The following is a 52,640-nucleotide window of genomic DNA, read 5'->3' as shown; positions in this document are numbered from 1 at the left end:
GGAAAAGGCGCGTCAGGCGCCGCCTCCGGGAATCGATTAGCACGAAGCTTCAGTTCAACGTCCCCGGTGGCGCTTCGCTTACCGGGGCTACGGGTGCACCGCATCCCACCAGCCGGTAGCCCGGAAAAGGCGCGTCAGGCGCCGCCTCCGGGAAACAATTGGCACGAAGCCTGAGCTCAACCTCCCCGACGGGTTCACAGCTCTCCTCGGTCCGACTGTTGTTAGCGTAAATTCATCTGGTCGAGCTTTTCGCGCAACTCCCCTTCCAGCGGCTGCGCCTTCTGCGTTTTCAGATCAATGCAGACAAAGGTAATCAACGCATCGGCCACCACTTCACCGTTAGGATTAAGGGTCACCACCTGACTTAGGGTGCCGCTTTTACCGTTCAACTGCTCAAGTTTACTGGTGATGGTAAGCACATCCCCGAGTACCGCCGGGCGACGATAATTGATATTGATGTTGACCACCACAAAAGCAATGTTATGGCTGGTCATCCAGTGAAACGCCGGACTACTCTCCAGCCCATCCCAGCGCGCCTCTTCAAGAAACTCCAGATAACGAGCATTGTTAACGTGCTGGTAAACATCCAGGTGATAACCGCGAACTTTAATTTGAGTCTGCATAGCGCACATGCCTTACTATTATTGTTGTTAATCAGGTAAGAGGTCACACCAGATGATGTAACCTCTTTAGCATGGCAAAGATTTGCCACTGTGCAAAGCAGCGGGTGAAATTAGAGCGTCAGATGTGACAGATTTCTCTCTACCAGTGAACTCCCCATCCCCGGAACCTGTTTAAGATCGTCGAGAGTCTTAAACGGTCCGTACTCTTCGCGGTAGCTGACGATTGCCTGCGCTTTCTTGAGCCCAACGCCATTCATGGCCTGTGCTAGCTCCTCCGCGCTGGCTGTATTAATGCTGGCCCGCGCGCCGACGTTATCCGTCGTTTTCGCTTCCGCCGGCATTTTCGTTTGCGGAGTCTGAATAGTCTCTTTTGCCGATACCGCCTTACCGCTCGCCGGTGCCGCCAGCGCCCCCTGAAAACCCGCCGTACAAGCCAGCAATACGGCGACAATAACCATTTTCATTCCTCTGTTCATGCTGTTATCTCCTTGTTTGTTGACAGCAAGGTCACGATAGCGGCTGCGAAAAAGGAGTACAAAAGGCAGATTGCGGAAATGGAAAAGGCCGCGAAAGCGGCCTTTGAGTGTTGCATCACGTTACCTCGTTTTGCGAGGCAGCGCGAAATTATTGCTGCTGGTCGACGAGGTCGCCGAGCTTGATTTTGGCTTCTTTACGCAGATTGCTCATCAGCGCTTCGAATGCGATTTGCGCATTATTCTGGGTAATACCCTGCACCATCGCTTTCTTCTGCTCTTCTGGCATAGAACCCGCTTTCACTTCATCCAGCGCCAGCAATACTACGTTGCCTTTGGCATCGCTGCCCACGCCGTAGCTCGCTTTATCTTTCTGCGGCAGCGGCAGAGAGAAGGCCGCCTGGCTCAGCGGATCCTGGCCGGTACGGGACAGGGTCTGCGCGGCGCCGAAGCTCAGCCCTGCGGCTTTCATCGCGTCATCGCCCTTGCCCGCTTTCAGGTCGGCCAACAGCTTATCGGCATCCAGTTTCGCCTGCTGTTCCGCTTTATTGCGCTTAACGATATCGGTCACCTGCGCTTTCACTTCCGCCAGCGGCTTAACGCTTTCCGCTTTGTGCTCGCTGATACGCAGAACGAAAGCCCGATCGCCGTCAACGGTAATGATGTCGGAGTTATTGCCCGGCGCGCCGTTTTCACCCACCAGACCACCATTAAAGATAGCATCGGCAACCGGCTTGAAGTTCAGCTCTTCCGGCAGGCTGTCACGACCAAACCAGCCGGTCTCAACCACTTTCAGGCCGGCGACCTGCGCCGCCCCCGCCAGGGATTCGTTATCATTGCTGGCCGCGTCGCTGACCTTCTGCTGTAGCGCGTAGTATGCATCCAGTGCTTTTTCCTGTTTCACTTTTGCCGCGATGTCGTTACGCACGTCGGCCAGCGGTTTTACCTGTGCCGGCTGAACATCGTCAAGACGCGCCACCAGGAAGCCTACGGAAGATTTGATCACCCCGGAAAGCTGACCTTTGTCTTTCAGGCCGGCATCTTTGAGCTCAGGTACGGTGGAAGCTTCTTCCATCCAGCCCATATCACCGCCGTTACGCGCAGAGATGATGTCGGTGGATTTCTCTTTTGCCAGCGTGGCGAAATCGGCGCCTTTTTGCAGTTCGGCCAGTACCGCTTTCGCATCAGCTTCAGTTTTAGTCTGAATCACGCTGTAGCGATTACGCTGCGGCTGAGTGAACTGATCTTTATGCTGGTCGTACCATGACTGGATTTCTTCGTCAGAGGCGTTTTCCTGCATGCTGGCGGCATCCATCTTGATGTAGCTCACGCGGAACTGCTCCGGCGCCATAAAACGGGCCTGGTTCTGCTGCCAGAAAGCGTTAATCTCTTCATCACTAACGGTCTGTTTCGCCGCCAGCGCGTTAACGTCGATAGTCGCTTCACGTACCACACGCTGCTGGGAGACCAGCGCCGCCAGTTGGTCGGACTCGCCCGGCAGCATGAAATCGGTACCGGCTACCGCATTGATCAGCTGTTGCGTCGTCAACTGGTTACGCAGCGCTTGCGCGTATTGATCGGTGGTCATACCCATTTGATTCACGATGCCGCTGAAGCGTTCGTTATCAAACTTGCCGTTCGACTGGAAGGCCTGGGTCTGGAAGATGGCCTGTTTCACCTGGTCGTCGCTGATGCTCAGGCCCAGCTCACGAGCATACTGGTCCAGCAGCGATTCATCGATCAGGCGGTTCAGCACCTGCTGACGCATGGTCTTCATGTAGTTTTCGTTGGCCGCCAGCTCAGAGAACTGATCGCCTAACTGCTGCTGCATGCGGTTACGCTCGCTGGCAACGGCATTTTCAAACTGCGCCCGGCCAATCTCCTGACCATTCACTTTTGCGGCATAGTTGTTGCCGCCGCCAATCAGGTAACCACTCACCCCGGTCAAAATGAACGAGACAATAATGATACCGAAAATAATCTTGAGCACGACGCTGTTGGCGGCCGTGCGTAGGTTGTCCATCATGGTGTAACAACGCTCCGCTGTAGATGACTTTAGCTCGCGCAGCATAGCACGTGATGCCTGCCGCGCGTGAGGACGTATTTTGACAAGAAAACGGGGCAATTGTCAGCCCACAAGTGCGCATAAACACACATAAAGTCGCGTTCTGGACAAATAAAAAAGGCACATCTCGCGATGCGCCCTTGTACTTCGTCACATTCCCTGACGGGAGTGCCGATTAGTTTACCGCGTCTTTCAGCGCTTTACCTGCACGGAAGCCCGGTACTTTAGCGGCAGCAATGGTAATTTCTTTACCTGTTTGCGGGTTGCGACCAGTACGGGCAGCACGCTCTTTAACAGCAAAAGTACCGAACCCTACCAGCGCAACATCATCCCCAGCTTGCAGAGATTCAGTAACAGAAGCGATCAAAGCATCTAACGCACGTCCAGCTGCAGCTTTAGAAATGTCCGCACCCGCAGCAATTTTGTCAATCAGTTGAGATTTATTCACTGTTCTCTTCCTCTCTTTATAATTTATATCGCACCAGAATCCTTCATGGCGCGACCGCGCAGCAGTTATATCAGGACTGTCATGCCCTTACAACAGAGTTGTCGATGACCCCTGCCAGCGATCTAAGTTAGCTACACAAAAAAAGGCTGGCAAGTACGAATTTACTCACCAGCCCCACTTTTCTTAACGCTATTTGCGCGATATCACTATTTTGCGCTTACGACCTGCATGCCAAACGGTTCATTTTGCAGAGCAAGTGTCAGAACTTCCTCGATTCGCTGTACCGGGTGGATATCCAAATCGGCGATAACGTTTTCCGGAATTTCTTCAAGGTCACGCTTGTTTTCGTAAGGAATCAGAACAGTCTTAATGCCTCCACGATGCGCAGCCAGCAGTTTTTCCTTCAGGCCGCCGATTGGCAGCACCTGACCGCGCAGGGTGATTTCCCCTGTCATCGCCACATCGGCGCGTACCGGGTTACCGGTCAGGCAGGAAACCAACGCGGTGCACATCGCCGTACCGGCGCTCGGGCCATCTTTCGGCGTAGCCCCTTCCGGTACGTGCACGTGAATATCGCGTTTTTCGTAGAAGTCCGGGTTAATACCGAGCTTCTCAGCACGCGCGCGAACCACGGTCAGCGCAGCCTGAATCGACTCCTGCATGACTTCGCCCAGTGAACCGGTGTAGGTCAACTTGCCTTTACCCGGAACGCAGGCGGTTTCGATGGTCAGCAAATCGCCGCCCACTTCCGTCCACGCCAGACCGGTGACCTGACCTACGCGGTTTTCGCTATCCGCACGGCCGTAGTCAAAGCGCTGTACGCCGAGATAATCGTGCAGGTTTTCACCGTTAATCTCGATATGTTTCAGCGATTTATCAAGCAACAACTGCTTAACGGCTTTACGGCACAGCTTGGAGATTTCACGCTCCAGGCTACGAACGCCCGCTTCACGAGTGTAGTAACGAATAATGCCGATAATGGCGCTATCGTCGACCGTCAGCTCGCCCTTTTTCAGCGCATTGCGTTCGATCTGCTTCGGCAGCAGGTGACGCTTAGCAATGTTCAGTTTTTCATCTTCGGTATAACCGGAGAGACGAATCACTTCCATACGGTCCAGCAGCGGCGCAGGGATATTCATGGAGTTGGAGGTCGCCACGAACATCACGTCGCTGAGATCGTAGTCCACTTCCAGATAGTGGTCGTTAAAGGCCACGTTCTGTTCCGGATCCAGTACCTCCAGCAGTGCTGAAGCCGGGTCACCGCGCATGTCGGAGGACATTTTGTCGATCTCATCCAGCAGGAACAGTGGGTTTTTCACCCCGACTTTCGCCATTTTCTGGATCAGTTTACCCGGCATTGAGCCAATGTAGGTACGGCGGTGACCGCGGATTTCCGCTTCATCACGCACGCCGCCCAGCGCCATGCGTACGTATTTACGCCCGGTGGCTTTGGCAATCGATTGACCCAGCGAGGTTTTACCCACCCCCGGCGGCCCAACCAGGCACAGGATCGGCCCTTTCAGCTTGTTAACGCGGCTCTGCACCGCAAGGTACTCAAGGATGCGGTCCTTGACTCGCTCCAGACCATAGTGGTCGGTATCGAGGATCTCTTGCGCCTGACGCAGATCTTTTTTGACCTTGCTACGGGCATTCCACGGCACCTGCACCATCCAGTCGATGTAGCCGCGCACGACGGTAGCTTCCGCCGACATCGGGGACATCATCTTCAGCTTTTGCAGTTCCGCTTCAGTTTTTTCTTTCGCCTCTTTCGGCATTTTCGCCGCGTCGATCTTACGCTTCAGCGCTTCGTTTTCGTCCGGGGCGTCATCCATCTCGCCGAGCTCTTTCTGGATGGCTTTCATTTGCTCATTCAGATAGTACTCACGCTGAGATTTTTCCATCTGCTTTTTCACGCGGTTGCGAATGCGTTTCTCAACCTGCAGCAGATCGATTTCAGATTCCATCATCGCCATCAGATATTCCAGACGTTCATTCACGTCGGACATCTCCAGCACGGACTGTTTGTCCGCCAGCTTAAGCGGCATATGCGCAGCGATGGTATCCGCCAGACGCGCGGGATCGTCGATGCTATTGAGCGACGTCAACACTTCCGGTGGGATTTTTTTGTTCAGCTTGATGTAGCCTTCAAACTGGCTGATAGCCGTACGCACCAGCACTTCCTGCTCACGCTCTTCAATGACCGGAGAAGCAAGGTACTCTGCTTTGGCGGAGAAGTGCTCGCCGTTATCAGACAGCGCAGTAATACGCGCACGCTGCAAGCCTTCCACCAGCACTTTCACAGTGCCGTCCGGCAGCTTCAGCATTTGCAAAATTGACGCCACGGTCCCGACGGTGAAAAGATCGTTTACACCCGGCTCATCCGTCGACGCTTCTTTCTGCGCGACCAGCATGATTTTTTTATCATGGTCCATGGCCGCTTCCAGACAACGGATAGATTTTTCCCGCCCTACAAACAGGGGTATGACCATGTGCGGATAAACCACCACATCGCGCAACGGCAATACGGGGATTTCAATGCGTTCAGAACGCTCAGGATTCATAGAGCTCTCTCTTAGTTTAAAGTCCGCCAGGTAGCCGACGACACCTTCATTAACGCGTCGCCGTTAATATGTAATCCAGTATATGGGGATGTATTCCATACATTCAACGGCGGGAACACAGGAAAAATAAAAGGGGGGATAAAATCCCCCCTTTTTGCTTAACTGCTTGTGTCGATTGGCGAATTATTCGCCAGATGCCTGCTGCGCTTCCGGCTTGCCGTAGATCAGCAGCGGCTTGCTCTGACCTTCGATCACCGACTCGTCAATCACCACTTTTTCGACATCTTCCATGGACGGCAGATCGTACATGGTGTCGAGTAGCGCGGCTTCAACGATCGAGCGCAGACCACGGGCGCCGGTTTTACGCGCCATCGCTTTCTTGGCGATCGCATCCAGCGCTTCATCACGGAATTCCAGCTCAGCGCCTTCGAGGCCAAACAGCGCCTGATACTGCTTAGTCAGGGCGTTTTTCGGCTCTTTCAGGATCTGAATCAGCGCTTCTTCACTCAGTTCATTCAGCGTCGCGACAACCGGCAGACGGCCGATAAACTCCGGGATCAGACCAAACTTGATCAGATCTTCCGGCTCGACCTGCGCCAGCAGCTCGCCTTCGCTGGCTTTGTCGGATTTCGCTTTAACCGTCGCGCCAAAACCAATGCCGGAGCCGGTTTCTACACGATGGGAAATCACTTTATCCAGGCCTGCGAACGCGCCGCCGCAGATAAACAGAATCTTGGAGGTATCGACCTGCAAGAACTCCTGCTGCGGATGTTTACGCCCGCCCTGTGGCGGAACAGCGGCTACGGTGCCTTCGATTAGCTTCAGCAGCGCCTGCTGAACGCCCTCGCCGGACACATCGCGGGTAATCGACGGGTTATCCGATTTACGGGAAATTTTGTCGATTTCATCGATGTACACGATGCCGCGCTGCGCTTTCTGCACATCGTAATCGCATTTCTGCAGCAGCTTCTGAATGATGTTTTCCACGTCTTCACCCACGTAACCCGCTTCGGTCAGCGTGGTGGCATCGGCCATAGTAAACGGAACATCCAACAGACGCGCCAGCGTTTCAGCCAACAGCGTTTTACCGGAGCCGGTCGGCCCGATCAGCAGAATGTTGCTTTTACCCAGTTCTACGCCATTGCTGGTGTCGCCGTTGCGCAGACGTTTGTAGTGGTTGTATACCGCCACGGCCAGCACTTTTTTCGCCTGTTCCTGGCCGATAACATAATCGTCCAGATGGTGGCGAATTTCGTGCGGCGTCGGCAGCGCGCTGCGCTCGCGGTGCGGAGCGACTTCTTTAATCTCTTCGCGAATGATGTCGTTACATAAGTCAACGCATTCGTCGCAGATATACACGGATGGCCCGGCGATCAGCTTACGCACTTCATGCTGGCTTTTGCCGCAAAAAGAGCAGTACAACAGTTTGCCCGAACCATCTTTGCGTTTATCTGTCATGAGTCCAAACCTCTTCTTAAGTTCTTTGTGCCGCAGATGACGACGCAAATGCCATTCTCAGGCGCAAGTCGCGATCACGCGTTGTGCCGCCCAGTAGTTAAAACAAGTATAGCGGCACCCTTACGCCACGGGCATCAATTACGATGGGTCAAGATGGAATCAACCAGGCCGTATTCCACCGCTTCCGACGCCGACAGGAAGCGGTCACGCTCGGTATCGCGCTCGATCTGCTCAAGGGATTGACCCGTATGATGCGCCATCAGTTCATTCATGCGCCCTTTCACTTTCAGAATTTCACGGGCATGGATTTCGATATCCGTCGCCTGGCCCTGATAGCCGCCCAGCGGCTGGTGAATCATCACGCGGGAGTTCGGCAGGCAGAAACGCTTACCTTTCGCCCCGGCGGTCAGCAGGAAGGCGCCCATTGAAGCCGCCTGCCCCATACAGATAGTGCTGACATCCGGCTTGATGAACTGCATGGTGTCGTAAATTGACATCCCGGCGGTGATCACGCCGCCCGGAGAGTTAATGTACAGGTAAATATCTTTTTCTGGATTTTCCGCTTCCAGAAACAGCATCTGCGCCACGATCAGATTAGCCATGTGGTCTTCCACCTGGCCGGTCAGGAAAATAACGCGTTCCTTGAGCAGACGGGAATAGATATCAAAAGAACGTTCACCGCGTGAGGTCTGTTCAATGACCATCGGCACCAGGGCCATATGGGGTGCAAAGTTATCTCGTTCGCCACTGTATGACATTTCCGTCTCCTGGATTAATTTTGAAAAAACCTGCTGCACTGATTGTAACCTTATGGACGGATTATCAGCCAGAGTTTCTATCCGCAGGGCACTGATACGTTGAGCTGGTCATTATTTCTGACGCTGCGGATGCAGATACGTCCCCCGGTTATGGGGATGGCGCAGCCATAATTCAAGCATAACAACCTTTTGGAGTAACGCTATCACTGAAAATGTGTTTTAGCACTCATCCTAAGCCTATCATTGCAATAAAAAAACCCGCAGCCTTTCGGCAACGGGTTTTTGCGCGAACTTTAAACAGCCGGGCGAAATTACGCCTGCTGGTTCATCAGTTCGTTGAAGGAAGTGGCTTTTTCAGACACTTTAGCTTTCGCCAGCACGGCTTCAACAGCCTGCTCTTCCAGCGCCACGTTGCGCATGTTGTCCATCAGCTCTTTGTTTTTGCTGTAGAACTCAACCACTTCTGACGGATCTTCGTACGCGGAAGCCATCTCTTCGATCAGGCCTTTCACGCGCTCTTCGTCAGCTTTCAGCTCGTTGGTGCGAATCACTTCGCCCAGCAGCAGGCCAACAACTACGCGACGTTTAGCCTGCTCTTCGAACAGTTCGCGAGGCAGTTCCAGAGCCTGTTTCTCGTTACCGCCGAAACGCTGAGCAGCCTGACGACGCAGTACGTCGATTTCGCTGTCGATCAGAGCAGCCGGAACGTCGATGTCGTTCGCTTTCACCAGGCCTTCGATAGCCTGAGATTTAACGCGGTTACGCACGGCGCCTTTCAGCTCGCGTTCCATGTTTTTACGCACTTCAGCGCGCAGACCTTCTACGGAACCATCTTCAACGCCGAAACGTTTGATGAATTCAGCAGTCAGTTCCGGCAGTTCGCGTTCTTCAACTTTTTTCAGGTTGATAACGAACTTAGCGGCTTTACCTTTCAGGTTTTCAGCGTGGTACTCTTCCGGGAAGGTCACGTCAATGGTGAACTCTTCGCCAGCTTTGTGGCCTTTGATACCGTCTTCGAAGCCCGGGATCATACGACCCTGGCCCATCGCCAGTACGAAGTCAGACGCTTTACCGCCTTCGAACTCTTCGCCGTCTACGGAACCGGTGAAGTCGATGGTAACGCGATCTTCAGCGTCAACGGCGCCTTCTTTTTCTTTCCAGTTCGCCTGCTGCTTGCGCAGGGTGTCCAGCATGCCGTCAACGTCAGCGTCGGTGACTTCAACAACCGGTTTTTCAACTTCGATCGCGTCCAGACCTTTCAGTTCAACTTCCGGATACACTTCGAACTCTACCGCGTAGGTGAAGTCTTCGCCCAGCTTGTATTCGCCCGGAACGTAGTTCGGCGCGCCGGCCGGATTAATTTTCTCTTTGATGATCGCGTCAACGAAATGACGGCTCATCAGGTCGCCCAGCACGTCCTGGCGAACGGAAGCGCCATAACGCTGAGCAACAACATTCATCGGCACTTTGCCTTTACGGAAGCCGTCAATGCGAACTTTTTTCGCTACGTTGACCAGCTCGCTTTTGACAGCATTCTCGATGCTGTCAGCGGCGATAGTAATCGTTACACGGCGCCCAAGGCCCTGAGTGGTTTCAACTGAAACTTGCATCTTGTTACCTCAAAAAAATCACAGTGCTCGGTCAACTCTGGAAGCGCGTGTAGGTGGCTTCGCAGAACCGGGATGCCCTCTTCAAATCAGAAACACATTCCCTGTCGTCAGAATCATCCCGAAGACATTCATATATAAGACGCGGCATTATAGCGGCATCACTTTTGTGAGTCGAGAACGGTTGTCACCCACTGCTGCGGGGTTTTTCACATTTCCCGCTCAAATTTGCCTGCAAAAGCGCGAACTTTGCGCATTTTCCAGGCAAAAGAAAACGGCCCGCAGGCCGTTTTTGCTAAATCTTCACGCAACATACTGGAAAAGCGCCAGCGGTTGCAAATGTGATTTTTACGCGATGCTCCCCGCTCCGCGGCAGGGCGGAGAGGCAAAGACGGTATCCTGTAGCCCTTCCCACTCTTTAATCGTATAGGTATGCAGCGCCAGCGCGTGCACGGTGCTTGACAGCTCCTCGGTCAACGTACCGTAAATCATACGATGACGATTAAGGAAACGTTCGCCGGTGAAGCGGTCGCTCACCAACACCACTTTAAAATGACTTTCAGAGCCCGCAGGGACGTTGTGCCGATAGCTTTCATCCACGACTTCCAGATACATCGGGTCGAACGCTGCTCTAAGTTTTGCTTCGATCTGCTCACGTATCATCATGAATTTTCTCCTCCGACAACGCTGAGATGCCGCCTTTCCCTTTAAATGTTAGCCGCTTTTACCGCTTCCATTGGCAGAAAACAACAAAAAATTAGCATTCCTCTGATATTTTCACGCAAAAGTATCAGGTTTACTGATATCTCCAGGCCAAATCGCCACCGGAAATGGGACGAGGTCATAAAACGCACAACACGATGATTTTCCACTCGTAGCCACTTCCCCTCACCGTTGGCGATGTTATGATGGCGGGAATTTTCCTTAAACACCCTAACTACTTCGAGTTGCAGAAAAAAGCGCCCACGATAACCCCGTAGCGCCTGAAACCTGAATTATGACGGGTATAACAACACCGTGCGTTGAGACCCTGAACATGCTGAAGAAAATTCTATTCCCGTTGGTCGCGATGTTTGTACTGGCAGGATGCGCCACTCCACCGACGACCATTGAAGTATCACCGAAAATCACCCTGCCGCAGCAGGATCCGAGCCTGATGGGCGTTACCGTCAGCATTAACGGCGCGGACCAGCGTACCGATCAGGCGCTGGCGAAAGTCACCCGCAACAACCAGTTGGTGACCCTGACCGCCTCTCGCGACCTGCGCTTCCTGCTGCAGGAAGTGCTTGAGAAGCAAATGACGTCGCGCGGCTACATGATTGGCCCGAACGGCGCCGTCGACCTGCAGATCATTGTTAACAAACTGTATGCTGACGTCTCACAGGGCAACGTGCGTTACAACATCGCCACCAAAGCGGATATCGCCATCGTCGCCACCGCCGCTAACGGCAACAAGATGACTAAGAACTACCGCGCCAGCTACTCCGTTGAGGGCGCTTTCCAGGCTTCCAACGAGAACATTGCTAACGCGGTTAATAGCGTGCTGACCGATACCATCGCCGACATGGCGCAGGACACCAGCATTCACGACTTCATCAAACAAAACGCTCGTTAATAAAATAGCAGGCCCGGTTCACTCCGGGCCTGCTCTATATGCCATGTCCAATCACTACTTGCGTATTTTTCAGCAGCCCAAATCAGCTATTTTGCTGATCCTCGGCTTTGCCTCTGGTTTACCTCTCGCACTGACTTCCGGCACGCTGCAAGCATGGATGACCGTTGAAAATATCGATTTAAAAACTATCGGCTTCTTCTCTCTCGTCGGTCAGGCCTACGTGTTTAAATTTTTGTGGTCGCCATTAATGGACCGCTACACGCCGCCGTTTTTAGGCCGCCGCCGCGGCTGGCTGCTGACGACTCAGCTTGCGCTACTCGTCGCCATCGCCGCGATGGGCTTTCTTGAACCTTCAACGCAGTTGCGCTGGATGGCGGCGCTGGCTGTGGTTATCGCCTTTTGCTCCGCGTCGCAGGATATCGTCTTTGATGCCTGGAAAACGGACGTCCTCCCGGCGGAAGAACGCGGCGCCGGTGCGGCGATAAGCGTGCTCGGCTATCGCCTGGGGATGCTGGTATCCGGAGGGTTAGCGCTCTGGTTGGCCGACCGTTGGCTGGGCTGGCAGGGGATGTACTGGCTAATGGCCGCGCTGCTTATTCCGTGCATTATCGCCACGCTGCTGGCGCCGGAGCCCAGCGACGTCATTCCGGTACCGAAATCTCTTGAGCAGGCCGTTGCCGCGCCGCTGCGCGACTTCTTCGGCCGCAACAACGCCTGGCTTATCCTGCTGTTAATTGTCCTTTATAAGCTTGGTGATGCCTTCGCCATGAGCCTGACCACCACTTTCCTGATTCGCGGCGTTGGTTTTGATGCCGGTGAAGTCGGGATGGTGAATAAAACGTTGGGCCTGTTCGCCACCATTGTCGGCGCCCTCTACGGCGGTGTGCTGATGCAGCGCCTGACGCTGTTCCGCGCCCTGCTAATTTTTGGCCTGCTGCAGGGGGCCTCCAACGCCGGATACTGGATCCTCTCGGTCACCGATAAACACCTTTATTCGATGGCGGCGGCGGTATTTTTTGAAAACCTGTGCGGCGGGATGGGCACCGCGGCGTTTGTCGCCCTGTTAATGACGCTGTGTAACAAGTCGTTTTCCGCCACTCAGTTTGCGCTGCTGTCGGCGCTGTCGGCGGTAGGTCGCGTTTACGTTGGGCCGATTGCCGGCTGGTTTGTCGAAGCGAACGGCTGGCCGACGTTTTATCTTTTCTCCGTCGTTGCCGCCGTGCCGGGGATTTTGCTCCTGCTTCTGTGTCGGCGTACGCTGGAATATACTCAACGAACGGAAAGCTTCTTGCCGCGCACGCAATACCCTCAGACTTACGCCCTGGCGCTGGTTATCCTGGCGGTAGGTTGTTTGATGCTGGCGATATGGCTGCTGCTGTTGGCGATGAACGCGCTGGATTACACCTCTTTCTCCTTCCTGCCAGGCCTACTGGAAGTCGCCGCACTGACCGCTATCGGTGGTATTTTGCTCGGCGCTGTTCTGGACTATATGGCGCTACGCAAAACGCAGCTGATTTAATTTTCGCCAAACCGTTAATAGCCGTTTTAATTACCCGAGGTAATTATAACGGCTTATTAGCGATTTTATTTTCCCTGGGAGCTGATTTGTTGTTTTGTGCGTTTTAGATTTCTGGAAATTATTGACAATTTTTACGCGATTCTTTAATTAATTTAACCGATTCAGCAGCGTTACTTTATTTTAACGTTTTCTTTATGTCTTTTATTTGATAATTAATTGTTAATTATTTGTGTTATTTTTACGATGTTTATACTCGTAACTCCATAAGCATTCCCTTTCTTATCCCTTTCGTTATAGATCCAGCGTAAATCAGGCTTTGCAAGCAATTACGTCACATTCCGTAACATATGTGACAATCCAAGCAGAACCCGCTAACACAGAACTGACACAGATCCAATCGTGTTTACAGTAATGCAACCTTACCGTAAAATGCCCATACACTTTAAACGCCACCAGATCCCGTGGAATTGAGGTCGTTCAATGAGACTCAGGAAATACAATAAAAGTTTGGGATGGATGTCATTAATCGCAGGTACTGTATTACTCAGTGGTTGTGATTCTGCGCTCCTTGACCCAAAAGGACAGATTGGACTGGAGCAACGCTCTTTGATTCTGACGGCATTCGGCCTGATGATGATTGTCGTTATTCCCGCCGTCTTAATGGCAGTAGGATTTGCCTGGAAGTATCGCGCGAGCAATAAAGATGCGAAGTATAGCCCGAACTGGTCACACTCCAACAAAGTTGAAGCTGTGGTCTGGACGGTTCCTATTCTGATCATCTTGTTCCTGGCCGTTCTGACCTGGAAAACCACTCACGCTCTGGAGCCAAGCAAACCGCTTGTCCACGACGAGAAAGCAATCACCATCGAAGTTGTATCGATGGACTGGAAATGGTTCTTTATTTACCCGGAACAGGGTATCGCTACCGTCAACGAAATCGCCTTCCCGGCGAACGTACCGGTGCACTTTAAAGTCACTTCCAACTCCGTGATGAACTCGTTCTTTATTCCGCGCTTAGGTAGCCAGATTTATGCGATGGCCGGGATGCAGACTCAGCTGCACCTCATCGCTGATGAAGCAGGCACTTATGACGGTATCTCCGCAAGCTATAGTGGCCCGGGCTTCTCTGGTATGAAGTTCAAGGCTATCGCCACCCCGGATCGTGCAACCTTCGATCAGTGGGTAGCAAAAGCGAAACAGTCCCCGAACTCCATGGACTCCATGGCTGCATTCGACAAAGTGGCTGTGCCTAGCGAAAACAACAAAGTGGAATACTTCTCTAACGTGAAACCGGATTTGTTCAAAGACGTTGTTAACAAATTCATGTCTCACGAGAGCATGAACATGTCTAAACCTGAAGGCGAGCACGCTGCGCACGAAGGGATGGAAGGCATGGACATGAGCCACGCGGAAACCGCTCACTAAGGGGCCGAGGAAGAAAACGATGTTCGGAAAACTTACACTGGATGCAGTGCCCTACCACGAACCTATTATCGTGGTAACGGTTGCTGCAATCATCGTCGGGGGACTGGCGATACTGGCAGCGATCACTTACTTCGGTAAGTGGTCCTACCTATGGAACGAGTGGCTGACGTCCGTCGACCACAAACGTCTCGGTATCATGTACGTTATCGTGGCAATCGTCATGCTGCTGCGTGGCTTTGCCGACGCCGTTATGATGCGTAGCCAGCAGGTGCTGGCTTCAGCCGGGGAAGCAGGATTCCTGCCGCCTCATCACTACGATCAGATCTTTACCGCCCACGGCGTTATCATGATCTTCTTCGTGGCAATGCCATTCGTTATCGGCCTGATGAACCTGGTGGTTCCGCTTCAGCTCGGCGCGCGTGACGTTGCGTTCCCGTTCCTCAACAACCTGAGCTTCTGGTTCACGGTTGTGGGCGTGATTCTGGTTAACCTGTCTCTGGGCGTCGGTGAGTTCGCACAGACCGGTTGGCTGGCGTATCCGCCGCTTTCGGGAATTGAGTACAGTCCTGGCGTAGGGGTCGATTACTGGATTTGGGCGCTGCAGCTCTCCGGTATCGGTACTACCCTGACCGGTATCAACTTCTTTGTGACCATTATCAAGATGCGTGCCCCTGGCATGACCATGTTCAAGATGCCGGTATTCTCCTGGGCATCTCTGTGCGCCAACATCCTGATTATCGCCTCCTTCCCAATTCTGACCGTCACCGTCGCGCTGCTGACCCTGGACCGCTACCTGGGCACCCATTTCTTTACCAACGATATGGGTGGCAACATGATGATGTACATCAACCTGATTTGGGCCTGGGGTCACCCGGAAGTGTACATTCTGGTTCTGCCGGTATTCGGGGTCTTCTCCGAAGTCGCAGCAACCTTCTCGCGTAAACGTCTGTTTGGTTACACCTCGCTGGTGTGGGCAACCGTCTGTATTACCGTTCTGTCGTTCATCGTTTGGCTGCACCACTTCTTCACCATGGGTGCCGGCGCGAACGTAAACGCCTTCTTCGGTATTACCACTATGATTATCGCGATCCCGACCGGGGTTAAGATCTTCAACTGGCTGTTCACCATGTACCAGGGCCGCATCGTCTTCAACTCGGCGATGATGTGGACTATCGGCTTCATCGTTACCTTCTCCGTTGGTGGGATGACCGGCGTTCTGCTGGCGGTACCGGGCGCAGACTTCGTACTGCACAACAGTCTGTTCCTGATTGCGCACTTCCATAACGTCATCATCGGCGGCGTGGTATTCGGTTGCTTCGCAGGTCTGACCTACTGGTGGCCGAAAGCCTTTGGTTTCACCCTGAACGAAACCTGGGGTAAACGCGCATTCTGGTTCTGGATCATCGGCTTCTTCGTAGCATTTATGCCACTGTACGTGCTGGGCTTCATGGGGATGACCCGTCGCCTGAGCCAGGACATCGATCCGCAGTTCCACTCCATGCTGGTAGTTGCAGCATGCGGCGCGGCGCTGATCGCTTGCGGTATCCTGTGCCAGCTGATTCAGTTCTACGTTTCTATCCGCGATCGCGATCAGAACCGTGACCTGACCGGCGACCCATGGGGCGGCCGTACTCTGGAGTGGGCAACCTCTTCTCCACCGCCGTTCTATAACTTCGCAGTCGTTCCTAACGTTCACGAACGTGACGCGTTCTGGGAAATGAAAGAAAAAGGCGAAGCGTACAAGCAACCTGCGCATTATGAAGAAATTCATATGCCGAAAAACAGCGGCGCGGGCATCATCATTGCTGCATTCGCAACGGTGTTTGGCTTCGCGATGATCTGGCATATCTGGTGGATGGCGATTGTTGGTTTCGCCGGCATCGTAGTGACCTGGATTATCAAGAGCTTTGACGAGGACGTGGATTACTACGTACCGGTTGCGGAAGTCGAAAAACTGGAAAATCAGCATTTCGATGAGATTAACAAAGCAGGGCTGAAAAATGGCAACTGATACTCTTGCGCACAATGCCCACGCGCATGAACACGGGCACCATGATACAGGACCGATGAAAGTCTTCGGTTTCTGGATCTACCTGATGAGCGACTGCATTATCTTCGCTACGCTGTTCGCAACCTATGCCGTTCTGGTGAACGGCACGGCTGGCGGCCCGGCGGGTAAAGATATCTTTGAACTGCCGTTCGTTCTGGTTGAAACCGCACTGCTGTTATTCAGCTCCATCACCTATGGCATGGCGGCTATCGCCATGTACAAAAACAACAAGAGCCAGGTCGTTTCCTGGCTCGCCCTGACCTTCCTCTTCGGTGCAGGGTTCGTTGGTATGGAAATCTATGAATTCCATCACCTGATTGTTGAAGGTATGGGTCCGGATCGTAGCGGCTTCTTGTCAGCGTTCTTCGCGCTGGTTGGTACCCACGGTCTGCACGTCACCTCCGGTCTGCTGTGGATGGCGGTGCTGATGGTTCAGGTATCGCGTCGCGGCCTGACCAACACTAACCGTACCCGTATTATGTGCCTGAGCCTGTTCTGGCACTTCCTGGATGTGGTGTGGATCTGCGTGTTCTCTGTTGTTTATCTGATGGGGGCGATGTAATGAGTCATTCTACCGATCATAGCGGCGCTTCTCACGGCAGCGTGAAGAGCTACATGACAGGGTTCATCCTGTCGATCATTCTGACGGCTATCCCGTTTGCAATGGTTATGAGTGGCTCTGCCTCGCATGCAGCGATTCTGGGAACCATCCTGGTCACGGCTGTGGTGCAGATTCTGGTACACCTGGTGTACTTCCTGCACATGAACAGTAAATCAGACGAAGGTTGGAACCTGACCGCGTTTATCTTCACCGTAATCATCATTGCTATCGTAGTTGTCGGCTCCATCTGGATTATGTGGAACCTCAACTACAACATGATGATGCACTAAGAGCGGCGAGTATGTTTAAGCAATACCTGCAAGTAACGAAACCAGGCATCATTTTTGGCAACCTGATCTCCGTGATCGGCGGTTTCCTGCTGGCCTCCAAAGGCCACATCGACTATCCGCTGTTCGTCTGGACGCTCCTCGGAGTATCCCTGGTGGTCGCCTCGGGTTGTGTTTTCAACAACTACATCGACCGTGATATCGATCGTAAGATGGAACGGACGAAAAACCGGGTGCTGGTCAAAGGGCTGATCTCGCCAGAATCATCGCTGGTATACGCCACCTTGCTGGGTATTGCTGGCTTCATGCTGTTGTGGTTCGGCGCCAACCCGCTGGCCTGCTGGCTTGGCGTGATGGGGTTTGTGGTTTATGTCGGCATCTACAGCCTGTACATGAAACGCCACTCCGTCTACGGCACGCTGATTGGCTCACTCTCCGGCGCTGCGCCGCCGGTGATTGGCTACTGCGCGGTAACCGGTGATTTTGACAGCGGCGCGGCGATTCTGCTGGCGATCTTTAGCCTGTGGCAGATGCCTCACTCTTACGCCATCGCGATCTTCCGTTTCAAGGATTATCAGGCGGCGAATATTCCGGTTCTGCCGGTAGTGAAAGGTATCTCCGTCGCGAAAAACCATATCACGCTGTACATCGTGGCCTTTGCCGTGGCAACGCTGATGCTTTCCCTTGGTGGTTATGCCGGATACAAATATCTGGTCGTCGCTGCCGCCGTAAGCGTCTGGTGGCTTGGCATGGCGCTTCGCGGGTATAAAGTGGCGGATGATAAAGTCTGGGCACGTAAGCTGTTCGTCTTTTCCATCGTCGCCATCACCGCGCTGTCAGTCATGATGTCTGTCGATTTCATGGTGCCGGATTCACATAATCTGCTGGCTTACGTCAGATAAGATTACGCTAATGTGAAATGAAAAGAGCCTCCGCTAGTCGGGGGCTTTTTTATGCGCCAACATCGGATTACTTCATTAATACCGCCCTCCCCTCACTTTTCTACTTCATTTTCTTCACTCATCACGCAGCTAAAAATTGAGGAAAAAATTGAGCATCGCTAACCGCCGCCCATCTCGCGCCATTAGCGGAGATGGTGCTAGCCTTGCACGGTAGGCAAACGTCTACCGAAAATATGGATTTTTAATAGCAAGGAATAACAATGAAAGAATTAACATTCAACGAAATGGAATCTGTCTCAGGTGGTTTCAACCTGGTGAGCGCTGCAACCGGCTTCGCCAGCTTTGTCGCTAATTCTGCAGCAGGATTTACCTCATTTGCACTGACCTCCGGTCTGGCTTTCGCCTCTTTCGTTGGCGATAGCGCAATTGAATTTGGTAAATTCCTCCTTGGACAAGCAAACTGGGAAAGCGTAGTTAGCACCGGTCAGGAAAACTGGGCAAACTTCGTTTCCACTGCTGGAAACAGCTGGAATACTTTCGTGAATAACGCCGCAACCGACTGGAACAGCTTCCTGGATCAGGCTGCGTCCTAATCGGTATAATGATAAGGGCAGGTTTCATTTCTGCCCTTTCTGTTGTTTTAACGCTTTTATTTAGCGCTTTACCATTTTAGCCTCGGGTTCTCATCCCTTCTTCTATTACGCAACACAGTCGTAATATCTGCTAAACAAACATTTATTTACGCGTCCTTATCCCCCCACTACACTAGTCACAGTTTTTATATTGAGGTGGTAATGAACGATAACAAAATGACGCCAGGAGAACTGCGCGCAACCTGGGGTTTAGGGACCGTGTTTTCACTGCGCATGCTCGGCATGTTTATGGTCCTGCCCGTTTTGACCACATATGGCATGGCGCTGCAGGGGGCTAGCGAAGCGCTGATTGGTTTGGCTATTGGTATTTACGGGCTCGCCCAGGCCGTCTTCCAGATCCCGTTCGGTCTCCTGTCTGACCGCATTGGCCGTAAACCGTTAATTATTGGCGGTTTGCTGATATTTGTTATCGGCAGCATCATCGCCGCGCTGACCGATTCCATCTGGGGTATTATTCTTGGCCGCGCGCTGCAGGGCTCTGGCGCTATCGCCGCCGCCGTCATGGCACTACTTTCTGATTTAACCCGCGAACAGAACCGTACCAAAGCCATGGCCTTCATTGGCGTCAGTTTTGGCGTGACCTTTGCTATCGCCATGGTGCTCGGCCCTATTGTCACTCACCAGTTAGGATTGCATGCGCTATTCTGGATGATCGCTATTCTGGCCAGCCTCGGTATTTTGCTGACTCTATGGGTAGTACCAAATAGCCACAATCATGTACTTAACCGTGAATCTGGCATGGTAAAGGGCTGCTTTAGCAAAGTGCTTGCTGAACCTAAACTCCTCAAGCTGAACTTCGGCATTATGTGTCTGCACATCATGCTAATGTCGACTTTTGTTGCGCTGCCAGGACAACTGGAGGCCGCTGGTTTCCCGGCCGCCGAGCACTGGAAAATTTACCTGGTGACCATGGTCATTTCCTTTGTCGCCGTGGTGCCATTCATCATCTATGCGGAAGTGAAGCGCAAGATGAAACGAGTGTTCCTGTTCTGCGTCGCCCTACTCCTCATCGCTGAAATCGTACTCTGGGGCGCAGGTGGCTATTTCTGGGAGTTAGTCGCAGGGGTGCAGCTGTTCTTTCTCGCCTTTAACCTCCTGGAAGCATTATTGCCTTCATTAATTAGCAAGGAATCGCCAGCAGGGTATAAAGGCACGGCAATGGGTATTTACTCTACCAGCCAGTTTATCGGCGTGGCCATCGGTGGCGCCCTCGGCGGCTGGGTCGATGGTTTCTTTGATTCACAAACGGTGTTCCTGCTTGGGGCCCTGCTCGCAATGTTATGGCTGCTGGTTGCCAGTACCATGAGCGAACCACCTTACGTGAGCAGTCTCCGAGTTGAGATCCCGGACGATGTCATCATTAATGATGAACTACAGCGCCGTCTGTTGTCGAAACCTGGCGTTGAGCAGGTCATGATTGTCGCTGAAGAACGTTCAGCCTACATAAAAATTGACAGCAAAGTAACCAACCGCTTTGAGGTTGAACAGGCTATTATCGCAACTTCGTAATCGCCCCCATTTCTACGCTCTAAACAATAAGTTGAACGCGCGGCCACACAGAAGATACCTTCGGGTATCTTCTGTTATCAAACATGAATTGACGTAATAAGCCCCCGCACTTTTCTAATTCTGTTTTGTGAAGTTTAATTCACATTAAAACTAATAGATCATTTAAATATTCACTATTATATAAAAAACCCTCTGATTAGTATATTGCCCGGTGTGCATAGGCACATCATTAACAATTCATTAATCTAGGATGGAATTAAAAATGAAAGAATTAACCGCAAACGAAATGGAATATGTCTCTGGTGCAGGCATTATCGACCTGCCTTGCGCTTTGGTTGATTTCACCATTCAATCAGCGCTGGGCCTGGTAGCAGCAGGTATTAATGCTGGTATGATTCTGGCCTCCTCCGCGCTGGAAACCACTATTGATTTGGTTTCCAATATTCTTGGCGGTTCGCCATCTAGCCTGGGAAGCATTATAACCGACCATATCAACTCCCTGCTGTATGCTGAATCAGGGGTTTGGTCAAACTTTGTTTATAATGCTGCTACTGACTGGGGTGGTGTTGTTGATGCCCTGCAGAGCTAAATAGCATATGGCCAGTCAGAAAACTGACTGGCCATATTTTTTGATGTTAATTATTATTTTCACCACATCTGAGATACATATCACATGCCGTCATGTAATCATCATGCCATCGCCAGTAAACATGTAAATAAAAATATCCTATCGCAGGTATCATACATAATATGAAATATGCATAAAAATACATTTCCCACCCTAATAATTTCAGTAACAGGCTTAAAGTGAGGATCCATAACAGTTGAAGAATAAAGAGAATAACTAACCGCAACCACAGCGGTTTCCTATAAATCAGGGTAAGTGGAATAGTTTTCGCCAGATTCACATCAAACTCTTTCTGAAAAAGCCGTCCTAAAAAAGTATAGCGTCTGGAGGGATGAGCAAAAATTAAATTGACCACCAGTATCGCTGAACACAGAATCAACATAGCGACTATCAACTTTGCTGAAAAAAAACCATTTGATAAGGAAAAATCCTCATCCGCTACCAACGGACTGACAACCCAAAAACTGGTTAGAAACGTGACGGTAACGTTCAAACAAGCATAGTGGTGGAGATTACGGTATTTAAGCGTATGCACAGTTGCCTGCTGTAACTGCTTGACGTAACAATTCCTGGCGAACCAGCACATCATATAGACCATTATCGGCACAAAGATGACAATACAGGCCATCGCGGCAATGCTTGAAAAAAAGAGTAGAAATCCTCTAACAACCAGGTAGCACCCCAGTAAACAGCAAGCTGTAGCAACGAGCGGATGCCATAGTATTACCTCAAATTGCGAATACTTTTTCCCTTGAAACCATGAAAAATTGATATTTTTTATCGCATATTTGTAAGACCAATAACCTTTAAGCTCATAAACAAAGCTAAACATAGTTAACGAAAAAATGGCGCTTACGGGAAATGCATCTTCCACGGTCAACAGATACCCTCTGTTTTTAACGTAGAAGGCAATCAGCAGTGTACAAATAAAGTACAAATAGGGCAGAAGCGACCGATCCTGACGTCGAATAAAAGTTAGATAATCCGGTATCATGATAGCCTCGTTACGCCAACAACATTTTTCGACAATGAATATAATTCTCTGCAGAGAAGTCGTCGAAGTCATTTAGCAATTGTCCAAGATAAGCTTTATTACTGATTTCAACGAACCTGACGAGGGGGATATGTTGTAGAAAGGCAGTCATAGAGGCAGTCCACTGTACCCGGTGGGTCAAATGCAAAGAAAGGTTCTCTCTAATTTGCTGCGGGTTAGATTCTTCCCGTCCGGTGACATTCATCAGTACAGGATAATTTGGCCGTACAATTTCCACCATCTTCAGCGCATCCCGCATGGGTTGAACTCCCTCAGCCATCAGAGGCGTATGCCAGGCTCCGCTTACGCTCAACTTTACCGTCTCCAGGCCTGCTCCCATCAGTACCCCGGTGAATTCACTTAAATCTGGCAGCGTACCGCCAACCACCTGCTGATAGAGGCTGTTATCACAACTCACGACAACCGGACTCCCGGAGTCGTTAATTAACTGGCTTACCGTTTTAAAATCGGCGCCTCTCACGGCCAGCATTGTACCTTTACGAATTTTGCTTAAATTATCCATGATAGTTGAGCGCGCCAGGATTAACTTGAACACATTCTCCAGCGTTAAAGCGCCGGCTGCATAAAGCGCGCTATATTCACCCACGCTATGCCCACACGAGCCAATAATGTTAGCGTCAGAGAATTGCTCAGCATACAGACTATAGAGCGTGACATTGATAGCCGTCACCGCTGCCTGTTGCGTCGTCGTTTTCACCAGACGATTCATCGGCCCTTTCTGACATAACCGCCGAAGATCCAGCCCTGTTACATCGCTGGCGCAGTCCCAGATTCGCCTGGTGGTTGCGTTTAGATCCCATAAATCTGCCCCCATTCCTACCGTAGGGTTTCCCTGACCGGCGAAAAGAAGTACCGTCGGTTGCTTTGATAACGTTGTCATAGACAATATGTCCTTATAAATAGTATTTAAATCCGACATAGACTCCGAGGGTCTCGCCAAAAAGGGCGAACTCTGAATCACGACGACCTAATGCGCTATAAAACCCCGTATAAATTTCTACCCTTTCGCCCAACCCTTTTAGCGGCTTAATGTAATGGGTTCCAATTAAGGAACTACCATCGACTACGTTCATCACCAGATAGGGTTGAAGGGTTGAATGATCTGCATTCTGTAAACTTAACCATGAATTAATATAATGTCGCCCTTGCAACATTCCTTTGTTTCCTGTATTACTTATTTCTGACCCCATTAGATACTTATAATCATCAAATACTTTATCTAATCCGGTAATACCGGTTTTCTTACTTAACAGCCTAATAAAATCAGTTTGCTCCCGCCATGCCGATTTCGAGTACCCTTCACTCTGATAATAGTATTCGATACCCAATACGCTAAAAAGGTCAGTGGTATACTGGCCGCCAACGGCCAATTCATAGTTTGTTTTATCATTCTGGGTATAAAGCGATGAAGGATATTTCCCAGATAATATCTCATCTCGTTTTTCACGGGAAAAATGACGCCATTGTTGCGTTTTGTGTAAAGCCGCCTCGACGTTGACAACAAACTGCGGAGTTAGATTGTAGCTATCTGCCAGAGCCAATGAAGGAGAATCGCCAAGCATCATATCTGCTGCCAGTCGATGATTAACAAGACGATAATCGGTGTAAGTTAATAAATAATACTCACTACTGTTGCCCCGTTGATTGGCCGTCCAGTTACTGGATGACTCATAATATTTATCAATACTCACTAATTTGGGCATGATGGTAAGCGAGAATGCATAATCACGAAACTCAGCTGAAACTCGCCCTCCCCAAAACGGCTCATGATAGGAGGAGTTAAACGCCGGGTCGTAAATTCGGGTAGGTTTAAATCCGGCATAATAAGTTGTCAGCAATGCGGCAGGCGACCTCAAATGAAAAGCGCCGGGATCCGGTCTAAGCTTTCCGCCTTCCAGACTGACGCTTTCGGATAACGTTGCGTTCAGCTTTAACCTATCGATTAAGCTTTTAGAGCGACTATCGTCTTCTTCGAATAGCCCGACACCTTTCATTGGTTGATATCCTAAGCCATACAATGAAAGATCCAGAACCAACATATCATCAATAATGTCGCAAGTGCTAGAAGCATTGATTGAAATATTATTGTAGGCATTATCAGTCGTATAAGGATTAGATCCACTGATACGCCATAAAGACTCATTTCTATGCGTAAAGGATATTTGCTCCGTCAAAACCAACTGGCCATTACGCTGTATCTCATCCGCGGAAAGACAGTCAGCCATTCCCAACAATGGTATGAACGTTAGAATTAATAGTAATGCAGCCAGAAGCAATTTCACTTTGCTTCCCTCTGAATATACTCCTTCGTGAAGTGAAATTCCGGTAAGGATTCGAGACGAACGTTGCTATACTTCATGACAGAATATCCCTTTTCGTTGCGAGTATTCTGCACAATAATTTCTGTTGGCCGGTTCTTTCCTAATACCATTTGATAGTTTTTATACAAAACATTCTTGAGTAATTGATTATCAAGTGAGTAATACGATGCCTTAAATGGTCGGTACTCTGCATTTTTTTCTACCAGGTAAATCACTTTTGGATAAGTAATGGCCTCAGATTTACGGGTAAGAGATAAGCGATAGCAGACTTTATCACCACAAGGTTCCTCGCCCTCGAGCGTAGAATCATAGGCATATTCGAAGTTCGTTACGATAACATCGCCATTAGAGATCTGGCCTATTAATCGTTGTGAACGCGAAATGGGAACTGGCCTGCGAAGTTCCGGTGTATAAAACCATAAGTCATACCAATCAGATAACATAACTTTACCTTTATCTCGCGGAGGATAGGTAAAGCGTATAAGTGAACGAGCGTCAGCTTTCTTACCGCTTTCGGGCTTAATAAAACGCATCGAAATATCGAGAGATTGCTTATTTTCGGGTTCCTGCATTCCCTCTTTGAACTCCAACACGGTTACTTCATAGCGGAAAGGTTCATTTGGAGAACGAACCTCATCAGCCTTGCGAATAATTTCCAAAGCCTGCTGGTCAACTTTCGTCGCTTGCGCCGCAGATGAATACAGTAATACTGCCAAAGAGCATAAATACCACACACCAATTTTCATACTAGCCTCTATGAAGATTTAAATGCATCAGTAATATTAAGCCGCGATGCACGATATGCAGGAATGATGGAAGCCACGGCTGATGTTAAAATTGGCAACGTTAAGGTAAACCAAATTAACTCTGCATCTTTGGTTATAATAAATGCAGTATATCCAACAGACTGGCCAGGTGAAGGCGGCATCGCAATACCGGAAATATTAATAATTGATGCAATGGCATAGCCAAAAGCAAGACTACCTAATGCACCTAAAATACCTATATATACACCTTCCAACCAAAATAAAAGCGTCACACGGCTGGACTGTAAGCCGATGGCTCGTAGTGTGGTGATCTCTTTAGTCCGTTCAACGATATTCATGGTCATTGAATTACCGATCATGAATACCACAATAAGTGCCACGATGACTTTGATAAAAAAATAGATACCAGATAGCATGCCTTCAACTTGCTGGTAAAAAATAGAACTTTCCTTCCAGTCCTTAACAATAAGAGGTAAATCCTGTTGAGCGATAAACTCTCGCATTTGAATAATAAATGGCGCGACATCATCATGTTTTAATAAAATAACTATTTTACTGACGCCATTGGTTCCCATGATTCGCTGTGCAGTATCAAGAGGTATCTTTAGTACAACATCATCATAATCCTTAATCCCCGACTCAAAAATACCACGAAGCTTTACTGAAATAGCGCCCTGTCCTCCTGACACATTAACCGCCAGGATATCAAGCCAGTCACCATAATGGCTATCAAGTGTTTTCGCCAGACCGCTTCCTATCGTAATTTCATTATGTTTTACGCGAGACAGATCGCTTCCATAAACTATCTTATCAAATGCTCCTAACTTTAGGGCTGGTAATGGCTCAACGCCTTGTGCTGAAAAATAATTTGATGTTTCGCTTTCGTAGTGAGAGATAATCCCGCTAAACTCAAGCTGGCCGGAAATTGTCGAAATAGCATTAGAAAAATAGGTATTTTGCAATATCTTATGTTTTAGTGCACCATAGTCAGCAATAAGGCTCTTATTCTTATTGGCTGTTTCAAAGTAGGATTTATTATAAATTTGCACATGACCAATATTCGTTCGTATCGTCTGCTCTTTGAGTATCCAAAAAGAGTATTTGATAAAACCGCCATATAAAAATATCGCACCACCGCCTAAAATAATTGCAAAAATCGTAGACAGCGTTCTACGCTGATGTCGTAGTAAATTCAAGAATGAAAATTTAGCATCACCATAGTTGAAAATGATATTATAAATCACAAAAAGCAATAGCAACACTACAATACCATTAATGAATATCACATCCCTTGACATTTAATCACCTTTAATAACCGGAACAATAACCTGCAAAACTTCAGCCATTTCCCAGGGGGGTGGATTGTTATTTTCATAATCGATTTTAAGGTTTTGGCCCACGCTTCTCAGCTGCTGAAGGAGTTGTTCTTCTTGTTGTTTGTTATGGCACTGGTGGAGCGCTCGTAAACGCATCTCGTTTATCTTTCTAACAATCTCGGCGCTGAATTTATCTTTATTCCTCATCAGCGAGTCGGTATCTTCAATCGTAATCACGCAGCGCCCCAAATTAGCCGGAAGCCACGCATCAACACGCGCACGTAAGTATCTGATCAGCAAATTATCTTCATGGGTATCGACCGACTCATCCAGATAGAAAAATCCCGTCTTTGCATATTCAGAAGCGTGAATCAAATCATTAACATTCTGATAATGAGCGGCTTGCCGTAGCATCCCCCATGAATAAAAAATCAGCACACCAACGTTATTAGTGCGTTCATATTCTTTAAACAAATGTGTAGTGATCGATGCTAATGACGCTGGCTCATGTGGAAACCCATCCTGTAACACACGATTAGCCACAGGTGTGGCTACCGATTCAGCGAATGCTGAAAATGTAACCGCGGTTAAACACAGAAGCAAAACTCTACAAAGATTGCTTCGCTGAATCATATATTATTGCTCCATCTTTAATTTCCACTCTCCGACGCGCTCGTTCTTGTAGCTGAGTCGAATGTGTGGAGATAATGAACGTCGTTTCCGTTCGCCGATTAATATCTAACAGGAGGTCGAGAATCGCATCGCCAGTAGCCAGATCCAAATTTCCGGTAGGTTCATCCGCAACAATGATTTCAGGGCTATGTGCTAACGCTCTTGCAATCGCGACACGTTGCTGTTGGCCACCTGATAATTGGCCTGGTTTTCTCTCCACTAAATGGGCTAAATCAACACTATCGAGAAAATGTAAACTCCGCGCTCTCGCCTCTTTTGCACTGAAATGTCCATTTAGCATTAGAGGATAAAAAACATTATCAAATACGCTCAGCACCGGAATTAAATTGAAAAACTGAAAAATAAACCCTAAATGACGACTGCGTAGGGACGCCAAATTCTTTTCAGACAACGCATTTAGATTTTTCCCAAGAAAAAAAAACATGACCCGTCGTAGGTTTATCAATACCTGAAAGTATATTAAGCAGGGTACTTTTACCGCTACCTGAAGGGCCACATAATGCCAGGAACTCACCTTTTACAACATCAAGATTGATATCATTCAGTGCAGGAGTCATATTATCCTGAGATCCATAATATTTATGTATGCCGTACAGAGATATATCGGGTAGTTCTGTTATATTACTGCGCATATAGCCTTCTATTGGTACCAGGTGTCAAAGTAAGCATAGCCACCGGCGACCCCGGGGATAACGGTTCGAAGACAACCATTATGCAAAGCATGTTGTGTAATGTATTGCCAGCTCAAGGCGGGGGTCATGCAGCCACTACAACCATAACGAGTAATGAGATCGATTCCGTTGTTAGAGGGTGGCTTTGATTTATTGATACCACCGGCATAGGCAATAAAGTCAATATCATTATTTTTTTCTGATTGCGATACAAACAAGCTACCTGGCCCATTAGGTATATATGGACCACAATTCACTCGCAAATGACTTTCCCTTCTACTAAATATAAAGCACCCCACTCTTTCAATAGAAAAATTTACATCTGGAACATACTTATGCGGTTTTTTTGTTTCACAATGGCGAAGGCTTTCTGCCGTAAACGCCAACAAGGGCACCGCACGGTAACCTCCGCAGATCACTACAAAATCAAATACATCCCAAGCAAGATAATCCTGAGCTAATGCCATTGCCTGGAATAGAGAATAGTTTTCACCTCGTATTTTACAAGTCACATTATTAATAGAGAACTTCTTAATTATATTCTTAGGTAAAGTATCAATAGTTGATAAATTAAGGCTACTTATATTGTATTCAAAAACGCCTGATTCGCCCCATGAATCAATATAGATAAAGGCGGTGCGTGATTTCAAAAGCAACATTCGCTCTTTTGCTGACAAACTATGTAATGCATCATCCGACACCCTTTCCATAGCATTAATATAAGGTATATGATCTGGCCGCCTTGTGATTTCACGATTATATATTTCGGCTCGTGTGCCAAAGCGTTTAAATCGCCAACCATTTGCTCCCGTGGCCTTCAACGCTGTATTGAATGAATGTGATTCCCAAACATTTAACCAGTTTGGGTAATATAAATAAAACGGTTCTTCAGGTTCAATAAATGAATATGAAGACAAATACATTTTACTATTCATATTAGCCACAGTGCTTATTCAAGTTAGTCATTAATAAAGCGACAACTGAGCCATCGACGCCTAGTCCGGTCTTAAGAAGATGTTTTTTCTCATGTTTCCTCACCCCTCCATCTACAGATATATGGTGAGCGACGTCATCTATGATTTCATCATTAATAACAGGAAAAATTAACTCACTCGTGATGAGTAAATGATAGCCAATAATCAAGTCTATTAGTCCAGATCCCGTTGCGGTATAACCAATCTGCCCCTTATAAGCCAATATGGGAAGCGGGGTTTCACCAGCAAACATAGCGATCGCTTTTGCTTCAACTTTATCACTGGATGAGGTTCCATTACCATGGGGGATAAACCCACAAAGGTCTTCTTTTCTCACCCCGACATCATTTAATAGTGAATTAATCAACTTGAAAATACTGGTACTTTGCCAGGAAGAGTCATTACTGCGACCAGCATTGATTTGCTTATATGCCGAAGTAATACACACACCCGGACTTTTTCCGCGCGCCATTCGGTGCTGATGACTTTCCAGTAACATAACGCTATAGCCTTCAGCAAAATGCACACCATTGCTGTTTACGCCGAAGGGTTGGACAATTTCACTATCTAACATCCCCTGGCTTGCCAGAAATCCGAGATCCTGATATTTGATTTTTGAGATATTAATGATAAGCCCTAGATCGATTCCCCCACTCTCTATTGCCCTGGTAACCAAATGAATCGCCGTCAGTGACGAGTTACTTGTACAATTCATATTTGGTGGCAAATAGTGCAGTTCATACCTCTGTCCAATCGTATAGGAAACATTATCCTGCGACATATTTTTCACAGAAAGGTTTTTAATGGAGGATGTTACCGAAACATCTTCCATGTCATTGTAATTATAGAAGTTCCTGTAATCCATGACATCAACACGAGGACCTATTCCGGTAATGTATACTCTAACCCTATTACCTTTCAGACTGTCATTGCTAAGACCAGCCTGAAGCAAGGCGTCATCGATAAGTTTGTATACCAGTTCAAAAGCGCTATCGTTTTCTCGTTGTAGTTTCGCAATGAATATATTCCCCGCAAATCCACATTCTCTAGCTTGGTTATCTGATATAAACCATGGCGACAAATGCACCCGTTTGCCTTGCTGCAGATTTCGAATTAACAGCGAACTATTCTCAGCATAAGGCAAGCATACACTGAAGCCAGAAATAATAGCTCTCCCACTCACCTTATTATCCTTTAATGACGATAGCGTAATAATTCCCACCTTCGGTAGCGCCAATCAAAAGAACATATTTGATAGTTATCTCTCGCGTTTCATTGACAAAATTAATTCTTTTATCGGCAAAAGTTTGTGTATAGGGAATAGCAGGAACGGATTGTCTTTGAATACAATCAAGAATCACCGCAAGATTTAAAAGCCCTGCAGATGAAGCAACAAAGCCAAAGAATGCGTTATAATTCACTACTGGCACATGTGGATTATGGCAATGGAAAGAATTATAAATCGCATTAATTTCTATTATTGAGCTCACTTCGCTACCATTACTGGTTCCACAGACTAGATCAATTTCCTTTGCGGTAATACCCGCGTCTGCAAGCGCGCGCGCGATCGCCAGAGACATCGTGATAGATTTTTCTTCAATTTGCGTTGCATCAAAGTAGGTATTACTGCATGACTTACCGTAACCCGCAATTTCCCCCAGTACTTCAGCGCCACGGGAAGCAGCGGCAAGCGCGTCTTCCAATAACAGCATACAAGCACCCTCACCCGGAACATATCCATGTGCTTCTTTGGCATATATCTGATAGTCAGCGGCATTCGACGTCATATGAATCTTATTGGTCACCGCATCCATATACAGAGACATCGACGGAAAGTGTTCATCAGCCCCACCAACAATGACCTGCGGCTGTAGTTGCTGACGAACAATTTCGTAGCCATAGGTCAATGCGCCAAGTGCCGCATTTTCACCGGTCGCTAACGTTGTCGTATATCCTTTTATACCTTCTGAAATCCCACAAAACGTCGTCATCGAGTTCATCAGTGAACCAGGGAACTCTGATGTGCGTACTTTGCGCGGGTCAGGTTTTAAACTTTGTAAGTACTTATAGGTAGTTTCTTGCGGTCCACGGGCCATCCCCAGAACCATTCCCAGATCATCGCCATCGCGTTTAATCTTACGTTTCGCCAAATTCAGCGCTTCTGAAAGTGCCATCAGCGCAAACGTACCGCCGCGTGTTGCTTTGCGCGGGTCATAGCGGCGTAGATGTTTACGTGGTTCGAGGTCTTTCACCTGATAAGTTTTAAAGTGCTTTTCTGACTCCGGTTGTTGATAGGCCGCGTCTTGATATTCTGCGCCAAATATTTCCGCAAATTGATGGGTTTTTGCCACAACGTCCAACAGCGCTTTAGCCTCATCGAGAGTGTCATCAGGAAAGACTACGCCGCTCAACTCCACCGTTTTGTCGCCTTCATGGATATAGCGAAGAATTTCATTAAAAGTATGTCCAATAGCCGATACGGCACCTATCCCAGTTATGGCAACACGTTTAGCATCATAGGTGGTAAGAGGAACTGAACATGGTTTCGTACTGACAATCATGCAGCAATTATTACCGCCGAATGCGTAGTTATTCTTCATAAAGATGTTGATATCTTTGTGTCGAAATTCATTCGCAACGTAGTCCAGATCGCAGTTAGGGCGCGGCTGCGAAAAATTCAACGTTGGCAGAACATGCTTCTGCGGAAGGGTGACTAAGCATGCAATGAGCTCGACAATACCGGCGGCGCCAATATTGTGACCAAAATAGGATTTAGTTGAGCTGATCAATATATGTTCGGCGCCAGAGAAAACTTTCTTCATCGCCAGAGTTTCTATTTGGTCATTAGCTTGCGTCCCCGTACCATGCGCATTAACGTAATCAATTTGCTCCGGTTTGAGACCTGCATTCGCCATAGCTTTTTGCATAACCTGCACTGCGCCGCTGGCGCGCGGGTCGGGTCCCGTTTCATGATATGCATCACACGAGGTGGCGTAAGAGAGAATTTCTCCGAGAATCGTCGCGCCGCGTGCGACGGCATGCTCATACTCTTCCAGTACTATTGCCCCTGCTCCTTCGCCAATAGACATCCCTGAATGTCCCGAAAATGGCGAACACGATTGCGGGTGCATAACATTCAGAGCATAAAAACCAGCAAAGGTTGGTAAATAAATGGGTTCCGTTCCAATAGCCAGCATAGCCTTGCTTTTGCCATTTTGAATGTAATCAAAAGCCATGCCGACGGCGTTCGGGCTCGCCGTACAAGCTGTTGCGACGAGTTCCACTCCCCCCTTCAAACCCAATAAGGTAGAGGCGCTGGAACAACACGATGAAAAGCTGCCTGAAAAAAGAGCCTTACGTAACGAAAAGTCCTGAATACGCTGCTCAAATAGCGGAAGGAAAGCTTCAGTACCCGCCGAAGAAACGCCAACAATCAGCCCCATCTGTTCCAGGCACGGTCGATTGGTCGCCAGTCCTGCCTGCTCGAGCGCTTCCTTGCCAACTTTGTAGGCCCAAAGCGCAGCATTATCTAGCGATGAGATAACCTCTTTTGATAATTCGGGGCAATGAATTTGATGCAGCATTTCAGCCGCACGAGCGTTCGCAAACCATTTAGAGAAACGCGCACTATCAGCGATGCCATTTTTTTTCTCCAGCAGTGCTTGCCTGAAGTCTGTTATATTGTCAGCCAGAGACGACAAAATCCCCATGCCGGTAATAACCACTCTTTTTCTGCTCGTTTCCATAATTTTATTTTCTATCCCGATTTTTATTCTCTACCGACCGATGCTGGATACAATATTGTCGTCGCTAAATGTTATACCGTGACAAGCGCGCTCTTTGCTTTCGACGCATCAACATAGCTATGTGTTGTTGGGTTAACCAATAAGCTCAAATTATAAATAAATGGTAAATTTTGTGTTTTTGCGGTGATTTCGCCATTTGCGGTTTTAAGGCTAAAACCTGCAATATCAGCTAACGCATAACCCTCATCAATAAGGGCCAGTGCAATCCATGCTTGCCTTGCCGGAGAATATGCTGCATTGACAATAACTCCAACCTGACATCCATTAACTATCACCAGATCATCTGAGTCGATCCGGCTACATTCATCGCAGGGGGAGATCCCAACAAGCTTACGTTTTGCGCCATTTCGCGATAACTCCACTACTGCATTCTTACCTATGAAGTCCTCTTTGTCATACTGGATAGCCCACTGCATTTGTAGTTCAACAGGATTACTGGAATAGCGAGGATAAATACTTTCATCCCATCCTGTATTTTCAATCCTCACCAAACGTTGAAAATCTAAGCCACCGGTTTTCAGCGAATATCTGGCGCCTATTTCTTGTAATTTCATCCACATCGTAACAAGCGTTGCTTGTGCACCAATCAATTGATATGCGAATTCGCCATGTTTTCCACAACGAAAAATCATTAGCCCATCATCGGTGTTCATATATTCATAATAAGGCAAGCCAATGATATCAAAACCATAAACCTCAGCCATTACCTCCCAGGCATACGGCCCTTCCAGCATAATGACGCCCCAGTCATCCTCTTCCATCGATTTTATCTCAGGAATTTCCTGGATGTCTAAATCATCGGCCTTTATAAGGGTTTCATTCAGGATATCTACAACTTCTTTCGCGGTGAGATTCTCGGATAAAATATAATAACCTTCAGCGGCACACAGAATATAAGCATCACCGCGGATGGTTCCATCTGCGTTGAGCAGCAAAGAATAAATACCCTGTTCATCACGAATGATTGATACATCAGCAGAGACCATATAGTTCACAAGCGCCCATGCATCTTCACCCATCACGCTGGTAATGGACATATGAGAATAATCTACCAACAAGACATTTTCACGAACGGCTTTATATTCTTCAAAAACATCATGATATGAAGATGGTACGCATTGATGATTATAGATGCCCATAACCGCATTGTTTTTAAAATGGAGGTCAGAAAGTAACTTCATAGAATGCCCTTCAATGTAACTGTTTCAATTCAGGATGCTTTTTTCTTTAGTATGAAAGATGCCAGATTATTTATACTTCGCATATAAGCGGGATCATCGCCTTCCGATACCTGGATGTTGAAGGTTTTATCAAGCATAACGATAATTTCCGTTGCATCTACAGAGTCAAGTTTCAATCCGTTACCAAACAACGGCGTGTCATCATCTATTTGATGAGCCTCACGCTGAACATTTAGACGTTGAATAATTTCGCTTTTAATCGTAACGATTATTTTTTTTCTTTCATTGATTTCATCATGGATGTTTGTCACACCGAATCTCCTTGGAAAACTAAATGGTTTCTCTAAAGTTAATAATGACGCCCTGACTAATGACTCTTTTGCCAACGTTGGCTGTAACTAAATAATGTTTAAACCCGCGTTCATCAGAAAATGAGAGTTTACTTACCACTTCAATCGTATCTCCCGGGTAAGCCGCTTCTTTAAACTTCAGGTTCTGTGAGGCTAATACACCTCGTACCTCAGCACGCCTTGTATGTATTATGTTCAACATATCCGGATGCTTGATATAAGCATGGATGTCACGCAATGTCCTGAGTTCTTCTCCCGTGTGATGTTGATAAATGTCACAGATATCAGTGAGGAAAGAATAATACTCGCTTGCCTGGCCAAATATTTCAGAAATGATAGCCCCCGGCATAATGGGGTCTTCTGGAAAATGCCCAAGCAGATAAGGATCATTATAAGTTACATGTTTTATAACTTTGATGAAGCCATTCTCTCCATATTTATAATCGACTATTTTATCTACCATGAGTAGAGGTTGACGCCAGCCGCCCATGGCAAGAAAAATTTTTGGCGGTATCGAATACTTAGACATAAATCACCGCATTACCATGCCACCATCGACCACGATGGTTTGCCCTATGATGTAGCTGGATGCCGTAGAGCTTAAATAAACAATAACGTTGGCTACTTCGTCACATTTCCCGAGTCGTTTTAAGGGAATTGAATTAGTCACTTCACGAACAACTGTACGTGGAACCTTCTTCGCCATTTTGGATTCAATCATCCCCGGCGCAACCGCATTAACGCGTACGCCCCGAGGCGCCAGCTCAGCTGCAAGAGTCCTGGTGAAACTTAATATTGCACCTTTTGATGCGCTATAGTTTGCCTGACCAACGCTTGGTACAAGAGCAGCCACAGATGCGACATTGATTACCACAGGGCTTTCTGCGGAACGTAATAACATTAATGCTTCTTTCGTTAAGCGGAACAGGCTAAGTAAATTAATGTTGATAACCGAATAAAAATCATCAAAGGTCATTGATGCAAAAAGGCTATCATTGACAATGCCCGTGTTATTCACCAGCACGTCCAGTCTTCCGGCTTCGATGGCCAACTGCTTACACAACGCAATGACTTCTTCCTGGCTTGTGAGATCACACGGCAAAATATGAAGTAAATCACCATTAGCATGATGTTCTTTCAGAGAAAGCAAGGGCTCTACATTTGATTTATATAACGCATAAACCGTGCATTTTTGCTCAAGAAATTTCCCACAAATTGCAAGACCTATATCGCCGCTGGCACCAGTAATCAGCACTTTTTTACTTACAAGATCGCTATACCTATACATTTTACATAAATGCCTTTAATTAATAGATTATGGTTGCGGCTATCGCATATGTCCGGCAGTGAGAAATACTTAATGATATATTCATAATCTTTTGTTCGTTAAGTATGTACTTTACCCTCCCTGACAATAGAAACTCAGGTTTTCCATTTTCGTCATGGACAACCTCGATGTCATGGAAACGAATTCCGTGACTAAATCCATACCCAATAGCTTTTACCAGCGACTCCTTAGCAGCCCAAAAGCCTGATACTCGCTCGTAATTAATGGTAGTAATACCAATATCTTTTATTTCATTATCCGTAAATACTCGATGAAGAAATCCTGACTTATCATTAGCAATAGCTTTTTCTATTCTTGCCACTTCAACAATATCTGTACCAATACGCATTACAGAGTTCCCGATGAATTAAATCTGGTACGCAAGATTGAAATTAATTTTATATTTATCGACATCCAAATCATGGGGATAGATAAAGGGCGCTGATATCGAACCATCATACTCCAAAGCTCTGACACTCCCTTTGACACCTAAAATACCACCCATTAATTTCTTGCCGCTAAGATTTTGTGAAGGTAACTCACCAATTATTTGACCGTAATCAGCGCCGATATAAGGTATGAGACCTTTATATCCTGTAACAACATTTAGCGTGTTTTGTAAAAAGAAGCCTTTATTGCCATAGATACCATCACTGTTTTGAAAGCCACGTACACTCCAACGATCGCCTATCGTGAATTGATCTTGTAACGTCAAATTATCTGGTGAGTATTGGGCGCCAAAATTAAGTTCATAATAGGCGTTAGTTGGCAGCATTGTTAACCATTTCACGTAATTCACATTAAGGTTCACAATCTGACTTTTCTTACTAACAGTGCCAGTGCGCATATCAGGCGTGTCGGTACCGCCAAAAGCTTTGGTAAACCGCTGCCAGCTCAGCGTTGAGTCCAGCGCAGCTCCGGTAAAGTTTCTCTTATAATTTAAACCTAACCGTACATTACCCATATCACGTTTTTGCAGTACCAGTTCTGTTCCGCCCAATGTGTAGTCATATTTACGTCTGATCAGTTCAGCACTGGTAGACAATTTTGAGTTCACATTGCGGTATAGCATTCTATTGCCCTTGAGTCTGAAGTATTCCGTTTCTCCAACATAATCAAAAGTATATGCACCGATATCTATACCTTGATGGGATTTACTTTTACTATAATAAAGACTGAATTCAGAATATCCGAATGGCACACTATAATAAGTACTCACGTTCTTATAACCACCAGTGTGGCTACCTGTTCCTGCCAGATAAAAAAGGTCACTCAAGCCTGTAACATTATATAAATAACTTGTCCCACCTATAAGTTCACTACCAGTACTCTTATCCCCGAAATTATTATAAGAAGCCCTTAAGCTCCACTTTTTTTTACGCTGGGGATTTATTAGCACTTTGCTTGTACCATTTTCAGCGCCTGGTAGGATGTTTATCTTGACATCTACTTCAGGGGTTCTCTGGATATTTTCCAGCCCTTGCTCTAAATCTCTGATGTTTAGTATATCGCCATCTGAAAACGGTAAAATCCACCTGCTTACATCATTATCAGCCACAACAATCTCGGAAATTCTTCCTGGAACTACCGTCAGATTTAATTTTTTCGTTGACAAATCCTGTGAGGGAATTTCAATTCTCGTAGTTATATACCCGGCATTTATATAATAATCCTGGAACAATACAGCAGCCTTTTTGAGCCCATTCATTCCCAGGCATTTACCAATCACCTTATTTTTTATTTCCTTTAATCCATTGTTATCTAAAAAGTCATTATTAAGAATCAATTCATTGATCTGAAAACATGGTGTTTCTTGCGGGAATTTGCTATCAGTGTGCTTCTTTGTCGTGGCATCAGAATACACATCTTTTTGCTCTATTTTTCTGTCTTGTAAGGACGCATTATCGTTACTTTGCTGTTCTTTTATAAGTCGCCCTAACTGAACATCAGCGGCGGTCACGGGTAGCGTGGCTAAAAAAAGAGAAGCAATGATAAAGGTGTATCGAATATCCATTTCATATCCTGATAATGTGAAAGCAGTAATCCCTTACTGCTTTCACCCACTACCTAATTTATTTACCGACAACGGTACCAAATACGTTTACAACATTGGCTGTAGTCTCAAACCCTTGAGCCCCACCTAATACAGCCCAGAAACCGGTATTGACGATTTTCTTAGCATTGATTACCGCCTTACCCGCTGTATAAAGATTGCCATAGTTGTAGATGTTATTACTTGCAGTGACATTCAACTGGCTATCAGCAACCAGGTTTGACCAGTTTGAGATATTTTTAGCGGTGACATTAGTAGTCTTAGCTGTAATATTCGCGCCGAGATTATTAGTCAAGTCATTAGCAGTGGTGATATTAAGCGTATTACCCGCTGCAATGTCGCTGTTATTAGTAATAGTTTTGCCAGTCAGATTTAAATCACCACCTGCATTAAAGGCGTGATTATTTGTCAGGTAACCGGAAGTATTTACTGTCAGATTGCCTGCAGCATTCACCCATCCAGTGTTATTATAGTCACCAGTAATATTAATTAAAATATCACTATCTGAAGAGATGATGCCGGTAGCGGTATTTTTAGCAACAGAACCACTTGCTTTTGATGATATCGCAGTTGCGTCAATCTGCATATTTCCTGAACTATAAATTGTTGCGTAATCAGCAGCCACTTTCTTCGCAGCAATCGTCATCTTCCCTGAATTAGCAACAATCTGCCCTTTGTTACTTGCGAGATCGCCAGTCAGATTAATATTTACATCACCGGTTTGCGCAATGATACGACCGGATTCGTTATTCAGGCTTTTCGCCGTAATATCAACACCCTCACCACCAATTAAACCACCTTGTTGGTTTCCATAACCGAAGTATTGGCCGACATAGAAGCCAAACTTGTCGCTATCGGTGCTGGTGATTTTGCCTGCCGCATTAAGCGCTAGTTTTTGATCAGCAACCATCATAGTATACTTAGCATCGATATCAGCTCCGGACTCAATACTGATATTTTTAGCTTTAATGACTGAACTATCTGTGCTCACGGTGTTGGCTTTGATAGTAACATCACCGTTTACTGAAGTTATCACTCCCAATCGGCTGTAGTAATTATCGAGATCGATATTTACACCATCACCGCCGTTAATACCGGATTGGCTGGTATTTATGTCGCGACCAGTAATTGAAACAGTCTTACTGCTTTCAATTTTACCCATATAGTTATCAATATCACTGGTGGTTTGGATGCTCACATCACCATCTGAGGCAATTTCGCCAGCCCAGTTGAATAAGTAGTCAGCAGCAATCTCGATGCCGTTACCTGAGACGATGCCCAAGGATTCACCGCCCGTGGTATCGGCCGATTTGTTGTCGTTGTTTTTAACTGCTTTAGTTGTCGTTAATTTTACAGCACCAGCACTGGAGCGGATCAAACCAGTTACGTTTTCAATGTTTCCAGTACTTTCAACTTCGACATTGCCCGTTGAATCAATAGTGCCGCCATTATTGGTTAACGATGTATTTTTCAGGCCGACATAGCCAGCATGAATCTGACCGTCGTTATTATTAAAATCACCTGATTCGATTGCAACGACACCCGCCTCAATACCCGCCGTTTTAGCTTTGCCGGTATTGGTAAAAGAATTACCACTGGTATTGACAGCCAGCGTTTGTCCGGCAGCCAGTTTACCATTGCTATTATCGAATTTACCGCTGGTAATATAGTTATTAGTGGTTGCTAAAATATTGCCACCGTTGATATTACTAACTTTATTACCCGCAGTATCAATAGCGATCATTTTATCGCTGTTGATTTTCCCTGCACTATTTTCTAAAACACCGTTGGTGTTCAGGGTGATATCGCCGCTGGATTGAATAACCGCATTGTTGTTAAGCAGTTTACCGTTACTGGTAATCTTAATACCGCTATCCCCGGCAGAAATCGTTCCCAGATTACGTACGCCTACGCCGCTTTCAGTGCTGACAAGGCTAATTTTATTCGCATACATACCACCGAGCTTAGAAACATCCACACCATAGGTACTTGCGTTACCGGTAGGCGTTACGGAGTCGGTGACTACACCGTCGGCGTTGACCGCATTACTCCCCGCGACGATCTTAAGCTCACTGGCAGAAAGCGCGCCATTCACAACGATACTACGCGCCAGGATTTCGGTTGGTGATTCGCTCTGAAATCCACTTACAGTAATCGTTCCGCCATTAACCGAATAGCCATTTAATAACCCATCGTCACCTATCTTTGGCGTACCCGTGGTTAATGTCCCTTTTTCAGCGTTGATGAACCCGCCTCCCTGAGTCGTGATGCCATTAGGGTTGGCAATGATCAAGTGAGCGGAATCACCGGCAACTTCCATCATACCATTAATGGTACTGGCATTCGTTGAAGTCACCTCATTAAGAATAACCATTGCGCTGCCGTCCGTAAGGTTCGGGTTGGCTGCAATCTGTCCGGCCAGTACGGACTGTGCTGCGCTTGTCGCGTTATTAAAAATGACGCCTTCAGCGCCAACATTCAGCGTGTCGTATACGTTATGCGAAAGGCCATTGCTATTCGGTTTCGCGATATTAACAATCGGCACCCCATTGGAAGCTTCAGTAACGCTGCCATTTTTAATAGAAATTTCCGCTTGCGCCATTACGGGCATCAGCAGTAATAATGACGCTGCAATCGGGTTTAATTTCACTGACCTTTTTTTGTTTTCGTGGTATTTCATATGAACCTTTCTAAGATAGTATTGATTGAGTGCAGCCATAATGAATAACCTGCACTTATGCAGCGTTACTCACTCTGACTATTTTAAGTACGCGTCATGCGTACAAAATCCCTGTGAAAAGCACGTAAACTCATCAAATGTTATATGCAGCTCTATTCAACAAATTAATTTTAAATACATAAAAATGTATTTCTGCGCCCACCTACGCCGAATGCATATACTTACCTGGAACAAAGAAAGCTGATTCAATTCATACAAAATATGAGACATTCCCTGTCCACGCATCGAGCGTAATAATTCGTTTCAACGCTGGTAGCTCATCATTTCTCATCTCGCCTGCTAAACCAAATCAAAATATGTTTTAGCGACACACAGTAAACAATGACATACACAACTCCATATCCTTACTCCGTTACAGTTTCCCCGATTAAAATAATGAATAAAAAGTGAATTCGTTCCATACAGAAGCAACTTCCTTTACTTCATGATTGAGATCAATACCGCATGCCCACTTCTCGCGGGTATTATTCATTCTCAAGTTTGAACCGATCAGCATGAATTCATATTCATGAATTTTAATTTGAGAAAATAATCAGAAAATTTAACCTGGCGTTGATAATGAAACAAATATGCTGAACGCCTTGAGGAAGGATTAAAAAACAGGTCAGAAGAGTTAAGTAGTAAGATTTTTAGTTGCCGGAGAACGGCTTAAATCTTCTCCGGCATCGACATCAGCGCAAAGCCTGATGGCATTACGCCATCAGGCTTTGCGTGTTAATCGCGGAAGTTCTTAAACTGGAATGGCTGGCCAAGGTCGCCACCGCGCACTAAGGCCATAACCGACTGCAAATCGTCACGAGATTTACCAGTGACGCGAATTTCTTCGCCCTGGATCTGCGTCTGTACTTTGAGTTTGCTGTCTTTAATCAGTTTGACGATTTTCTTCTGAATCGCACTTTCAATGCCCTGCTTCAGCTTAGCTTCGACAAACCAGGTTTTCCCGCTATGTACAAAGGCTTCCGGCACATCGAGCGAACTCCCCTCAATGCCGCGCTTGAGTAGCTTGGCGCGAAGAATATCCAACAGCTGATTGACCTGGAAATCAGACTCGCTCAGTACCTTGATGGTTTTACTGGTTTCGTTCAGCTCAAAGGTGGCTTCAACATTACGAAAATCAAATCGTGACTCGACTTCGCGGCTTGCGTTTTCGACCGCATTACGCGCTTCCTGAAGATCGACTTCAGAGACAATATCGAAAGATGGCATCTTTTCCTCTCCTTCCGTTTCTTTTGCGTTGCATAATACCCACAACGCGGCATAACTCAACTTGTTATCCCGGAAGCTTAGCTGATAACGCTATACTTTAGCTACAAGCGCCTGGGAAGTCGCAGGTGAGGAGGAATAATGAAAGTAACCGTACTGGGATGCGGTGCACTGGGACAATTATGGTTAACCGCGCTGTATAAAAACGGACATGAGGTCCAGGGCTGGTTACGCGTCCCGCAACCATTTTGTAGCGTTAATCTTATTGAGACTGACGGTAGTAATTTCAATGAATCAATGACCGCTAACGATCCTGATTTTCTCGCCACCAGCGATTTGCTACTAGTGACGTTAAAGGCATGGCAGGTTTCGCAGGCGGTGAAAAATCTGGCCGCTATATTACCGGCTTCAGCCCCTATTTTGCTTATTCATAACGGCATGGGCACCTTGAATGAATTAAAAAGCATCAAGCAACCTCTGTTGCTGGCGTCCACCACCCACGCCGCACGCCGCGATGGCAATGTCATCATTCATGTCGCGCAGGGGACTACCCATATCGGGCCTGCTAAAAGCTATAGCCAGGATTACAGCGGCCTCGCTGACATCCTGCAAAATGTACTGCCGGATGTCGCCTGGCACGACAACATTCATCCGGCATTATGGAGTAAGCTGGCCGTCAACTGCGTCATTAACCCCCTGACCGCGCTGAAAGATTGCCGAAATGGCGATCTGCGTGATTTCCCGCATGAGATCAATGCCATTTGTCAGGAAGTCGCAGCGGTGATGGAGCGCGAAGGAATTCATACATCGGCGGAAAACCTGTTATTGTATGTAAATCAGGTCATTGAAAGTACTGCAGATAATATTTCATCGATGTTGCAGGACATCCGCGCGCAGCGGCATACGGAAATCGACTATATCACTGGTTTTCTGCTTAATCGCGCACGCGCCCACGGCCTGCCAGTGCCGGAAAATGCCCGTTTATTTGAACAGGTAAAGCGAAAGGAGAATATTTATGAACGCGTCGGCACTGATTTGCCTCGCCCCTGGTAGCGAAGAGACCGAAGCGGTCACCACTATCGATTTATTAGCGCGCGGCGGCGTGAAAGTGACCACCGCCAGCGTCGCCAGTGATGGCAATCTGACCATTGTCTGCTCGCGAGGCGTGAAGCTCGTCGCGGATGCGCCGCTGGTCGAAGTCGCCGATGGCGATTTTGATATCATCGTTTTGCCTGGCGGTATTAAGGGCGCCGAGTGCTTTCGCGACAGCCCTTTGCTGGTAGAAACCGTACGACAATTTCATCTATCCGGGCGCATCGTGGCGGCTATCTGCGCCGCGCCAGCGACGGTTCTGGTGCCACATAATCTGTTTCCTATCGGCAACATTACCGGTTTCCCGGCGCTAAAAGAGCAAATCCCCGCCGAACAGTGGCAGGATAAGCGCGTCGTTTGGGACCCAAGGGTTAATTTGTTGACCAGTCAGGGTCCAGGAACATCCATTGATTTCGCTCTCAAAATGATTGACCTGCTGGTTGGCCGTGAAAAAGCGCATGAAGTTGCTTCGCAGTTGGTCATGGCTGCTGGCATCTATAATTACTACGAATCCTGATAGCCGGTCCGCGCAGCGGACTGGCGCCCCTTATTTCTTGAGGAGCCGTAGCATGTCCCGTAGCGCAACCGATTCTCGTGACCTCGTCATCAGCCGCTGGCTCAGCGCCCCCACTGCAGCTCTCTGGCGCGCGTGGGCCGATCCGGCATTACTCAAAACCTGGTGGTGCCCGAAACCGTGGTATACCGACGTCCTGGCTTTTAATTTGCGTCCTGGCGGGGCTTTCCACACCGTGATGCACGGCCCTGACGGTGAACGTAGCGATAACCCCGGCTGTTTTCTTGAAGTCATTCCGCAGCAAAAAATAGTTATGACCTCAATGCTAACTGAGAACTTTCGCCCGGCCGTTACCCCTTTTGCCATGACGGCTATTATTACCTTTACGGATGAAAACGACGGTTGTCGCTATACGGCAACGGTACTGCATGCGGACGTGGAAACCCGAGAGCAGCATGAAAAGATGGGATTTTTTGAAGGCTGGAATATCGTTATCGATCAGTTGAATGCACTGGCGATGACGCTACGCTAACCCCCAGATGTAAAAAAGCCTTCCCTTAGGGAAGGCTTTTTCATAAGTACAGGCGAATTACGGACGATACACTTTCACATTAGTAAAGCCCTGCTCGCGCAGGTATAGCGCCTGCAGACGGCTCATCACGCCGCGTTCACACCACAACAGCCAGGTTTTACTCTGATCGAGGTTGCCAAATTGAGTGCTCAGTTTATAGAACGGTAGCGAAACAACATCGACGCCTTCCACTTTCAATGGCTTATCATCCTGCTCATCGACAGAACGAATATCGAGAATCACGTCGTTCGCGCTGAAGCCGCTGACGGTTTCGACTTCCACCACGTCCTGCTGCGTTTGCTGAGCGATGTCGCGAATGTCGATGTTATTCGCTTCCTCAACCACTTTATCCAGAATGCTAAAATCGAAGTTTTCTTCTTCCGCTTCGATCTTCGCTTTTACCGCTTTCACGGTTGGGCTCTTCGAGATAACGCCGCAGTATTCCGGCATGGTGCGGGCAAAATCTTCCGTGCCGATTTCGCGTGCAAGATTGATGATGTGTTCTTTATCATGCGAAATCAGCGGACGCAGGATCAGCGTGTCGGAGACATTGTCGATAAGACGCAGGTTGGTCAGCGTCTGACTGGATACCTGGCCCAACGCTTCGCCGGTCACCAGCGCCTGCACGCCATAACGCTCAGCCACTTTCGATGCCGCACGCACCATCATACGTTTGAGCACCACGCCCATCTGGCCATCATCGACTTTTTCAAGGATTTCGCCAACCACCGGCTCAAAATTGATTGCCACGAAGCGAACACGATGAGAGCTGCCGAAGCGGTTCCACAAATAGTGCGCCACCTGGCGAACACCGATTTCATGCGCGGCGCCGCCGAGGTTGAAGAAGCAGTAGTGTACGCGACAGCCGCGACGCATCAGCATATAGCTGGAGACGCCGGAGTCGAAGCCGCCGGAGATGAGCGACAGCACATCTTCCTGAGTACCGATAGGGAAGCCGCCAATACCTTCATAGCGCCCTTTCACCAGCAACAGACGATCGTTTTCGATCTCCAGATTAACCGTCACGTCCGGGTCGGTGAGCTTCACGCGCGCCGATTCGATATGCTGGTTCAGGCCGCCGCCAACGTAGCGCTCAACCTCAATTGAGGTGAATTCATGTTTACCACGGCGCTTCACACGTACGCAGAAGCTTTTGCCTTCGAGCTGCTCGCGCCACAGCGGTAATGTCTGCTCAAAAATATTGTGCAGCGAGGTGAAAGGAACGTCTTCCACTTCCAGAATATGGTGAATGCCCGGGATACGGGTCAACGCGTCGCGAATAGCCGGTCGCTGGTTTTCGTCTTTCGCGCGAACTTCGATATGATCCCAATGACGAACGACGGCGAGCGTCTCATCATAGTTTTTGAGAACGTTACGAATGTTCCCGGTTAAAATTTTAATAAAGCGCAACCGCACAGATTGGCTTTTGATGGTGATTTCCGGGAACAATTTAATGATAAACTTCATAGCGACATTAGTTCGTTGGCAAGCCCGACGGGGCTTTAAGCAAAAAAATTGTACAGGCGCAACACAGCGTCTGCATCCAGGGCGCGGAGTATACCATCATTGTTCGCTTTTCGCCTGGCATTGCGCATTTTCGCAAAAATGTATCCGTAGGGTGAATGCCGCGAGTTTGCTTAACCGCCCGACTCCGTTACCATACTGATAGCCATCGAGACATAACAAGAGTCTATATTCACTATGCCAAAGAAAAATGAGGCCCCGGCCAGCTTTGAGAGCGCTTTAGGCGAACTCGAGCAGATCGTTAATCGTCTGGAAAGCGGCTCACTACCGCTGGAAGAAGCGCTCAGCGAATTTGAACGCGGCGTGCAGCTCGCGCGCCAGGGGCAGACGAAACTGCAACAGGCCGAACAGCGTGTCCAAATCCTGCTGGCCGATAGCGAAGATGCGCCGTTGACTCCCTTTACGCCGGACGCTGAATAAATGGACTTCCCGCAACAATTACAGGCCTGTGTCTCCCAGGCCAATGACGCGCTGCGCCGTTTTATCTCTCCGCTGCCGTTTCAGAACACTCCGCTGGTTGAAGCCATGCACTATGGCGCATTATTAGGCGGTAAACGCCTTCGACCTTTCCTGGTTTACGCCACCGGCGAGATGTTCGGCGTTAGCCGTTCTACGCTGGATGCCCCAGCCGCCGCCGTCGAATGTATTCATGCCTACTCGCTGATGCATGACGATCTGCCGGCGATGGACGACGACGATCTACGCCGCGGTCAACCCACGTGCCACATCAAGTTTGGCGAAGCGAACGCTATTCTTGCCGGTGACGCCCTGCAAACGCTGGCATTTTCTATACTGAGTGATACGCCGATGCCGGAAGTACCGGATCGCGACCGTCTGGCGATGGTTTCCGAACTGGCCCAGGCCAGCGGCGTCGCCGGAATGTGCGGCGGTCAGGCGTTGGATCTCGAGGCGGAAGGCAAGCAGGTCGATCTACAGGCGCTGGAGCGAATTCACCGCCATAAGACCGGAGCGCTTATTCGCGCGGCGGTTCGCCTTGGCGCGCTGAGCGCCGGCGAGCGTGGCCGTCAGGCGCTACCAGCACTCGATCGCTTTGCGGAGAATATCGGTCTCGCCTTCCAGGTGCAGGATGACATTCTGGATGTGGTAGGTGATACTGCGACTCTTGGCAAACGTCAGGGTGCCGACCAACAGTTAGGCAAAAGTACCTATCCGGCGCTTTTGGGTCTTGAGCAAGCCCAGCAGAAAGCGCGCGATCTGATTGCCGATGCCCGCCAGGCTTTAGATGAGCTGGCAGCGCAATCGCTGGATACCACGGCACTGGAAGCGCTCGCGAATTACATTATTCAGCGCGATAAATAAACAATAAATGAGTCTCTGATGAGTTTTGATATTGCCAAATACCCAACCCTGGCGCTGGTAGATTCCACCCAGGAGTTGCGCCTGCTGCCAAAAGATAGCCTGCCTAAGCTTTGCGATGAGCTGCGCCGTTATCTTCTGGACAGCGTGAGCCGCTCAAGCGGCCATTTTGCCTCTGGCCTTGGCACGGTTGAACTGACCGTGGCGCTGCACTATGTCTACAATACGCCTTTCGACCGCTTAATCTGGGACGTCGGCCATCAGGCTTACCCGCACAAAATTCTCACCGGCCGTCGCGATAAAATCGGCACTATTCGCCAGAAAGGCGGGTTGCATCCGTTCCCGTGGCGCGGCGAAAGCGAATACGACGTACTGAGCGTCGGTCACTCCTCTACCTCTATCTCCGCGGGTATTGGGGTCGCTATTGCCGCCGAAAAAGAAGGCAAGCAGCGGCGCACCGTTTGCATCATTGGCGATGGAGCTATCACCGCCGGGATGGCATTTGAGGCGATGAACCACGCGGGCGATATCAAACCAGACATGCTGGTCGTATTGAACGACAATGAAATGTCGATCTCAGAGAATGTCGGCGCGTTGAACAACCATCTGGCGCAGCTGCTGTCCGGCAAGCTGTACTCTTCGCTACGTGAAGGCGGCAAAAAAGTCTTCTCCGGCGTACCGCCGATTAAAGAACTGCTTAAGCGTACCGAAGAGCATATTAAAGGTATGGTGGTGCCCGGCACGCTGTTTGAAGAGATGGGCTTTAACTACATCGGTCCGGTAGATGGCCACGATGTACTGGGTCTGGTCAATACGCTGAAGAATATGCGCGATCTGAAAGGACCGCAGTTCTTGCACATCATGACCAAAAAAGGCCGTGGATATGAACCGGCTGAAAAAGATCCCATCACCTTCCACGCGGTACCGAAATTCGATCACACCAGCGGTGTGCTGCCAAAAAGCAGCGGCGGCCTGCCAACCTATTCGAAAATCTTTGGCGACTGGCTGTGCGAAACCGCGGCGAAGGATGACAAACTGATGGCCGTCACCCCGGCGATGCGTGAAGGTTCGGGCATGGTCGAGTTCTCGAAGAAATTCCCCGATCAATATTTTGATGTCGCCATTGCCGAACAGCACGCGGTCACCTTTGCCGCCGGGATGGCGATTGGCGGCTATAAGCCGATCGTGGCGATTTACTCAACCTTCCTGCAGCGCGCTTACGATCAGGTGATCCATGATGTCGCCATTCAAAAGCTGCCGGTACTGTTTGCAATCGATCGCGCGGGCATCGTCGGCGCCGACGGTCAGACGCACCAGGGGGCATTCGATCTCTCCTTCCTGCGCTGCATTCCGGAAATGGTGATCATGACCCCGAGCGACGAGAATGAATGTCGCCAGATGCTCTACACCGGATACCACTATAACGACGGCCCTAGCGCAGTACGCTATCCGCGAGGCACAGGTACTGGCGCGGAACTGGCACCACTGGCGTCGCTGCCGATCGGGAAAGGCGTGGTGAAACGTAACGGCGAGAAGCTGGCAATTCTTAACTTCGGGACTTTACTGCCGGAAGCCGCTCAGGTTGCGGAAAAACTCAATGCGACGCTGGTCGATATGCGTTTTGTGAAACCGCTTGATGAGGCGCTGATCCTGCAGCTTGCCGCCGATCACGAGGTGCTGGTCACGCTTGAAGAGAACGCCGTCATGGGCGGCGCTGGCAGCGGCGTCAACGAGCTGTTGATGGCCCACCGTCGCGCGGTACCGGTGCTGAACATCGGCCTGCCGGACTTCTTTATCCCGCAGGGGACTCAAGAAGAAGTTCGCGCCGACCTCGGCCTGGATGCCGCCGGTATCGAAGCCAAAATCCGCGACTGGTTGGCATAATTGCCCATACCGCTCCTGCTATGCTTAAAGGATTCCCTTTAAAGTAGCAGGAGCGTCTTATGCACTACATCCCTCTTGGCGATACCCATCTTCGCGTTTCCCGACTCTGTCTTGGCTGCATGACCTTCGGCGAGCCTGACCGCGGCAATCACGCCTGGACGCTGCCCGAAGAAAGTAGCCGTCCACTGATTAAACGTGCGCTGGAAGGCGGAATTAACTTCTTTGATACCTCGAACAACTATTCCGATGGCAGCAGCGAAGAGATCCTTGGCCGCGCGCTGCGGGAATATGCTCGCCGCGATTCGGTGATCGTCGCCACCAAAGTTTATCATCAGGTCGGCGATCTGCCGCAGGGGCTGTCACGCGCGCAAATCATGCGATCCATCGACGATAGCCTGCGCCGTCTGGGAATGGACTATGTCGATCTGTTGCAGATCCACCGCTGGGATTACGCCACGCCCATCGAAGAAACGCTGGAGGCGCTGAGCGACGTCGTTCGCGCCGGGAAAGCGCGCTATATCGGCGCATCATCTATGCATGCCCGACAGTTCGCCCAGGCGCTCGCTCTGCAGGAACAGAACAATTGGGCACGCTTCGTCACCATGCAGGATCACTACAACCTGATTTATCGCGAAGAAGAAAACGAGATGTTGCCGCTATGCCAGCGCAAAGGAATTGCGGTCATGCCGTGGAGCCCGCTGGCGCGCGGCCGTTTGACGCGGCCATGGGGAGAAACGACTGCACGCCTCGTCTCCGATGAGTTCGGTAAATCGCTGTATAGCGCCACCGACGCCAATGATGAGCAGATAGCGCAGAAGCTGGAGGAAGTGGCTGAAGAATTAGATGCCAACCGCGCACAGGTGGCGCTGGCCTGGCTCTTAAGCAAGCCCGGCGTGGCTGCGCCGATTATTGGCGCCTCGCGTCAGGAACAGCTGGATGAGCTCCTGCATGCCGTCGATTTAACTCTGACGCCGGAACAGATCGATAAGCTGGAAGCGCCCTATCGGCCCCACCCAATCGTCGGCTTCAAGTAACGCCGCAATTTAAACCCCGGCCGTGCCGGGGTGCAGATTTAAATTAGACCTATCGGCCAGTGGTGGCCTATCAGATAAAGTACGCCGGCGGAGATCACCCCGGCGACGATATCGTCGACCATGATCCCCATTCCGCCATGGATGTTGCGGTCGAACCAACGAATTGGCCATGGCTTCCACATATCGAAGATACGGAAAATAACGAAACCGGCTGCCACCCACTGCCAGTCCATCGTCGGTAACGCCATCAGGGTGATCCACATCCCGACAAACTCATCCCAAACGATGCTGCCGTGGTCATGGGTGCCCATATCTTTGGCCGTACGGTGACAAAGATAGACGCCGATACAGATGCTCATCATCACCACCAGCGAATAGAGCTGCCAGGGGAGAAAGGTCATCAGATACCAGAACGGAATCGCCGCCAGCGACCCCATCGTTCCCGGAACCACCGGACTCAGCCCGCTACCGAACCCGGTCGCCAGCAGGTGCCAGGGATTGCGCATATTGAGGCGGCTTTTCGCCTCGTCTCTACTGCGTGCCAAAATGATCGTACCCCTTTAAATCCAATTTAATCGGCTTACCCTCACGGGTAAACTGCAGTCCATCTGCTTCCGCCACGATCTGGCCGATACAGGTAAAACGCGCGCCAAGCTGACCAATCGCGACATCGAGCGCCCCGCGGTTTAGCTCGGGTACGGTAAAGCACAATTCATAATCTTCGCCGCCGGCGAGCGCCCAGCGCAGCGCCTGCTCAGGATCAACCTGGCGCAGCATGGCATCGGAATACGGCATCGCATCGAGATCGATACGCGCGCCGCAGGCGCTGGCCTTCAGGATATGACCAAGGTCAGAAATCAGACCGTCAGAAAGATCGATCGCTGAATTGGCCAGATCGCGCAGCGCCTGGCCCTGCAGTACGCGGGGCATCGGACGCAAATGGCGCGCCAGCAGGTAATCGGCATCCGCTGGCGAATCAACCGTTAACCGGTCCTGTAAAAGCGCCAGCCCGGCGGCGCTATCACCGGGCGTGCCGGTGACATAAATCCAGTCGCCTGGCTTGGCACCGGAACGCTTCATCGCGCGGCCCGGCGGCACAAAGCCGTGGATACCCAGCGTCATCGACAGCGGCCCTCGGGTGGTGTCGCCGCCGATTAACTGCATATCGTAATAGTTAAGCTGGACAAACAGACTGTCGCTAAAGGCTTCAAGCCACGCTTCGTCTGCTTCCGGCAAAGTGAGCGCCAGCGTCAACCACGCCGGTTCCGCGCCCATCGCCGCCAAATCGCTCAGGTTCACCGCCAGCGCTTTATAGGCCAGGTCGGCAGGGTCGATGTCGGCTAAAAAGTGGTTGCCCGCCACCAGGGTGTCGGTGCTGATTGCCAGCGTTTTTTTCTCGGGGATATTCAGGAGCGCGCAGTCATCGCCGATGCCGGTTTCAACATCAAGGCGGGCGCTTTTAACGCGATCAAAATAACGGGCAATCAGGGAAAATTCGCCGCATGCCATACGTTATGCCTCAGCAAAGAAAAGAATAAGGCCGGGTTCGCAGGATCTGATCCTACAAAGCCCGGCCTGCAGTTTACTTTTTGCGGGGACGGATTACCGGGGCCGCTTTATCCAGCACGCCGTTGACAAACTTGTGGCTATCTTCAGCGCCGAAGGTTTTCGCCAGCTCGATAGCTTCGTTGATAGCCACTTTATACGGCACGTCATCACGCTTCGACAGCTCAAACAGCGCAATACGCAGTACCGCTTTTTCTACCTGACCCAGCTCTTCCAGCTGGCGCGACAGGTATGGCTTCATCAGACCGTCGAGATACGCGCTGTTAGTCGCCACTCCGGACAGCAGTTCACGGAAATACAGAACGTCTACATCTTTTACATCCTGTTCCGCCAGGAACTGGTATTCAACATCAGCGATGTCGTTCTGGGACAACTGCCAGGAGTAGAGCGCCTGGACGGCACACTCACGGGCGCGGCGACGAGCAGCAGGTTTCACGGAATTCCCCTTACAAAAAATCAGGCCTTGATGGCTTTCAATACGTTAATCATTTCCAGCGCGGTCAGCGCGGCTTCTGCGCCTTTGTTACCGGCTTTGGTGCCAGCGCGTTCGATGGCTTGTTCAATACTTTCAGTCGTCAGAACACCGAAGGCTACCGGGATTTCACTGTCCTGAGCGACGTGCGCCAGGCCATTGCTTGCACCGCCAGCCACATATTCAAAGTGGGCGGTACCGCCGCGAATCACCGTACCCAGCGCGATCACCGCGTCATATTTACCGGTTTTTGCCAGTGCGCCAGCCGCCAGCGGCAGCTCATACGCGCCTGGAACCCAAACAACGGTGATGTTTTCATCTTTTACCTGACCAATGCGCTTGAGAGCGTCAATCGCGCCTTCCAGCAGGCTGTCATTGATAAAGTTGTTGAAACGCGCAATGGTGATGGCGACGCGAGCGTCCGGGGTAGCAACGTTAGCTTCAATAATGTTCATACTCTTCCTTCGGGTTCATGTGCCCCGCAAGGGGGGCGGATTTTATCATAATATTCTGGGCGCTGCTTCCTAATATTAGGAATACATCACGCAGTCGTTAAATGCAGGCAGACATCGGGTCCGACCTGACGTATCTCGTTGAATTTGAAATGGGGGGCCTGGCTCAGTTTCTCAAGCCCCGGCAGCGCGCATAAACCGCGCGCGTCACTGCCTAACAGTTTAGGCGCAATGTAGACGATAAGCTCATCCACCAGCCCGGCCTGTAGCAAAGCGCCGGCCAGCGTCGGCCCCGCTTCCACCCAAATGCTGTTCACCTGCTGTTTACCGAGCTGCATCATCAGCAGCACGAGATCGAGATGGCCGTTATGTTCCGGCACCAGCAAGGTACGCACGTTGTCAGGCCAGGTACGTTCATCGGCATGGGTGCGGGCAAACAGGGTTTCACCTTGCTGATGAACAATTCGATGCTCAGGCGTGACGCGGTTTTGGCTATCGATGACGATACGCAGCGGCTGACGCAGATTTTCCTGCGGATAGAGCGCCTGCGTATCGGCGCTCAGCTCTTGCCAGCGC

Annotated in this window: 49 protein-coding genes and 1 pseudogene (1 of these 50 cut by a window edge); 17 read left to right on the top strand and 33 right to left on the bottom strand. The window is 49.0% G+C overall.

Annotation, left to right across the window (positions count from 1 at the left end; all coding sequences use genetic code 11):
* Window positions 1-221 precede the first annotated feature (221 nt).
* The 9 genes from PGR29_RS21835 to bolA all read right to left on the bottom strand — a co-directional run bounded on the left by PGR29_RS21835 (window position 222) and on the right by bolA (window position 10,659).
* Window positions 222-623, bottom strand: a complete 402-nt coding sequence (locus PGR29_RS21835) for a YbgC/FadM family acyl-CoA thioesterase (protein WP_316425296.1) — start codon at window positions 621-623, stop codon at window positions 222-224.
* A 110-nt stretch (window positions 624-733) separates the two neighbouring features.
* Window positions 734-1,099 carry a helix-hairpin-helix domain-containing protein gene (locus PGR29_RS21830; protein WP_162750174.1) on the bottom strand — a complete coding sequence of 122 codons (366 nt, stop codon included), beginning with the start codon at window positions 1,097-1,099 and terminating at the stop codon, window positions 734-736.
* A gap of 148 nt (window positions 1,100-1,247) precedes the next feature.
* Window positions 1,248-3,122 (bottom strand): peptidylprolyl isomerase, encoded by a 1,875-nt coding sequence (ppiD, locus tag PGR29_RS21825; RefSeq protein WP_087860375.1) that lies wholly within the window; start codon window positions 3,120-3,122, stop codon window positions 1,248-1,250.
* Window positions 3,123-3,336: 214 nt separating this feature from the next.
* Window positions 3,337-3,609 carry a nucleoid-associated protein HU-beta gene (gene hupB / locus PGR29_RS21820; protein ID WP_002444653.1) on the bottom strand — a complete coding sequence of 91 codons (273 nt, stop codon included), beginning with the start codon at window positions 3,607-3,609 and terminating at the stop codon, window positions 3,337-3,339.
* Window positions 3,610-3,815: 206 nt separating this feature from the next.
* Window positions 3,816-6,170 (bottom strand): endopeptidase La, encoded by a 2,355-nt coding sequence (gene lon, locus PGR29_RS21815; RefSeq protein WP_015367948.1) that lies wholly within the window; start codon window positions 6,168-6,170, stop codon window positions 3,816-3,818.
* A gap of 183 nt (window positions 6,171-6,353) precedes the next feature.
* On the bottom strand, window positions 6,354-7,628 hold the full coding sequence (gene clpX, locus PGR29_RS21810; RefSeq protein ID WP_015704591.1) for an ATP-dependent protease ATP-binding subunit ClpX: 1,275 nt from the start codon (window positions 7,626-7,628) through the stop codon (window positions 6,354-6,356).
* Between the two features lie 134 nt (window positions 7,629-7,762).
* Window positions 7,763-8,386: an ATP-dependent Clp endopeptidase proteolytic subunit ClpP gene (gene clpP, locus PGR29_RS21805; protein WP_003021624.1), complete on the bottom strand. Its 624-nt coding sequence runs from the start codon at window positions 8,384-8,386 to the stop codon at window positions 7,763-7,765.
* 311 nt (window positions 8,387-8,697) lie between these two features.
* Complete coding sequence (tig, locus tag PGR29_RS21800; protein ID WP_015367952.1) at window positions 8,698-9,996, bottom strand: trigger factor; 1,299 nt, start codon at window positions 9,994-9,996, stop codon at window positions 8,698-8,700.
* Between the two features lie 345 nt (window positions 9,997-10,341).
* Window positions 10,342-10,659 carry a transcriptional regulator BolA gene (gene bolA / locus PGR29_RS21795; protein ID WP_015367954.1) on the bottom strand — a complete coding sequence of 106 codons (318 nt, stop codon included), beginning with the start codon at window positions 10,657-10,659 and terminating at the stop codon, window positions 10,342-10,344.
* Window positions 10,660-11,029: 370 nt separating this feature from the next.
* Between bolA and PGR29_RS21790 the strand changes: the two genes are divergently transcribed.
* The 10 genes from PGR29_RS21790 (at window position 11,030) to PGR29_RS21745 (ending at window position 21,143) form a co-directional block, all read left to right on the top strand.
* Window positions 11,030-11,608: a lipoprotein gene (locus PGR29_RS21790; RefSeq protein ID WP_032705501.1), complete on the top strand. Its 579-nt coding sequence runs from the start codon at window positions 11,030-11,032 to the stop codon at window positions 11,606-11,608.
* A 43-nt stretch (window positions 11,609-11,651) separates the two neighbouring features.
* Window positions 11,652-13,127, top strand: coding sequence for a muropeptide MFS transporter AmpG (gene ampG / locus PGR29_RS21785; protein ID WP_087860377.1), 1,476 nt, complete (start codon window positions 11,652-11,654; stop codon window positions 13,125-13,127).
* A 480-nt stretch (window positions 13,128-13,607) separates the two neighbouring features.
* Window positions 13,608-14,552, top strand: coding sequence for a cytochrome o ubiquinol oxidase subunit II (gene cyoA / locus PGR29_RS21780; protein WP_015704588.1), 945 nt, complete (start codon window positions 13,608-13,610; stop codon window positions 14,550-14,552).
* A 19-nt stretch (window positions 14,553-14,571) separates the two neighbouring features.
* The gene (gene cyoB / locus PGR29_RS21775; RefSeq protein WP_015704587.1) at window positions 14,572-16,563 is read left to right on the top strand and encodes a cytochrome o ubiquinol oxidase subunit I; all 1,992 of its coding nucleotides are present in this window, start codon (window positions 14,572-14,574) and stop codon (window positions 16,561-16,563) included.
* Window positions 16,553-17,164, top strand: coding sequence for a cytochrome o ubiquinol oxidase subunit III (locus PGR29_RS21770; RefSeq protein WP_087860378.1), 612 nt, complete (start codon window positions 16,553-16,555; stop codon window positions 17,162-17,164). Before cyoB ends, PGR29_RS21770 begins: the two co-directional genes overlap by 11 nt.
* Window positions 17,164-17,493 carry a cytochrome o ubiquinol oxidase subunit IV gene (locus PGR29_RS21765; RefSeq protein ID WP_015704585.1) on the top strand — a complete coding sequence of 110 codons (330 nt, stop codon included), beginning with the start codon at window positions 17,164-17,166 and terminating at the stop codon, window positions 17,491-17,493. The genes PGR29_RS21770 and PGR29_RS21765 overlap by 1 nt, the downstream gene beginning before the upstream one ends.
* An 11-nt stretch (window positions 17,494-17,504) precedes the next feature.
* Window positions 17,505-18,392 (top strand): heme o synthase, encoded by an 888-nt coding sequence (gene cyoE / locus PGR29_RS21760; RefSeq protein ID WP_015367961.1) that lies wholly within the window; start codon window positions 17,505-17,507, stop codon window positions 18,390-18,392.
* Between the two features lie 260 nt (window positions 18,393-18,652).
* Window positions 18,653-18,985 carry a hypothetical protein gene (locus PGR29_RS21755; protein ID WP_047739997.1) on the top strand — a complete coding sequence of 111 codons (333 nt, stop codon included), beginning with the start codon at window positions 18,653-18,655 and terminating at the stop codon, window positions 18,983-18,985.
* 201 nt (window positions 18,986-19,186) lie between these two features.
* A complete protein-coding gene (locus PGR29_RS21750; protein ID WP_087860379.1) occupies window positions 19,187-20,554 on the top strand; it encodes an MFS transporter in 1,368 nt (455 codons plus the stop codon).
* Window positions 20,555-20,816: 262 nt separating this feature from the next.
* A complete protein-coding gene (locus PGR29_RS21745) occupies window positions 20,817-21,143 on the top strand; it encodes a hypothetical protein (protein ID WP_087860380.1) in 327 nt (108 codons plus the stop codon).
* Between the two features lie 46 nt (window positions 21,144-21,189).
* On the opposite strand, the gene PGR29_RS21740 is transcribed toward PGR29_RS21745, so the two are convergent.
* The 18 genes and pseudogenes from PGR29_RS21740 to PGR29_RS21655 all read right to left on the bottom strand — a co-directional run bounded on the left by PGR29_RS21740 (window position 21,190) and on the right by PGR29_RS21655 (window position 41,641).
* A complete protein-coding gene (locus tag PGR29_RS21740; RefSeq protein ID WP_213317105.1) occupies window positions 21,190-22,176 on the bottom strand; it encodes a hypothetical protein in 987 nt (328 codons plus the stop codon).
* Between the two features lie 10 nt (window positions 22,177-22,186).
* Window positions 22,187-23,116, bottom strand: coding sequence for an ACP S-malonyltransferase (locus tag PGR29_RS21735; protein WP_271032002.1), 930 nt, complete (start codon window positions 23,114-23,116; stop codon window positions 22,187-22,189).
* A 13-nt stretch (window positions 23,117-23,129) separates the two neighbouring features.
* Window positions 23,130-24,518 carry a hypothetical protein gene (locus tag PGR29_RS21730; protein WP_410477040.1) on the bottom strand — a complete coding sequence of 463 codons (1,389 nt, stop codon included), beginning with the start codon at window positions 24,516-24,518 and terminating at the stop codon, window positions 23,130-23,132.
* On the bottom strand, window positions 24,515-25,303 hold the full coding sequence (locus PGR29_RS21725; RefSeq protein WP_316425295.1) for an outer membrane lipoprotein-sorting protein: 789 nt from the start codon (window positions 25,301-25,303) through the stop codon (window positions 24,515-24,517). The genes PGR29_RS21730 and PGR29_RS21725 overlap by 4 nt, the downstream gene beginning before the upstream one ends.
* An 8-nt stretch (window positions 25,304-25,311) precedes the next feature.
* On the bottom strand, window positions 25,312-26,622 hold the full coding sequence (locus PGR29_RS21720; RefSeq protein ID WP_316425294.1) for an ABC transporter permease: 1,311 nt from the start codon (window positions 26,620-26,622) through the stop codon (window positions 25,312-25,314).
* Window positions 26,623-27,273: a hypothetical protein gene (locus PGR29_RS21715; protein ID WP_228302394.1), complete on the bottom strand. Its 651-nt coding sequence runs from the start codon at window positions 27,271-27,273 to the stop codon at window positions 26,623-26,625.
* Window positions 27,248-27,965 (bottom strand): annotated as a pseudogene (locus PGR29_RS21710) (ABC transporter ATP-binding protein). The gene PGR29_RS21715 and the pseudogene PGR29_RS21710 overlap by 26 nt, the downstream one beginning before the upstream one ends.
* An 8-nt stretch (window positions 27,966-27,973) precedes the next feature.
* Window positions 27,974-28,939 carry an ATP-binding protein gene (locus PGR29_RS21705; RefSeq protein ID WP_316425293.1) on the bottom strand — a complete coding sequence of 322 codons (966 nt, stop codon included), beginning with the start codon at window positions 28,937-28,939 and terminating at the stop codon, window positions 27,974-27,976.
* Window position 28,940: 1 nt separating this feature from the next.
* Window positions 28,941-30,161: a beta-ketoacyl synthase N-terminal-like domain-containing protein gene (locus PGR29_RS21700; RefSeq protein WP_087860386.1), complete on the bottom strand. Its 1,221-nt coding sequence runs from the start codon at window positions 30,159-30,161 to the stop codon at window positions 28,941-28,943.
* A 4-nt stretch (window positions 30,162-30,165) separates the two neighbouring features.
* Window positions 30,166-32,724: a beta-ketoacyl-[acyl-carrier-protein] synthase family protein gene (locus tag PGR29_RS21695; protein WP_271031998.1), complete on the bottom strand. Its 2,559-nt coding sequence runs from the start codon at window positions 32,722-32,724 to the stop codon at window positions 30,166-30,168.
* 71 nt (window positions 32,725-32,795) lie between these two features.
* Complete coding sequence (locus PGR29_RS21690; RefSeq protein ID WP_113373741.1) at window positions 32,796-33,965, bottom strand: aminomethyltransferase family protein; 1,170 nt, start codon at window positions 33,963-33,965, stop codon at window positions 32,796-32,798.
* Between the two features lie 29 nt (window positions 33,966-33,994).
* Window positions 33,995-34,276 (bottom strand): acyl carrier protein, encoded by a 282-nt coding sequence (locus PGR29_RS21685; protein ID WP_087860388.1) that lies wholly within the window; start codon window positions 34,274-34,276, stop codon window positions 33,995-33,997.
* A gap of 19 nt (window positions 34,277-34,295) precedes the next feature.
* Window positions 34,296-34,844: a 3-hydroxyacyl-ACP dehydratase FabZ family protein gene (locus PGR29_RS21680; protein WP_113373740.1), complete on the bottom strand. Its 549-nt coding sequence runs from the start codon at window positions 34,842-34,844 to the stop codon at window positions 34,296-34,298.
* A gap of 3 nt (window positions 34,845-34,847) precedes the next feature.
* Window positions 34,848-35,603, bottom strand: a complete 756-nt coding sequence (locus PGR29_RS21675; RefSeq protein ID WP_316425292.1) for an SDR family oxidoreductase — start codon at window positions 35,601-35,603, stop codon at window positions 34,848-34,850.
* A gap of 19 nt (window positions 35,604-35,622) precedes the next feature.
* Complete coding sequence (acpS, locus tag PGR29_RS21670; protein WP_308958230.1) at window positions 35,623-35,991, bottom strand: holo-ACP synthase; 369 nt, start codon at window positions 35,989-35,991, stop codon at window positions 35,623-35,625.
* A gap of 18 nt (window positions 35,992-36,009) precedes the next feature.
* Window positions 36,010-37,656, bottom strand: coding sequence for a ShlB/FhaC/HecB family hemolysin secretion/activation protein (locus PGR29_RS21665; protein ID WP_316425288.1), 1,647 nt, complete (start codon window positions 37,654-37,656; stop codon window positions 36,010-36,012).
* 58 nt (window positions 37,657-37,714) lie between these two features.
* Window positions 37,715-40,414 (bottom strand): filamentous hemagglutinin N-terminal domain-containing protein, encoded by a 2,700-nt coding sequence (locus PGR29_RS21660; protein ID WP_228302392.1) that lies wholly within the window; start codon window positions 40,412-40,414, stop codon window positions 37,715-37,717.
* A 735-nt stretch (window positions 40,415-41,149) separates the two neighbouring features.
* A complete protein-coding gene (locus tag PGR29_RS21655; RefSeq protein ID WP_087860394.1) occupies window positions 41,150-41,641 on the bottom strand; it encodes a YajQ family cyclic di-GMP-binding protein in 492 nt (163 codons plus the stop codon).
* 138 nt (window positions 41,642-41,779) lie between these two features.
* Here PGR29_RS21655 and panE point away from each other — a divergent pair, with 138 nt between their 5' ends.
* From panE to PGR29_RS21640, 3 genes are read left to right on the top strand one after another with little or no spacing between them, the layout of a single operon-like run.
* Window positions 41,780-42,691: a 2-dehydropantoate 2-reductase gene (gene panE, locus PGR29_RS21650; protein WP_308958233.1), complete on the top strand. Its 912-nt coding sequence runs from the start codon at window positions 41,780-41,782 to the stop codon at window positions 42,689-42,691.
* Complete coding sequence (gene yajL, locus PGR29_RS21645) at window positions 42,654-43,247, top strand: protein deglycase YajL (RefSeq protein WP_087860396.1); 594 nt, start codon at window positions 42,654-42,656, stop codon at window positions 43,245-43,247. The genes panE and yajL overlap by 38 nt, the downstream gene beginning before the upstream one ends.
* A 52-nt stretch (window positions 43,248-43,299) precedes the next feature.
* On the top strand, window positions 43,300-43,776 hold the full coding sequence (locus tag PGR29_RS21640) for an SRPBCC family protein (protein WP_316425287.1): 477 nt from the start codon (window positions 43,300-43,302) through the stop codon (window positions 43,774-43,776).
* Window positions 43,777-43,833: 57 nt separating this feature from the next.
* Here the strand turns inward: PGR29_RS21640 and thiI are convergent, their stop codons facing one another.
* A complete protein-coding gene (gene thiI, locus PGR29_RS21635) occupies window positions 43,834-45,282 on the bottom strand; it encodes a tRNA uracil 4-sulfurtransferase ThiI (RefSeq protein WP_087860398.1) in 1,449 nt (482 codons plus the stop codon).
* A 234-nt stretch (window positions 45,283-45,516) separates the two neighbouring features.
* On the opposite strand from thiI, the gene xseB reads away from it, so the two are divergent.
* From xseB to PGR29_RS21615, 4 genes are read left to right on the top strand one after another with little or no spacing between them, the layout of a single operon-like run.
* Window positions 45,517-45,759, top strand: a complete 243-nt coding sequence (gene xseB / locus PGR29_RS21630) for an exodeoxyribonuclease VII small subunit (RefSeq protein WP_015367987.1) — start codon at window positions 45,517-45,519, stop codon at window positions 45,757-45,759.
* Complete coding sequence (gene ispA / locus PGR29_RS21625; RefSeq protein ID WP_271031994.1) at window positions 45,760-46,659, top strand: (2E,6E)-farnesyl diphosphate synthase; 900 nt, start codon at window positions 45,760-45,762, stop codon at window positions 46,657-46,659. It abuts the gene before it with no gap.
* Window positions 46,660-46,677: 18 nt separating this feature from the next.
* The gene (gene dxs, locus PGR29_RS21620; protein ID WP_316425286.1) at window positions 46,678-48,540 is read left to right on the top strand and encodes a 1-deoxy-D-xylulose-5-phosphate synthase; all 1,863 of its coding nucleotides are present in this window, start codon (window positions 46,678-46,680) and stop codon (window positions 48,538-48,540) included.
* A 59-nt stretch (window positions 48,541-48,599) separates the two neighbouring features.
* On the top strand, window positions 48,600-49,574 hold the full coding sequence (locus PGR29_RS21615) for an aldo/keto reductase (protein ID WP_045381017.1): 975 nt from the start codon (window positions 48,600-48,602) through the stop codon (window positions 49,572-49,574).
* A gap of 38 nt (window positions 49,575-49,612) precedes the next feature.
* Here the strand turns inward: PGR29_RS21615 and pgpA are convergent, their stop codons facing one another.
* The 5 genes from pgpA to ribD all read right to left on the bottom strand — a co-directional run.
* Window positions 49,613-50,125 carry a phosphatidylglycerophosphatase A gene (gene pgpA / locus PGR29_RS21610; RefSeq protein ID WP_259678433.1) on the bottom strand — a complete coding sequence of 171 codons (513 nt, stop codon included), beginning with the start codon at window positions 50,123-50,125 and terminating at the stop codon, window positions 49,613-49,615.
* On the bottom strand, window positions 50,106-51,083 hold the full coding sequence (thiL, locus tag PGR29_RS21605; protein ID WP_087860403.1) for a thiamine-phosphate kinase: 978 nt from the start codon (window positions 51,081-51,083) through the stop codon (window positions 50,106-50,108). The genes pgpA and thiL overlap by 20 nt, the downstream gene beginning before the upstream one ends.
* 73 nt (window positions 51,084-51,156) lie before the next feature.
* A complete protein-coding gene (nusB, locus tag PGR29_RS21600; RefSeq protein WP_015367993.1) occupies window positions 51,157-51,576 on the bottom strand; it encodes a transcription antitermination factor NusB in 420 nt (139 codons plus the stop codon).
* A 20-nt stretch (window positions 51,577-51,596) separates the two neighbouring features.
* Window positions 51,597-52,067, bottom strand: a complete 471-nt coding sequence (gene ribH, locus PGR29_RS21595; RefSeq protein ID WP_001021161.1) for a 6,7-dimethyl-8-ribityllumazine synthase — start codon at window positions 52,065-52,067, stop codon at window positions 51,597-51,599.
* Between the two features lie 86 nt (window positions 52,068-52,153).
* A protein-coding gene (gene ribD, locus PGR29_RS21590) for a bifunctional diaminohydroxyphosphoribosylaminopyrimidine deaminase/5-amino-6-(5-phosphoribosylamino)uracil reductase RibD (protein WP_087860404.1) crosses the window boundary here: on the bottom strand, window positions 52,154-52,640 show its end. The gene runs 617 nt beyond the window's last position; 487 of the gene's 1,104 nt are visible here — the last part of the coding sequence; the start codon falls outside the window, past its right edge — the gene reads right to left on this strand; its stop codon occupies window positions 52,154-52,156.

The organism is Klebsiella sp. 141203, assembly GCF_032601985.1.
GTDB lineage: Bacteria > Pseudomonadota > Gammaproteobacteria > Enterobacterales > Enterobacteriaceae > Klebsiella > Klebsiella aerogenes.
Note: the sequence above shows the minus strand (reverse complement) of the source record. Positions and strands in the feature narration are given on the sequence as shown.

What these genes read in the sequence shown, in the direction of transcription:
- PGR29_RS21835 (WP_316425296.1), bottom strand. Translation starts at nt 623, where the DNA reads ATGCAGACTCAAATTAAAGTTCGCGGTTATCACCTGGATGTTTACCAG.
- PGR29_RS21830 (WP_162750174.1), bottom strand. Translation starts at nt 1,099, where the DNA reads ATGAACAGAGGAATGAAAATGGTTATTGTCGCCGTATTGCTGGCTTGT.
- ppiD (WP_087860375.1), bottom strand. Translation starts at nt 3,122, where the DNA reads ATGATGGACAACCTACGCACGGCCGCCAACAGCGTCGTGCTCAAGATT.
- lon (WP_015367948.1), bottom strand. Translation starts at nt 6,170, where the DNA reads ATGAATCCTGAGCGTTCTGAACGCATTGAAATCCCCGTATTGCCGTTG.
- clpX (WP_015704591.1), bottom strand. Translation starts at nt 7,628, where the DNA reads ATGACAGATAAACGCAAAGATGGTTCGGGCAAACTGTTGTACTGCTCT.
- clpP (WP_003021624.1), bottom strand. Translation starts at nt 8,386, where the DNA reads ATGTCATACAGTGGCGAACGAGATAACTTTGCACCCCATATGGCCCTG.
- tig (WP_015367952.1), bottom strand. Translation starts at nt 9,996, where the DNA reads ATGCAAGTTTCAGTTGAAACCACTCAGGGCCTTGGGCGCCGTGTAACG.
- bolA (WP_015367954.1), bottom strand. Translation starts at nt 10,659, where the DNA reads ATGATGATACGTGAGCAGATCGAAGCAAAACTTAGAGCAGCGTTCGAC.
- PGR29_RS21790 (WP_032705501.1), top strand. Translation starts at nt 11,030, where the DNA reads ATGCTGAAGAAAATTCTATTCCCGTTGGTCGCGATGTTTGTACTGGCA.
- ampG (WP_087860377.1), top strand. Translation starts at nt 11,652, where the DNA reads ATGTCCAATCACTACTTGCGTATTTTTCAGCAGCCCAAATCAGCTATT.
- cyoA (WP_015704588.1), top strand. Translation starts at nt 13,608, where the DNA reads ATGAGACTCAGGAAATACAATAAAAGTTTGGGATGGATGTCATTAATC.
- cyoB (WP_015704587.1), top strand. Translation starts at nt 14,572, where the DNA reads ATGTTCGGAAAACTTACACTGGATGCAGTGCCCTACCACGAACCTATT.
- PGR29_RS21770 (WP_087860378.1), top strand. Translation starts at nt 16,553, where the DNA reads ATGGCAACTGATACTCTTGCGCACAATGCCCACGCGCATGAACACGGG.
- PGR29_RS21765 (WP_015704585.1), top strand. Translation starts at nt 17,164, where the DNA reads ATGAGTCATTCTACCGATCATAGCGGCGCTTCTCACGGCAGCGTGAAG.
- cyoE (WP_015367961.1), top strand. Translation starts at nt 17,505, where the DNA reads ATGTTTAAGCAATACCTGCAAGTAACGAAACCAGGCATCATTTTTGGC.
- PGR29_RS21755 (WP_047739997.1), top strand. Translation starts at nt 18,653, where the DNA reads ATGAAAGAATTAACATTCAACGAAATGGAATCTGTCTCAGGTGGTTTC.
- PGR29_RS21750 (WP_087860379.1), top strand. Translation starts at nt 19,187, where the DNA reads ATGAACGATAACAAAATGACGCCAGGAGAACTGCGCGCAACCTGGGGT.
- PGR29_RS21745 (WP_087860380.1), top strand. Translation starts at nt 20,817, where the DNA reads ATGAAAGAATTAACCGCAAACGAAATGGAATATGTCTCTGGTGCAGGC.
- PGR29_RS21740 (WP_213317105.1), bottom strand. Translation starts at nt 22,176, where the DNA reads ATGATACCGGATTATCTAACTTTTATTCGACGTCAGGATCGGTCGCTT.
- PGR29_RS21735 (WP_271032002.1), bottom strand. Translation starts at nt 23,116, where the DNA reads ATGACAACGTTATCAAAGCAACCGACGGTACTTCTTTTCGCCGGTCAG.
- PGR29_RS21725 (WP_316425295.1), bottom strand. Translation starts at nt 25,303, where the DNA reads ATGAAAATTGGTGTGTGGTATTTATGCTCTTTGGCAGTATTACTGTAT.
- PGR29_RS21720 (WP_316425294.1), bottom strand. Translation starts at nt 26,622, where the DNA reads ATGTCAAGGGATGTGATATTCATTAATGGTATTGTAGTGTTGCTATTG.
- PGR29_RS21715 (WP_228302394.1), bottom strand. Translation starts at nt 27,273, where the DNA reads ATGATTCAGCGAAGCAATCTTTGTAGAGTTTTGCTTCTGTGTTTAACC.
- PGR29_RS21705 (WP_316425293.1), bottom strand. Translation starts at nt 28,939, where the DNA reads ATGAATAGTAAAATGTATTTGTCTTCATATTCATTTATTGAACCTGAA.
- PGR29_RS21695 (WP_271031998.1), bottom strand. Translation starts at nt 32,724, where the DNA reads ATGGAAACGAGCAGAAAAAGAGTGGTTATTACCGGCATGGGGATTTTG.
- PGR29_RS21690 (WP_113373741.1), bottom strand. Translation starts at nt 33,965, where the DNA reads ATGAAGTTACTTTCTGACCTCCATTTTAAAAACAATGCGGTTATGGGC.
- PGR29_RS21680 (WP_113373740.1), bottom strand. Translation starts at nt 34,844, where the DNA reads ATGTCTAAGTATTCGATACCGCCAAAAATTTTTCTTGCCATGGGCGGC.
- PGR29_RS21675 (WP_316425292.1), bottom strand. Translation starts at nt 35,603, where the DNA reads ATGTATAGGTATAGCGATCTTGTAAGTAAAAAAGTGCTGATTACTGGT.
- acpS (WP_308958230.1), bottom strand. Translation starts at nt 35,991, where the DNA reads ATGCGTATTGGTACAGATATTGTTGAAGTGGCAAGAATAGAAAAAGCT.
- PGR29_RS21665 (WP_316425288.1), bottom strand. Translation starts at nt 37,656, where the DNA reads ATGGATATTCGATACACCTTTATCATTGCTTCTCTTTTTTTAGCCACG.
- PGR29_RS21660 (WP_228302392.1), bottom strand. Translation starts at nt 40,414, where the DNA reads ATGGCTGCACTCAATCAATACTATCTTAGAAAGGTTCATATGAAATAC.
- PGR29_RS21655 (WP_087860394.1), bottom strand. Translation starts at nt 41,641, where the DNA reads ATGCCATCTTTCGATATTGTCTCTGAAGTCGATCTTCAGGAAGCGCGT.
- panE (WP_308958233.1), top strand. Translation starts at nt 41,780, where the DNA reads ATGAAAGTAACCGTACTGGGATGCGGTGCACTGGGACAATTATGGTTA.
- yajL (WP_087860396.1), top strand. Translation starts at nt 42,654, where the DNA reads ATGAACGCGTCGGCACTGATTTGCCTCGCCCCTGGTAGCGAAGAGACC.
- PGR29_RS21640 (WP_316425287.1), top strand. Translation starts at nt 43,300, where the DNA reads ATGTCCCGTAGCGCAACCGATTCTCGTGACCTCGTCATCAGCCGCTGG.
- thiI (WP_087860398.1), bottom strand. Translation starts at nt 45,282, where the DNA reads ATGAAGTTTATCATTAAATTGTTCCCGGAAATCACCATCAAAAGCCAA.
- xseB (WP_015367987.1), top strand. Translation starts at nt 45,517, where the DNA reads ATGCCAAAGAAAAATGAGGCCCCGGCCAGCTTTGAGAGCGCTTTAGGC.
- ispA (WP_271031994.1), top strand. Translation starts at nt 45,760, where the DNA reads ATGGACTTCCCGCAACAATTACAGGCCTGTGTCTCCCAGGCCAATGAC.
- dxs (WP_316425286.1), top strand. Translation starts at nt 46,678, where the DNA reads ATGAGTTTTGATATTGCCAAATACCCAACCCTGGCGCTGGTAGATTCC.
- PGR29_RS21615 (WP_045381017.1), top strand. Translation starts at nt 48,600, where the DNA reads ATGCACTACATCCCTCTTGGCGATACCCATCTTCGCGTTTCCCGACTC.
- thiL (WP_087860403.1), bottom strand. Translation starts at nt 51,083, where the DNA reads ATGGCATGCGGCGAATTTTCCCTGATTGCCCGTTATTTTGATCGCGTT.
- ribH (WP_001021161.1), bottom strand. Translation starts at nt 52,067, where the DNA reads ATGAACATTATTGAAGCTAACGTTGCTACCCCGGACGCTCGCGTCGCC.